The sequence below is a fragment of the Desulfobacter latus genome (assembly GCF_013389365.1).
Lineage (GTDB): Bacteria > Desulfobacterota > Desulfobacteria > Desulfobacterales > Desulfobacteraceae > Desulfobacter > Desulfobacter latus.
Genome location: NZ_JACADJ010000012.1, coordinates 1 through 57,671 on the forward strand (window position 1 = coordinate 1; position 57,671 = coordinate 57,671).

Consider the following 57,671-nt stretch of genomic DNA (forward strand, 5'->3'; position numbering starts at 1 on the left):
TTGTTCAATTCTAAAGTACACTAAAGGAACGTGCTGTTCACAGTATTTTTTTTAAAAAATAATTTTCAGCATCTCAAAAACACATTTTGATTTTACGAAGTGTCAAACGGAAAATGAAGGATGCCCAATCTCTTTATGTTTTTTTACCTTTTCAAGGGCTTCCACCCCGTCCCGGGCAACAATAACCGTCATGCTTTTTTCTTCGAGAATACTTGAAAGCGCAAAAACATTTCTGATATCGTCATCAACAATCAGAACCGTTTTTTCACCCAGTACGGTTTCTTTGTCATGCACCATTTTCAATATTTTTTGTTTATCCCTGGGAAGATTTGATTCAACACGATGCAGGAACAAGGCGGATTCTTCCAGGAGCCGCTCCGGCGATTTGGCGCCTTTGATAATGATGCTCTCCGTATACCGGCGAAGCTGTTTATCTTCTTTTTCCGATAATTCCCTGCCGGTGTAAACGATAACCGGAATCCTGGATAATAAATGATTTTTATTTATTTTTTCAAGCAGCTCAAATCCGGACATATCTTCCAGGCCAAGGTCCAGTACCATACAGTCAAACAGCTCTTCTGAAAGCTTCTGATATGCGTCATTCCCGGTTGACACAATCGTCGTAACAACATCCCCGTTGCCAATCAGCTCCTTCATACTTTCGCTTTGGATGGGATCATCCTCTACGATTAAAAGATTTTTAATCGGTTTGGAAATGATATTTTCAATATTTGCAAAGGTTTCATCAACCTTTTCGAGGGTGAGCGGTTTGGATAAAAACCCGATAGCGCCCATGCGCATGGCATCCATAGCCCCTTCACTTGCGGACATGAAATGAACCGGGATATGACTCAGGCTGGAATTATTTTTCAATCGTTCCATAACCGTCCAGCCATCGATACCGGGCAGCCCAATATCTAGGATAATGGCACTGGGCAGATAATATTCGGCAAAATGAAGCCCGGTTTCCCCGTTTTCAGCCACGATGCATTTGAAACCACGTTCTCTTGAAAAATCCCGCATCAGTTTGGCTGATTTATAGTCATCTTCAATAATCAGCAGCACCTTGTCCCCTGGATTTAATTTTTTTCTGTCATCCCTGACGAATTCAGTCTCAAAAGACACGCCTTCCGGCAGATCCGGTTGTTTTGAGGTTTTTTCCGGTACCGGTTTCCGTACCGGCACCGCCGGTTTCGGCACACTATTTTCCCCGACTTGAATTTTCGATGGCTGATTTTCACGATTTTCAGGAATGACAATAGTAAAGGTGCTGCCCTGACCCACACGGCTTTCAAGATGAATAAATCCACCAAGCAGTTTGGCAAGTTCTCTTGAAATAGACAACCCGAGACCGGTTCCGCCGTATTTGCGGCTGGTACTGCCGTCGGCCTGCTGAAACGCCTCAAAAATAACGGCCTGTTTATCTTCCGGAATTCCGATGCCGTCATCCCTGACAGCAAAAGCAATCGACGTATCGACCTTCAGATCCGTATCCATAACGATATCCACGGCCGGGCGGGATATATTAAGGTCAACGGCCCCCTCTGTTGTAAATTTAAACGCATTTGTCAGCAGATTTTTTAAAATCTGCTGGAGGCGGAGATGATCCGTTTGAATGGTTCCCGGTGCTGCCGGGTCAACATTGATATTGAAACCGACCTGTTTTTGTTCGGAAATATCCTTAAAGGTCCGGTTCAGATCTTTCACTATACTTTTAACCTCAACATCCTCTGTCATGATTTCGACCCTGCCGGATTCAATTTTTGACAGATCAAGAATTTCGTTAATCAGGTTCAACAGGTCTTTGCCTGATGAATGAATGGTTGAAGCGGATTGAATCTGCTTTTCGGTCAGGTTTTCATCTTTGTTATTTGACAGAATCTGGGAGAGGATAAGGATACTGTTCAGCGGGGTTCTTAATTCATGAGACATATTCGCAAGGAATTCAGACTTATATTTACTGGCAATTTCAACTTCCTTTGCCTTATTTTCAATAATGACCTGGGCATTCTCCAGGTCTTCATTCCTCCGGCGCATCTCTTCCTGCTGCTTTTCCAGTTTATTGGCATGGGTTTCCAACTCTTCATTGGTGACGCGAAGTTCTTCCTGCTGGGCCTGGAGTTCAGCTTCCGATTCTTTTAATTTATCGGCCTGCTCTTCGAGCTCTTCATTGGTGACGCGAAGCTCTTCCTGCTGGGCCTGGAGTTCAGCTTTCGATACCTTAAGTTCCTGGGTCTGTGCTTCCAGTTTTTTGTTTTTTAACTCCAGTTCAGCCTGCTGCTCTTGGGCTTGTTTATATAACGCTTTAATCGTCTGCTGGGATCTTACCGTATTCATGAGAATCGCCGTATTATCCGTATTTTGTTTGATGAAATCAAGCTGCAGCGCTGTAAATCGATTGACGGACCCCACCAGGAATACCCCTAAAAGATCTTCGTCATAAACCAGCGGGACAATCAAATAATTCAGTGCCGGGCGTTCTCCCGCGCCATAGTTGATCTTGGGACCATCATCTTCCACATCCGTAAAATTAATTATTTCTCTTTCCGCCGCTGCCTGGCCGACCATGCCCTCACCGATTTTAATATGATTGAAATTACCTTTTCGGTCTGTAAATGCATAGCTGCCGATCAGCTTCAGATCGCTTTCGCTGCACTGATACACCGCCCCGATCTGGGCGTTAAGGTGTTTGACGATAAAAGAGATAAATTGCTGTGCCAGCGACTGATCGTCATGTTCGCCGCGCATGGCATCATTCAAACCTTCTTTTCCGTTTCTCAGCCAGGCGCGTCTATAAAGATCTCCTGCCATCCGGTTCAACGCATCAGCCAGTTGTCCAAGCTCATCTTTTTGATCCAATTCAATTTTCTTTTCAAAATTTCCTTCTGAAATGGCCTGTGCAAATTTCATATCCTCAATAATCGGCCTGGTAAATTTCCGTGCCATAATAAATGCCGCAACACCGATCAAAATAATTAAAACCGAGGAAATGCCCAATCCCTTTTTAATAATCGTTCTAACCGGGGATTCAACCTCGAATTTATCAATTTTAGAGATCAGATACCATTCAACACCATTGACATCCAGACGATTGTAAGCGGCGAGAACTTTTTTTCCGGCACTGTCAATATACGTACCATGGCTTCCTTTGACGCCATATTTTACTGCATCGTCCCAGTAATTCAAAGTACCCAGAGCAACGCCGGTAACATATCTGCCGCCCCCCATGGTCCGAAGGTCCGTCCTCAACTCAAATCGCTTGTTTTTTTTACTCCAGCCGACAATGTAGGATTCACCGGTCTGCCCCATCCCTTTTCTTGATTCAATGATGTTTGTTAAAAAGGAGGCAGGCCACTGAACAACAATCACTGCAATTAATTTTTTTTGTGAATCAAAAACCGGTTCGCCGTAAAAAGCACTCTGGATTCCCCCTGACGGCTCATAAGATGCGAAATCCTCAACACCCCCTTTTTCTGATTCGACAACTTCCTGAAATACGTTTGCAAGGCCGGACGCTTTGAACGTATCACTTAATAAGTCAGCACGCCTGTGGATTTTTCCTTCAGTACTCAGCAATACGTTTCCGCTTTGTACGTCAACAACGAGAAGATCTTTGTAGTTGTGCATTTTACTATACGCTTTAAGATACTGGATGTAAGCGTTTATTTGTTGTTCCGAATCCACAAGCGGCCCGCCATTGATTTTTTTTTGATCGGCAATCAAATCATTAATCAATTTAATGGTCTGGGGGTCCCGGGCAATCATCTGAATGGAAGTGTAATGATCTCTGAAAGTATTCTGGAGCTCATTTCGCCTCAGTTCCTGCACAGTGATCAACTGATTGAACGATTTATCCATCAGTGCCTCTATTGCCATTCGACTGCTGAAAAATCCCGCGATACAGAGTGGAATAATCCCGGTAAAAATGAATAGAGAGACCAGTTTGGGGCCGATATTGATGTCACTGAATTTTAGCATATAGCGTCCTCAAGTTTCGGATAAAAGCAAAAAAATCCAAGCTGCAGTCGACATTTATACTTGGATTTATCAGTCACTTCAACGATCTTTGGCGTTTGATAGACTCCTATTCCTCATAACCATCCATATCTGAATAATATTTTTTAATACAATCCGGGCAGATGCCGTGAGTTAAATCAGCCTCAGAGTTTTCTTGGATATATACATCAACTTGATTCCAATATCCTTTGTCATCGCGTATTTTTTTACAGTGTGAACAAATCGGAAGCAGGCCGGATAATTTTTTGACATTTGCCAGTGCCTCGGTCAGTTCATTGATCAGTTTGACTTTTTCTTTCTCTGCGGTTTGTCGCCTCTCCTGGAGATGAGCGTTTCTAAATGCGATTGCGACCAGTTCCGAGAAGCCTTCGGCAATTCTGATATCAGTGTTTGTAAAATCAGATCGTTTATTGATAAAAGACATCACACCTACGGCGTTATTATTCACGACCAACGGCGCAAACAAAACGTTCCTGGGACATAATTGTCCCGGAGACAAGCTGTTTTGATTTCCGCTGATTGGAAGATGGTTGATATAATCTGCCTGAATGGATTGAGACGTTTCCTGCTCAAGGCTTGCAATCTGTTTTTGCAACTTTTTATATTCCCGATTTGAAATATTGTCAAACTCAGGGAATAAAACGTGTTCGTCCTTTCCCTCTTCAGCGCGCAGTGTGATGTATCCAAACGTTGCCCCAACAACCCGGGAACAGATTTCCATTATGCTGAGAGCCGTCCGAGAAAAATCTTCCTGTTCAATGATCAAACGCGCCGCTTCCAGAAGATATGAAATTTCAGATTCTTTTTTTTGCATCGCTTTGAGTGCTTTTTGGGATTGTCTTTTTGCATGCTGCAGGTCTGTAATATCTGTAATGGTAACAAGCAACTCCTCCGTGGGTCGCGTGTGATCTGTATTCAAGCCGGCCTCCTGCCGGCAGGCCTCGATCAATATATCAAGAAATTGGTGTTTTTTGACTTTGAGTCTCGCTTCAATCTGTTTGCCCTGGGGAGATTTGAAAAACGCTTTGTAACGGGCTCTGAACGCATCGGCATCAGTCTTGTCCAATAAATCGGCAAAGGCCTGCCCTGATTGTTTTAAAGCCATCCCATCAATCAGCGTCATGAATGTGGCGTTAAATTGTTTGATAATACCGACAGGATCAAGCACCACATAACTTATCGGGGCCTGTTCAAACAACTGGACATATTTGTGACGGTTGATTTCAAGATTTTTCTGAATTCTAATCAGCTCTTCGTTCTGGATCTCAATTTCTATCTGGTGGATCTGTAATTCTTCAAAAAGCTTCTGAATATCTTGCCTGTTCATTGCATCAGTAAGTTTCGGCATCTTGGTGAGGCGTGCGGCAGCCTTTTTTCGTAATTTATCCATATTATCATCCAAACTCATATCGTTTCTACCTCCCCTAATTTTTTACCGAAGGCTGGTTTTTTAAAAACAGAGCGATTCGGTCTTCTGCTAAAGAGAAGGCTATAAAGTCAGCTGAAGACACCCCTTCTTTTTTAACCGGAATATGAATTCGTTCAATCAAATTTTCATTCATTGAACGCACTATCCGGGATTGTATTTTCAACGATTTATATTCCGGCCATATCCGGTAAAATGATTTCCCCTTAAATGAAGACAAATAATTATCCGAGTCCGGACCCAGGCAGGGGAAAAAATTTTCCAGAATCAATTGATTATTGGACCGCCTTTTGAAAATGTAAATTTTCGAAGTATTTTGTTCGCAGATCAAAGACAACAACAGTTCCTGCAAGAGTTTTAATTCAACACGAGCTTTCTCTTGTAAGGATTCGTCGAAAAAAGTCAGAATGGTTCCCGAATAGGAATCAGGACCGATATAATACGGTAAAATGCGGATAATGAAATGAGAACCGTCCTTCAAACTTCTTTTTACACTGACCATTTTATTGTTTTTCTGTACGGATTCAATGGCTTTCATCAGATTGAAGTCAACAATACTATGTGCAAGGTCGGAAATCGGTCTGCCGATGTCTTTTTCAAGAATGTTGAAGACCCGGGTCAGACCCGGTGAGTTCTTCCGGATATCATTGTTCTCATCCAGAATCAGAATTTCGATCCCCATACCGGTCAGAAGATTTTCAACGTCATTATTCATTTCAGTCAGTTCGATGATCTTATTCTGATACTCGGAGTTGACGGTGAACAGTTCTTCATTGGTTGACTGAAGCTCTTCATTGGTACTCTGAAGTTCCTCGTTGCTTGACAAAAGCTCTTCGTTGGTTGCCTGAAGTTCCTCGTTCGACGTTTCAAGCTCTTCAATCGTTGCCTGCAGGTTCTCGTTCGAGAACTGAAGTTCCTGTTCCAGATCCCGGATCCTTTGCTGCACATCCGCTCCTATATCATAGATCCCTTCATGGGCTGTTTCATCTCTGCAGACAGGCGGTTTCATCTCTTCGAAGAAAACAGCGACCAAATTTTCATGGTCTTTTTTTTCCGGCAGCGGAATGATCCGGAGGTTTATTTTTTTCGATTTTAATCCGCCATCAATTTTTATGTTGGCGTATGTTAACTCTTCCCCGGACCGGAACACTCTCTGAATGCCGGTTGCCAGCGGGATGGAGAGATCTTTGATGGCCATTTTATTGATATTGTATTCAACCCGGCCCGAGGGCACTTTAAAATATGCGTCGGCATTACCGAAAACATGGAGGATATCCATCTGCTCATTGACGATGATCGATAACGGAAGAAATGAATTTTCCAGTACATTCATGTATCGGTTCATCATGTCATTGTTCTCGATATGTCGGAAGCGCCTGAATGTTTCCCTGAATAAAAAAGAGGACGGGGTCCGCTGACGCGGCCTGTTTTCCGTGACAGCACCGATTGGGTCCATTAAACTGTTTTGTTTGCCGGAGGACCGGTAGATGTTATATCTTTGATGTACTGTTTCAAAGCAATCATCCATGTCCCCGATGGTTTCTGACGTTCCCAGAAAAAGAATCCCGCCCGGATTCAGTGAAAAATTGAACATTTCCATTGCCTTCTGCTGCAAAATCGGCTGCAGGTAAATCAACAGGTTTCGGCATGAAATCATGTCGATTTTAGTGAACGGCGGATCTTTGACCAGATTATGCTGGGCGAACACCACCATTTCTCTGATATGACGGGCAATCTGATAATGCTCCTCTTTGCGGTAAAAGTATTTGCCAAGCATTCTAGGCGTTAAATCGGCTGCAATACTCTCAGGGTATGTCCCGTTCCCCGCATGAACAATGGCGTCACGATCAAGATCTGTTGCAAAAATTTTAATATCCCTTGCCACCCCGAGATTCTGCATGGCTTCTTTGGCAAGAATAGCGATCGTATAGGCTTCCTCACCGGTGGAGCAGGCCGTTACCCAGAACCGGAGTTCTCTGTTTTTGGCCTGGTCGATCAGATCGACCAGGCTCTCCATAAGCGCTTCCATGGCATCTGCATCCCTGAAAAAGCTGGTTACGCCAATGAGCAATTCTTTGTAGAGCGTCATAATTTCGACTGGGTATTTCTCAAGATATCTGACATAATCACTGAGCCTGTCTATCTGATTGACGCTCATACGCCGCTGTATCCGCCTGGTGATCGTTGACGGTTTATAATAGGTGAAATCGACTTTTGTTTTTTCTCTCAATTTCGTAAATATCCGGCTCAAGCCGCTTTCATCTTCAAGCAGGGTTTTATTGGTTTTTCTCCCAATAACATAAGGGTGTCCCACGTATGCCATTAATTGTTCCGGCATGTTTTTGGGCGGTAGAATAAAGTCCGGCACACCGGTAGAAACGGCCGCTCTGGGCATGCCGTTAAACTTGCAGGTGGTCTCATCCTGCACCATCACCATACCGCCCTGTTCCTTTATTGCCCGGACGCCGCGGGCACCGTCACTGCCTGTGCCCGATAATATAATGGCAATGGCCCGTTCCGCCTTATCTTCGGCAAGAGATCTTAAAAAAATATCGATGGGAAGATTTATCCCCCTTGTATTATCTTTTTCTTTCAAAACCAACCGGCCGTGGAAGATCGACAAGTTCTTTTTAGGCGGAATCATATATATATTGTTGGGTTTCACAGCCATTCCATCTGCAGAACGGTGTACCGGTATTTTGGTTTTTTTTGAAAGCAGTTCAACCATCAGGCTTTTGTAATCCGGTGAGAGATGCTGGACAACAATAAATGCCAGATTGCTTTTTTCCGGCATGTGACTGAAGAATTCTTCAATGGCTTCAAGCCCGCCGGCAGACGCTCCGATACCGACGTAATGCACCACAGGGCTATCGCTTGCGCCTTTTTTCATTTAAATCCCCCCTGCTTTTTTGCGGCATCCAATAATTTTCTGACGGAATGGGCCATATTCTTTTGGGAGATGGGTTTGTTAAAAATTTCATCAATATTAAGTTCCTTCAGCTCAGTATAAGACGCTTTTTTATTGTAACCCGTGGCCATGGCAACAGGAATGTCCGGTCTGACCGTTTTAATCTCCCGGGCCAATTTGTCCCCGGTCATTTCCGGCATGGTCATGTCTGTTATCACCAGATCAAATGCAAACGGGCTTTCTTGAAAACGCATCAGGGCTCTGCGGCTGTCTGTTTCTGTTGTGACGCGGTATCCAAGTCGTTTCAACATCAGGGCTCCAAGTTTTACGATTGCGGCTTCATCATCTACGAATAAAATATGTTCCGTTCCTGAGGGCATGTCATTTTTCTCGTTGAGAAGCGATTGCATGGCTTCGGACTTGCGAAGGTACAGCGTAAAAACGGTGCCTTTCCCCGGTTCACTCTCACAGGTAATATGGCCGTTGCAGTCTTTGATAATACCGTGAACTGTGGATAACCCTAAACCGGTGCCTTCCTTGGCCGTTTTGGTTGTAAAATAAGGTTCAAATATTTTGTTTTTGATCTCTTCGGGAATACCCTGCCCCGTGTCGGAAACCGCTATTTTGACATAACCGCGGTCCGTTGAACCGTAGCTGGAAAAAGTTAGAGACGCGTCGTCATTATCAGCCTCGCAGACATCCACAGTAAGACACCCTCCGGTATCTTCCATGGCCTGAACAGCATTTGTGCACAGGTTCATAAGAACCTGATGTAAACGGGTGGGGTCCATTTGAATCGACCCATCGGTGCTGATATTTTTAACAATTTTAATTGTAACGGGCGCTGTGGACTTCAAAAAACTGAGTACCTCATTTACAATGGTTGACACCTTGATGGTCCGCCTTTTTTCTTTTGTCTGGCGCGCAAAGGTAAGTATCTGTTTTACAATTTTTTTTGCTCTTTCACCCGCAGAATAAATTTCTCGGAGATTATCTTCAAGTTCAGAGTTGCTTTCCACTTCTTCTAGAGACAGTTCGGTATATCCGATGATTGATGCCAGAATATTATTAAAATCATGGGCAATCCCGCCGGCCAATGTTCCTATGGCTTCCATTTTTTGTGCATGCTGCAGATGTTCTTCAAGCCGTTTACGATCCTTTTCATTTTTTTTAACCTCACTGATATCCGTTGCGATATGGATAACCTTTTCAACCTGCCCATTCTCGTCAAGCACCGGCGTACAAGATATAAAATAGTCCCCGCTAAGCGTTTCGAGAAACGTTGTACCCGACGCCTCACGTCTTGTCAGAAGGGCCTTGTTCATGGGACATTCTGATGGCGGAGACGCTCTGTTATGAAGGACTTCAAAACATTTTCTTCCAATAATATCACTTCGCGGCCGGCCCAGTTTTTTTTCCGTGATATCATTTGCTTTCAGTATGGTATAGTCTGCATCGGTAATCAGGGTAATCTGACCAATCGCCTTGAACAAGGTTTCCCAGTCCTGTGTGGTCCGCCTCAATTTTTTTTCGATTGATTTGACTCGTAAAATGGAATTAATTCGAGATAAAAACTCTTCGGTATTAAAAGGGCGTTCGATAAAATCCTCTGCACCGGCATCAAAACCTCGGGCTTTGGTGGCAGGTTTATTGTCAAAATTTGATAGAAATACAATTGAAACATCCTGAAATTCGGGATTGGATTTGATTCTCCGGCACACTTTAAAACCGTCAGGATCAGGCATGACAACATCCAAAAGTAACAGGTGAGGCTTAAAACTTTCTGTTTTCTCTATTGCCTCATCTCCTGTGGATGCTTGATTTACCTGAAAACCGGCCCTGGTCAGAATTCGGGATGTAACAAACAATTCGTCCGGATCATCATCCGTAACCAGTATTCTGAAGAATTCTTTTTCTGTTGAATCGGTATCATCATTCATGAGCGGCTCCCTTTTCAGGCAAGATAAAATGGACATGTGTTCCTTTGTTTACTTTGCTGTTAATCCATATTCTTCCGTTATGCGCTTCTATAATTTTACGGGCGATCACCATCCCTAAACCGGTACTTTTCTCACCGCCGGTCTTCTTGATACTTGTTTTTTTGAATGGCTTGAATATTTTATCCAATTCGTCTTTGGGGATCCCGGAGCCCTGATCTTCCACTGAGAATTTTATCTGCCCGGCATCAAACGTCAGCGTCACGGCAACCTGGCTTTTTGGGGGGGAATGTTCGATGGCATTGGATACCAGGTTGGTGATCACCTGTTCGATTTTTGATTGATCGATTAAGAGTCGCGGCAGTTCCGGACTCTTTTTTACCATCAGCGCAATCCCTTTTTTTTCGGCCTGCAACTTGTTGAGACGCAACCCCTGCTCCAGGACATCACCGATATTTACCGGCCTGAGATCCAGCTCAAATTCCCCGGCTTCAATGGCGCTGACATCTAAAAAGTCATCAACGATACGCTTCATGAATACACAGGATTTTTGAATGGTATTTAAGAACCCAATGTGCTCGGCGTTCAGGTCGGGGGATGCTTCATCAATCAGAAACTCTGAATAAGAAAGGATCAATCCGATGGGTTTTCTCAGATCATGGGCCGCCATGCCCAAAAATTGATTTTTCTCCTGGTTCAAAGCATCGAGCTGGGCATTTTTCTTATGAAGCTCCCTTGTCAGGTTACTCAATTCTTCGTTCAGTTCGAGGATCTCTTTACGAACAGTCTCAAGTTCATCATTGTCCAGTTCGCCGACTGCATATATTGAATTACCATGGGTCTTGAATTTAAACAGATAGGTCTGGGGCAGGCCGTTCCGTCTCTTGATATTCAATGGCTGAACAACATTTTCTTTTTGTCTGAATGAATCAAAATCAAAGGTATTGTAAAAGTCGAGCACAATTGATTCAAATGGCTTTCCCGCCAAGGTATCGCCTAAAAACTTGTGGGCGGATCGATTGGCTGACTGAATTGTACCTTGCTGATCGAGAATAAAAAAAAGCAGGGATGACTCATTTAAAAAGGTTTCATAAATCGGCATCATATTATTCGCTATCCACTTTATTGTCATTGATTCCAAACTCTTTTTCCAGTAAATCCAGAGAAGCGATGTAGTGCAGATTTTTAAAATCATCCAGGAAAGGCATTTTCCCCCAGCGAAAGGCTTGTCCCCCAACAATGATATCCAACTGTGGAAATGATGCATTCACCGCTTCAATCTCCTGTTTCAAGGCTGGGAAATTGAAATAGATACTCAGTGACAACCCCAGCATATCCGGCTTGATATCCCCGATAAATGCGAGCATTTGATCCGTCGGGGTGTTGGCACCTAAAAAATAAGTATCCCATCCGTTTAATTCCAGAATGTCCGCTACCATCTTGCCCCCTATCTGATGGTATTCGTTAGCGGCACACGAGATCACAGCTTTTTTTGAAACCCTGTTTTTTTTGAAAAGATGTGGATAGACCATATTGAGAAGGCTTTCGGTAATGGCTGTCACCAGATGTTCCCGGGCAACTGAAATTTTGTTATTTTCCCACAGATGCCCGACCTCATAGAGTGTTTTTTCAAACAACTGCCGGTATAACACCTTAATTTCAATGCCTTGATCAAGAAGCGTTTGTACAATTTTTCCGCACGTCAGGCGGTCACCGTTGAGAAGCGCTCTAAAGTAGTTGTCATAAAAATCCTGATCAATCATGAATTTCTCCAAAAGGTTTTACTTGACTCCATGGCCCTTATTCATTGCGATCAGTCAATTTCGTAAAAAGCGGTATATTGACAATTAGCCAGTTATAAAATGGATAGATCTGGGCGTATGCTTCCCGGGAGATATCGTTTTCCAAATTTTTCAGCCAGATGTTTAAATTTGCGGCCCAGTATGTGGGGTTAAATCCATGAGAACGATAAGCATTGAAAACCCACAAAACAGTTTCAACAAAGACCTCCGGCGAATATTCCATAAAGAGAGCGTTCATGAAGCGGGCAAAATTGCGATTGTTATCTTCAGCCATGGGTAAGTTGTTTTTGCCGATCAGCTTTTCCAAATCATCTCTCTGGGAAAGTGTGACATTTCCTTTTGCAACCAGTTCATCACATATTCTACTGAATTCTTCAGCGATTTTTTTTTCGGGTGGTATCAACCGGCCCGCTGATCTCAATAGTTTCTCTTTCAATGCTTGTCTCCTTATGACAATCTCGTAATGGGGTCAAAGTCGGGGAATAACAGCCCACAAAACAGATTCACACTGATTCAACCCAAACCACTATAACATAACATATTTCACGTGACTCTAATTGACATATTAATGACATATTATTGTCAGGTCAACACTGGTAATCAACCTTGTTCTGAGAGTAGAAATGACCGTAAATTTGTTTTCAGGCCTTGAATGTTGAGTTTCTTGCGGATATTATTGCGATGAAAAAAGACTGAACGCTGGCTGATATTTAACACATTAGAAATTTCTTTGCTTGTTTTGCCTATTTTTATCAGATCAATCACCTGAATTTCCATTGGCGTAAACTGCCGATACATGTCAGGAACACTTTTTTTAAGCGGAGACAAACTTTCCAGTGTGTTCTTTTCAATTATTTTGAATATAATTTCTAATTCTTTTTTATCTTTGCAGGTTTTTATTCGCCCGTAGTACGGAAACACTAACCGGTCAAAATTTTCCAGAACTTGATCTGCCAGTTTCTTTTTACCCTCCTCCCTTGTTTCCAGTAAGACATTAAGAGCGATATTTTTCTCTGCCAGTTTTTTCGCATGGATTTTCAGTTCAGTTTTGCTTTTTTCTCTTTGAATGAACATGGACAGAATTGGCGCGACAAATTCGCAGATCATCTCTAACTGTTTCCGATCATCAAGGGTAAAGCCGCTGGAATGATCTGCCAGGCCGATAAGACCGATACACCCCCCTTCTAAGACCAAAGGCCCGGCTAAAGCATTTTTGAATATCACCGAAGGTGAAAACCCTGTTGTCTTTTTGTTGGTTGCTGAAATTTTTTTTGCCTTCATTGATGCGGCCCACACGCCTGACCACTTAAGATATTGATAAATTTTGTTTTTTGTACTGTCATTATAACCGGTCGGCCAGTTTCGTTCTGAAATGGCAGGACAGACCAGGTCACCGTATTTGTTTAAAAAACCAATGCAACCATATCTGCAGTTAAATGATTGAAGCAGTAACACGGTTACCTTTGAATAGACGTCCTCTGTATCCTCGGTTAGAAAAACTGATGCGATATCATTATTGAATGAAATCCACCGTTTCTGTTTCGTTAATAAGTGTTGGGCGGTTTCTTTCTTTTTAATTTCCCTGTTAAGTTTTTCAGTCCTCGCTGCCACCAGTTCTTCAAGCTGGTTGCGATTTTTTTCCAGTTCTCTTTGCATAAATTTGATGCGCAAAAATGCTCGGACACGCGCAAGAAGCTCCCGATTTTCTATGGGCCTTGCAATATAGCCATCGGCTCCGGTTTCCAGCCCGAACGACTGATCTTCTGAGCTTGTTTTCAGGGATGAAATAATGATCACCGGTATGTGTTTAATCTCTTTATCCGCCTTTAATGTAACCAGTACATCAGCGCCATCGATATCAGGCAGAATCGCATCAAGCAATACCAGATCCGGTTTCAGTGTTCGTGTAAGGGCAATGGCCTTCTCCCCTGTTGCGCCTTCAAAAACATGATATCCGGCTTTTTTTAGAATACGGGATGTGGCAAACAAAACATCCGGGTCATCATCAATAACCAATATGGATAATGAACTGAGATCATTACTATTATCGATATTTGACTGCATAAAATGGTTCTCTCGTTTTTGCATAGGCTAATATTTACTCAGTGTTTAAATAGACAATTGATAAACGATGTAAGTTCCATAATCCTAACCAAATTACACAAACCAACACAAAAGAACAATAATTTCGATAAAAGGTGGCGGTGATTTTTCCATAGGCAGTGAAGGAGTCGGTATATAGTATCTAAAATTTTATACTATTCTTTATTAAAATAAAAAATCTAATATTCAAAATAGCTGGATTGATCTTATTTTTGGTTGACAAAAATCAACTATTTCGTTATTTCGAAAAATAGTTCTTTGAAAAGGTAAGTGCTTGTGCCTAAAAACCATGGCATGTAAAACCTTACGGGTAACAATTTTTCAAACATAAATAATTTCAAAGTACAAGGGGATACGTTGTCTGAGCTGAACATTGAAACCGTAAGCCGGACAACGGCAATGCTTTTTTCAGGACGGCTGGATGCCCCGGGCGTAGCCCGGTTATGGGATACTGCAGTTAAAACGGTAAAAAAGACAGGCCGGGGAAAAATCCGGATAGATCTTGAATCCGTTGATTATATGGATATGGCCGGTGCCACCTTTATCTCCCATTTAAGCCGCCTGGCAGGCAGCACACCGGCAGAACAATCCAACGTCGTGACCGGGGTCAAAAAAGAGTTCGCCCCCCTGCTGGATCTGTCCCAAAAATCAAAAAACGAGGCACTATCCCCGCCGCCGAAGGTCTCCTACATTGAAAAAACCGGTAAAGACCTGACCACCTCACTTGAAGATGCCAAGATGTTCATCACCATGGTTGGAGAGATCACGGCTGCGCTGTTTTCGTGCTTAAAAAATCCGGGCCGTGTCCGGTGGGCCGACACCTGGATGGTGGCGGAACGCTCCGGGGTCAACGCACTGCCCATTGTGATACTGATTTCATTCATCGTGGGCCTGGTTATGGCGTTCCAGGCCGCCATTCCCATGCGTATGTTCGGCGCGGAAATATATGTGGCCAACCTCATCGGCATTGCCATGGTCAGGGAGCTTGGGCCCCTGATGACCGCTATTGTGCTGGCCGGCCGCTCCGCATCCGCCTTTGCCGCGGAAATCGGCACCATGAAGATCAACGAGGAAATTGACGCGCTCACGGTCATGGGCATGGAGCCGATCAGATTTCTCATCGTACCACGGGTCATTGCCGCCACCCTGATCACACCGTTGCTCACGGTTTTTTCCAATCTTGTGGGCATCCTTGGCGGCATGGTTGTCATTCTTTCCTTTGGCTATCCGCCAATCAGCTATTATAATCAAGTGGTGGGATTTGTCTCCTGGGAAGATCTTGCCGGCGGCCTTGTCAAATGTTTTGTATTCGGCCTTCTCATTGCCGCCACCGGCTGCATCCGGGGGTATCAGACATTGAGGGGACCTTCCGCCGTGGGCGATGCCACCACAAGGGCGGTGGTATCCTCCATCATTTTAATTGCGGTGTTTGACGGTATTTTTTCCGTAATTTACTTTTATCTGGGTATATGAGCAAAACCATTATCAATGTCCGGCACCTGTGTGCCGGGTACAACCACAACGCCATTATGGAAGATCTCAACTTTGATATCCAAAGTGGTGAAGTGTTTGTTATCCTCGGCGGTTCCGGCTGCGGCAAAAGCACGGTACTCAAACACATGATCGGCCTGGTGCCGCCGGTGTCCGGTCAGGTCTTCATCCATGGCGAAGATATAACAAACGCCCGGGGAAAGGCGCGCAAACGGTTGCTTGCCGGCATTGGCGTAGCGTTCCAGAACGGCGCACTGTTCGGCTCCATGACCGTACTGGAAAATATCATGCTGCCCCTGATGGAGTTCACGGATCTCCCCCGGGAAGCCATTGAAGCCATTGCCCGGGTCAAACTTGATCTGGTTGACATGGGGCATGCCCTTTATCTGCTGCCCGACGAGTTGAGCGGCGGCATGAAAAAAAGGGCCGCCATTGCCAGGGCCATGGCCCTTGATCCGGCCATTCTCTTTCTGGACGAGCCCTCTGCCGGACTGGACCCTTTAACCTCCGCCGAACTGGACCGCCTGATCCTGGAACTGGCCGGGGCCCTTAACATCACATTTGTCATTGTCACCCATGAGCTTGAAAGTATTCTGACCATTTCCGACCGGGTAATCATGCTGGGCAAAAAGGAAAAAGGCATCATTGCCCAGGGTGATCCCAGAAAGCTCAAGGCAGATCCGTCAAACCCATATGTATATAAATTTTTTAACCGGAACCCATAACTACCATTTGGAACCTGACCCATGACCCGGAAAACCAATTATTTTAAACTCGGTCTTTTTGTCATCCTGGCCTTTGCACTGACTGCGGCCATGCTGATTGCCTTTGGTGCAGGTCAGTTTTTAAAGACGGAAACCCTTGCCGAAACCTATTTTAACGAATCTGTCCAGGGCCTGAACATCGGATCGGAAGTTAAATACAAAGGGGTAAAAATCGGCGCTGTAAAATCCATTACCACCCCCACAAAGGTGTACGACATTGCCTCAAATTATGTACTGGTCACTTTTTCCCTGTCCGAAAACTGCTACGTGGGGCAAACCGGAAAAAAACCTGAAGAACGTATGAAAAAAGCGGTCGACGACGGGCTTTCCATATTTTTATCCTTTAACGGCCTGACCGGATCCGCATATCTGGAGACCGATTACAAAAAAACCGGACCGGATGACCTTGAAATCTCCTGGACCCCGGAAAATCTGTATGTGCCTTCCCGGTCCAGCAATATCAAAGAGGTATCCGATGCCATCAGCCATGTAATGGAAGCCTTGAGTACCCTGGACCTCCAAGAGATGAAAAAGGATCTTTCGGCCCTGCTCAAAAGCCTGAATATCACAAAAGTGTCGACCCAGGCGGAAAGTCTGCTCAAGGAACTTCGCCAGACCAACAAGGATCTGGGCAACACCCTGACATCCGGTCAGGTTAAACGGATTCTGGCGGATGCAGGCGCATCTGTGGCAGACGTAAAGCAAATTGTCCATGACGCCAAAGACCCCATTAAAGACGCCCTGGCGGATATCAATACGGCATCCGGCAGTTTCAAACGCATGGCCACCGGCCTGGAACAAAATTACGAAGGAAAATTAACCGACATGTCCGATAAAATGGATACGGTTCTGGCCAGTCTTGAAAAAACATCCCGGTTACTGGAAAACATGATCTGGACCAATGCGGACGTCATTGAGAAAATAATCGGCAATCTGGAGAATACCACTGAAAACCTTAACCAGTTTACCCGGGAGCTGCGTGAGTACCCGGGCAGTATTCTCATGAAAGCCCCACCCAGGGCATCAACATCAGGAAAGGAGAAATAATCCGTTGAACAGCCTTCGTCATTTAAGGGCCATGGTCCTAACGCGCTTATCCCTTTTCATGATAATCCCCTGCATCTTAACGGCAGCCGCCTTGTTTAACGGATGCGGGATTAAAAATGATTACACGAAAAAACAGATGTTCAGACTTTGCGCAGACTGTAACGCCCCTGCCGGCCAACGCAACCGGTCAACCGGGGTCCCGCTGGTTGTTAAGCGCCTGGAGATTTCACCGGAATTCAGCGGCGCGGGATTTGTCTACCGGGTGAATCAAAACCGGTTTACCAAGGATTATTATAACAACTACATGACATCTCCGGCCCGCATGATCAGTGATGTGATGTTTGAAGCCTTGGTCGACTCGCCTCACTTTGCCCCGGCCCCCAAAAACCGGATTCCGGACGACATCTTTCAGTTATGGGGTAAAATCACAGCGCTTTATCGTGACCAGCGCAATGCGTCCACGGTATCGGCTGTGGTAAGCATGGCGCTCAACCTTGACCGCTTGAACAAAGCCGGGGTCACAAAGGTTCTGTCAAAAACCTATTCCGCCCAAATCCCCCTGGGCACAGACACCAGTCCCAAGGCCTATACCCAGGCCCTTAATCGTGGATTGGCCCGGATCATCAAAAATCTTCTGTCGGATTTTCAAAACGTGACGCCCCCGGCGGATAACCAATAACCAATAAACTTTTTCAGGATGTGTCATATGAAATTTCGACCCTGTATTGATCTTCGAAACGGCAAAGTGGTCCAGATTGTGGGCGGCACCTTGTCCGACAACACCCAGGACAGGCTTGTCACCAATTTTGAAAGTGCCCGGACTCCGGAACAGTTTGCACGGATGTACCAGGCAGACCAGCTTTTCGGCGGCCATGTTATTGCCCTTGGCCCTGGCAATAGCCAGTCAGCCCTTGAAGCGCTGCAAGCCTTCCCCGGTGGGCTTCAGATGGGCGGTGGGATTGATCCTGAAAATGCACACACGTTTCTGGATGCCGGCGCATCCCATGTCATTGTCACATCCTATGTGTTCTCCAATGGCCGCATGGACATGGACAAGCTCAAGACCCTGGTGAATGCCGTGGGAAAAAACCGTCTGGTGCTGGATCTAAGCTGCCGGAAAAGGGACGGACAATTCCGGATTGTGACGGACCGCTGGCAAAAATTCACCGAAAAAGCCGTAACTCCGGCCATTCTCGAACACTTGTCCGCATTCTGTGACGAGTTTTTAATCCACGGCGTGGATGTGGAAGGCAAAATGCAGGGTATCCAGGAGGAACTGGTAACGTTGCTGGGAGAACACAGCCCTATCCCGGCCACCTATGCCGGCGGTGCAAGCCGATTTTCAGACCTGGACCGGGTAAAAGCCCTTGGCAAGGGCCGTGTGGACCTGACTATCGGGTCTGCCCTGGATATTTTTGGCGGCAGCATCCCTTACGGACAGGTGGTGGCGTGGCACAAAACTCAAATCTGACCCGTTTATATCTAAAATTTATTCTCGCACAAAGCCTCAAAGGCACAAAGGGTCACAAAGTCGAATAAAAATCTTTGTGTTTTAGTGTCTTTGTGCGAGCTTTACAACTGAAACGCGTCATGTTTAGAATTGCTGCTGATTATTATGTTAAGCTTGGCATTATCAATATCAGAAGTAGTCAACGCCACGTCAATAAAAAACTTAGGCTACATAAATAGACAAAGTCAACACTTATATTTATCTACAATTATTTCAATTTCAGAGGCCTTACCGTTTCGCTCATCTGTAGAATGTTCACAAAGATTCGGTTGCTTGAACACATTAAAACGAACCTTCAAACCACGCTTTAAAGGAATATCCCTATACGATTTTTCAATATTGGATATATGAAAATAATAATCCCCGGTTTCATGTTCAATAAATCCGTAATAATGGATGAATTTTTTAATACTTCCCTTTAATTTATTATTTTGTTCCTTTTTCAAAGTAAGTAGTCGAATAGAATGGTTGGGAGGCGTCATATCATCTGATTTGATTTCAAAGATGGAATATGATTGAATCAACGATATCAGATTCCTGTGTCCAAAACTCCTAGGGTCAAATCCGGGATCTTCATTTTTAATAACTTCGCCTAATTTGGCCAGTTTCACCCATTCAGAATTGGAAGCAGTTATGGATTCATAGGTGTCGATTAGAAAATTTTCAACTGAATCAATATGCGTCATTGTTTGGCCATTGCTGTCATTGTTCTGAGACACAGGTTTTGGGGAAACGGGAAGAGGCACTGGTGATAAATTATTTGTAAAGACAAAATCATTGCAGGCCTTTTGGAAAACGTCTTTGGTCTGCCTATTTCCAATACCCAAAACATAGAGGCCGTTTTCCCTGATTCTTAATGCCAAGTTATAAAAATCACTATCGCTTGAAACTATACAAAATGCATTGATCCTGGGATTCAAGTGAATAATTTCAATAGCATCCATCATCAATGCGCCATCAGTAGCATTGTTGTCATATCGAAACTGCTGAACAGGGCGAATGCCAAATCTATGCAGATCATCCTTCCACCCATTCATATTGTTAGTGGTCCAGTCCCCATAAATTCTTTTAAGGGCAAGCTTACCTATCGGCCTGTTCGCATCAGAATTACCGGAACGGATCTCTTTTAAAATAGATTCGAGCAAAGATGGTTGTGCATTGTCACCATCAATCAGAACTGCAAAAGTTAATTCTTTCTCCATAACCATTTACCTTACCATCGAAAAATTAGCAGCATTGAACTACCGACATTGTCAGCAAAGAACTTATAGAGGAATAGGCCTTTTGACAGGCCTGCCCCATATGAGAAACAAGATATGCTAAAAATCAAGAAACTCGTATTCAATCTCGTCGACGACATCTTGAACCCCCTCACAAAGGCCGACTATTTTTTTATCGTCGACAAGAACGGAGCTATTTTTTACACACTGAATCAATAGGTCAAATAATTTATAGCGAGTCTCAGAAAAGGGGGATTGAAATACTTTCACGGCTATTCCTAACCCTCCTTGGTTATCAGCAAAACCGTATAGCACGTCCCTCCCTATATCCGATAATTGTCCATTCACCAGTTCCAGTAGAGGCGAAACAAGTATCAGTGCCAATAATTCTTTAGGCAATAATGAAGAATATGGCTTTTCTACCCAGACCTCATCATTCAAAAATGAATGCCACCCCGTTGACAGATGTACGCTCTCCGAAACAACGCCCTTAAAATCTAAAAAAAATCGTTCTTCACTTGGACGCTCGGATTTTTCTTCTTGTTGCCAATATAATTCCGGCAAGTTCAATTTTCCATGCATTGAAATAATAGGATCAAACGAAGAAAATATAGTTTCCAATTGCATCCTGCAAAGAGTCGCCACACATTCCATTTGCCGATTTTGTTGATCAAATTGATTACATAGGGAATAAAGCTTTATGTACTCATCCCGGCCAAGGTAATTCCAAAAAAGTTTACTGATATTGGAAGAGCCTAAAATGGCAATATGTTTAGCTGCTCCAAATTTCCAAGACCGAAATTCTTCAATCATTCTTTCCAAAGCCACTTCAGCCGTTTCCATGGAAATCCAACTCAAAATTTCAACTAACTTTACATCAAAAACTATTTTGTTTTCTGATTCCACGCTGATTCCTAAAATAAGATTGGGAATCGGATAGTTCTCCGGATCGAATCCCTGAAAAGAACGCAGAATATTCATAAAATATTCGTTACTGTTCTTACAGAAATCCCTTTTTTTTAATGCAAGGACAAAATGAAAAAATAACCAGTCTCGATGAACATCAACACTGCTATATCCTGAATCAATGGCATACGGCTTATACCTTCTATGCTCATCGTCTTTTCCTTTTTTCCAGTGACTTCCACGAGGCCAATGTTCCAGGGCTGCGAAGCAGGACTGAATGAACAGGTTGTGCGTATCTTCAACAGTTGAGGACGTGTCTACAATCCTCTCGTTGATCCAATGCTCCTCAGAAGTTATGGGGTGCCCAATAGGACCTAATGTTTCAGATCGTGCAGCAGCATTTACCAGATCTTTTTTGCTCGCCTTTAGAAGTTCAAAATACAGTTTGGCTTTCAAGGCCCATGAGGCACCATCTGTTTGATCCATATTGGTTGCGTTATCAAGAACCTCGATGGTAGCATCTGCATCTCCAAGCTCCATAAATTTTTCACCAATACGGCGATAAATATCCGCGCTTTCCCCTTCTTCAGCTAATTTGCCCTTTAATTCAGTAAGTTCATTCCATGCAGAAATTTTAAATGATTCAGAGAAATCAACAAATGCTCCATCCTGCATGGTCACCGCCAAAAGGTCTCTGAGGCTATCCGATTCAATATCAATGGAGGAATAGTTTTTTAGCATTATATAAAAAGGGGGTAAGCGTCTGAGAGCTTCCTCAGATAATTTTTTTTCAATTTTTAAACGAGTTTGAAGCTTTTGTCCCCTTAACGATATTTTTTTTGAATCCACCCCACCTTTCAACATGCGGTAAGGAGGAAATGCATTCCCATCTTCTGTTGATTTAGGGAAAAGACGTTTGTAAGGATTAAGGATACAAAGGTTATCAACAAACGTCTCGGCTTCTGATTTTACCAAAAATTTCTCCTGACGTTTATTGAAATTGTCTTTTTCAGATTCAGCAATAAATTTCTTAAAGTCCTCTTTATCCTTAATGATACCCCGGACCCAGTTGCTTAGTCTCGGAGCATCATAATACCCCAATGATGCTACAAGCTCTGTCAGTGCTACGCTTTTTTCATTTGTCATGTTTAATATCCTTTCAAATAAGTATCATTACAATTCAACAACTCAAACTGCATCCACTTTTGAGTCCTCAGTTTAAGGATACCAAATTGGTAGCATAGAGATTTTTTTCTATTTTTTTCAAAAAAATAGGGATTGTAGTTCACGCACCTGTTTTTCAACTATCCCCATATTAACAACTTATATCTTCCTGGATAAACATTCACCAAGCTGAGATAAAAAAATGTTGGCACAATCTATCACAAGAAGACAACACTCGTAAGTTCTTATAACAGCCACGGACTGACCTGGTTTCTCACCGTGGTTCAGCCCACAACGAAAGTCGAAAGATCTGTGTGAGTTACACAGACTTTCTTATAAATATTGCCTGGTTATAACGGATTTGGGGGAGGGTACTTAAAACCGCTCATTGAAGCGGAAGTCAAAAGATTTTGCAGCCAATTTTCATGATATCTGGATTTGTTTAGCCATTCGGCAGGACACCTCCATCCATCATGTCTTTCTACCGTGGTCGGGTTGCACGGAGCAAAATTTTGAATCAACGCCCACCCCCTGATACTCAATTCTGCTGACTGCAGATTTCCATGAAAATAAAAAGTAGAGAACAAATGACGGTCCATTCTCTGCATCAATCGATCTACCATATTGCTAGTTCTGTGACATCCCGGCAAGTCATACGCATTGGCATAGGATGACAGGTTTTTTTTAAATTTCATTATGGGTTGGAAAATAACGTCAGGAAGATTCTTCGCTGCATCCGCCCATTCACAAAGCCTGCGTATCCGTTGCGAAAAGGAAGCTTTGGACTCTGCCTCGTAGCAATGCCAAATTTTGTCGGCTACAGAGTCGAATATATCTTTGAACTTTTTGCTGGATCTGTCTCGAATTTTAATGAATACATGAAGGAAGCAAGCAATGACCGAAATCCCAAAGAAAAGGGACTTCCATGCGTTGATAGTTGCATTCCAACCGTCGGTGTTTACGGATTTCGGTTGGTATTCCGGATTTAGATCCAAAGCTTCGTCCCTGAATATTCTATAGCTCTCTTTCAGTCCTTTTTCTCCGGCATCTTCACTCACGGAGGCACCTATAGTTCCGGTCAAATGACTTGATACCAAAACTTGGAACTTAAAACAAATAAATCAATATGTTATGCCTAAAAAACGGTATCAAGTCATATGACCGGAACTATAATATGCAATTTTTTCCTACAGTCGTAGCAATATAAACCTTGCTTCCTTTCAGTCTGGAATGTTTCTCATCAGCGGCAAGATGCTCGGGAAGGAGGTTGGGATCATTGATAGTCGTTCCAATGATACTGTTTCGGCCGAGACTTTGTTCTATTCTGTACCAATACATCGCATCTTTACCAAAAACATGGGCCAAAGCCCAGAAAGGCACGTCAAATTTTCTGAGAAACACAGCATTCTCAGCATCGGCTGAAAATGCCACATGGTAAGGCATAACAAAGGAAGGCCTGATGGTGTAAGAAACACCATTCACAAGAATTCTGCGTGTTGGTATCCCTGTTTTTTTTGAGATCCGTATTTCTTTCATCGTATAACCTTCTTTGATTCCGTTTGGAAAAAGCTCCGGGAATTTTTCAATGAATGGCGTCAATTCATTCCTGAACTCTATTGGATCTTTTATAATGTCATTATATTTTAGTTGATTAAAAGGGAGAACAATTGTACGTTTTTTGTAGGGAGTTGATTTTGATGTCTGAATTTTGGGCCACCTTTCGTTTTCAGATTAAGTTATCAACCCTATTATAAACGACAGATTGCTTATTGTTCAGTCAAAAAATCACTCCCTCCCCCAAATCCGTTATAACCAGATATTGCTATGATAAGCTATTTGTTATTTTGATCGGGAGGTAAACCAAAATTCGGACTAAGAATACCAAATCAGAAGCTTGTATGGCATAAATATATGTGGAAGTTAGAACCCCACAATAATGGTATAAAAGCGGACTGACAACGATTTCAGAAAGGTGAGAAATAACAAAATTAAGGCTCACGACTCTTGTTTCAGAGATATAGCATACCTTTTTATTAAGTTTCAAAAAATATGATTTTATTAACTCAGACCTCGGTGGAATTTGTGAGACATGATTTCCCGGCCTGAATTATTCCGAGCCGCTCCAACTACTCAAATCGGGTGTAAATGGGAATAAAAGTTATATTGTCGACACGTTGTTTTTCAAATACAATCGGTGACATCACATACCCGGTTTTAATATCCGGGTGTTCCTGCATAAAAAGATGAAGACTTTTCAGTTTTCCTTTAGGGCCGCTTTTGACCTCTATTGGAAATATATTGCCATCATGGACGTATAAATAGTCGACTTCCGCAGAACTGCTTTTTTTATCCCGTGCCCAATAATACATTTTTCTGGATTCGGAACCACCGGCTGCCAGCAGCTCCTGACCGACAAACTGTTCTGCCAGGGCACCACGATAAACATGGGATAAATCTTTGGACCTGATAACATCCGTTGCCGATATCCCACTGCTGTATTGTACCAGGCCGATATCTAAAAAAAGCGGTTTCATTTTTTTGGGTGATACGCCTACACCTAAAGGAAGATTGTTCGCATTTGAGGCTTTTATAATCTGAATAATGAGCGCTTTCTCTAATATTTGAAGGGATGTTTTTGTTTTTTCAATCCGTCTTTCGGGATCCAACCGGGTGTATTTGATTTGACTGCCGATAAATGACGGAATGATTCTCATTATGTGATCAAGGCTGTCAATATCGGCTCTTCTATAATATTTTATAAGTGATTGAAGATATGCTTGAAATATCTGTTCATGCACGTCAAAACTATCCGTGATGGATTTGGTATGACAATATCTTTTGATGGCTTCAGGCATACCGCCGGTTAAAAAATATATTTTTAACTGTTCGATAATTTTTTGATGTGCAAATTCACTGACGGGTTCAAAGTTTGAGATGCAGGGGAGCTGATTTGCCAAAAGATCGTATCCGGCAGCATTTAAAAACTCATAAAAGGTCATGGGCCCCATCCATTCAAAAGCAACCCGTCCGACAGGAAAAGAAACTTGCCCCAAAGCAAATTCGAGCATTGAACCTGCCGCAGCAACATGCAGATCAGGCATTTCTTCATAGAAGTATCTCAGACTTAACAGTGCTCTTTCACACTCTTGAATTTCATCAAAAAAGAGCAGGGTTTTTCCGGGAACAATTTTAATTCCTGAAAAAATCTCAATATCCTGTATTATTTTTTCTGCTGACAAATCCTGATCAAAAATTTTATGAATACTCCGGTCTCGCTCAAAATCCAGTTTGATCAAGGAATCAAAACAGGTTTTACCAAAATAAGTTATGGAAAAGGTTTTACCAACCTGCCTTGCCCCCCGGAGAATTAACGGCTTCCTGAATGTTTGATTTTTCCAGTTGATTAAATGTTGATCAATTGTTCTTTTCATAATTTCCTCCGGCGTTATTCGTTTTTTACGGTTTAATTATTACGAAATAATTGTAATTTTACAAGGTTCTTTTTTGATACATAGTGATTTTAAATATGAATCCTAATCTATGTTAACCTTGGTTATTTTAAGGCACCCACAAAAATATCGGTTGACAATACTATTGTAGCTTATATAATTTAAGCATGATCAAATCGTTTAAGGATAAGGAAACCCAGAAAGTTTTTGACCGAATCTATTCAAAAAAATGGTCAAATCAACTGCAGCGAGCAGCATTCAGAAAATTAAAAATGTTGAAGGTGTCTGAATCTTTGAATGATTTGAGAAGCCCGCCGTCTAATCATCTTGAAAAGCTATCAGGGGATAGACAGGGGCAATACAGTATCAGGATCAATAAACAATGGCGCATTTGCTTTACCTGGAGGCAGGCGAATGCGTATGACGTTGAAATCACAGATTATCATTAACCATGGGAGTTCCTATGAAAAAAATACCTGCCGTCCACCCAGGGGAGATACTGCTTGAAGAGTTCATTAAACCTTACGGGCTGACTCAATATAAATTGGCAAAAAATATCGGTGTTTCCCAGATGAGGATATCTGAAATTGTCAATGGGAAAAGAAGTATTACCACAGACACATCCCTACGGCTTTCAAAATACTTTGGTTTGTCCCCGTCATACTGGGTAATGCTTCAAATTGAATATGATATCGACATGGCCATGGACAATCATGAACTGGCAGCAACCATAGATAAAATTGTCCCGGTAAATGCCTAAAAATTTGAAATCAAATTGGATTCCGATCGTGAAAATAAAACAGGCCTGCCGGATAAATTCCGGCAGGCTTTGGATCAAATAAATGATTTTATCCGGGCCTCTAACGCCTCTTTAGGCAAGGCCCCTGCGACCTGGTCAACCAGACTGCCGTTTTTCACGAAAAGCATGGTGGGAATGCTTTGAATGCGGTATTTTGAGCTGGTCATAGGATTTTCATCCACATTGACCTTGGCAATTTTAAGCCGTCCCCGGTAAGTTTTTGCCAGGCTGTCCAGGATGGGACCCACAGCCCGGCAGGGACCGCACCAGGGGGCCCAGCAATCCACCAGTACCGGAAGGGGTGACTGCATGACCGCCTGCTCAAAATCGGCATCCGTAACGTTCACCGGGGCATCAAAAATTTCAAGGTTCAAAATTGTGCCGCACTTGCCGCACTTGGGGCTTTCCGAAATTCTGTTTTCAGGCACCCGGTTTTTTGCCCCGCATTTCGTACACCGAATAATCAATTGATTTGCAGCCATATTTACATCTCCCTCTTTGTTTATGGTTTCATCCTGAGGCTTGATGATCAAGTAAGCGCATCAGGCCAATTCTGACAGATAGCCTCAGTGCCCGCAATGACAATAACTTGAAAGTCCCAAAATTTTGGCCGGCGCACTGATGGTCACCCCGAAAAACACGGCAGGTTTGCCGCAGTTCAAAAAATGGGTAATGGTGCCGTTCACAATGGTGGACCCGGTGGCAAAAATCATGTCGCACCAGTCAAGCCCATCTTCAAAGTTTTCCCCGGATTCTATACGCACCCCGAACTTTTCGGTACCCACGTTGTCCGGGTCAAGGTCCAGGGCCCGCATCGTGTTCTGTCCGGCAAGATACTCCAGGAATCTTGGTTGAAGCCCGGCCAGAAGCATCTTTTTTCCTGAAAACTGCGGTTGTTCAATCAGGTTTTTGGCGCACGCGACCGGTTCCTTGTCCTTGCAATGTATTGTTTTTTCACAAAGCTGCAAGGATCTGTAAACCGCATTAAGCCCTGCAATGAAAATGGCCCGTTCATTGGTTTTTGTATGGTCCAATTCAAGCAGGCCATCCACGGACAAAGAGATATCTGCATACTCGTCTGTGAACGACTGGCCCACAGCCCCGTTAAATGTTGCGGCCATCATCACCTCTTTGCCTTTGACAATGGGATAATCATCATGATCCGGGCTGCCGATGGCTTCTTCGACGGACAACGGCTTGCATTTGATGTCAATTCTTTTGTCTGCCAGGTCGTGGCGGATGATTTCCGCTTCTAAGGCGTCTTTCAGTTGAATGTAAATATCGTTGATGTTCATTTCATTCCCTTTATTCGATACATTACCGCTTATGCCGATGCCAGGTTTTAACCAGACTTTCTGCTTCACCCCCGGGATCATCTGCTTCGGATATCGCAGATACAACAAAAAAACCGGCAACGCCTGTCTGGGCAAGGGGCGGTATATCGACAAGTTTAACGCCCCCGCCAACCACGACAGGAATTGAACTGAGCTGGGCAAGCGTTGTAATGTCCGTAATGCTTCTTGTAATTCTTTTGCCGTCCACATCAAGCCCGCTGTCCGGCTTCGTCTTTGTTTCATGCAAGGGGCCTGCGCCAAAATAGTCAATCAGGCTGACATCGGCATTTTTTATGTATTCAAACAATTCATGGGTCCTGGCGGATAAGCCGACAACCGCATCAGGGCCTAAATATTCCCGGCAGATGTCCACAGGGATATCTGATTGGCCCACATGGATGCCGTCAACCTTTATGCCTTGTTTTTTTGCCGCCAGAACCACGTCAAGGCGGTCATTCACCAACAGGGTCACCATGCCGGATTTACCGGTTTGCGCGATCACTTCGGATGCCTGGCCGGTTAATTCAATTAATTCCCTGGCAGAGGCTGTTTTGGACCGAACTTGCACGCATGTAACACCGGCGTCTACCGCATCCCGGATAATGGGCGCAACAGGACGACCTTTGGTATTCTCCGGTCCCACCACAAAATATGCTGAAATATCCAGTTTACTTCTCATGCGCATCCGCCTCTTCCAAAATACAATTAATCTTAGCCACCTTGGACGTCATCATGTCCGTAAATCCGGGCCGTATATCTGCTTTCAGCACAACGCCGGTACGAATGCCTTTTTCGGCAAGTACAAAGGCGGCGTCTTTTACCACTTTCATGACGTCATCCCAGGGGCCTTCAATCTCCGTGAACATGGAATTCGTTCGATTTTTAAGACCTGATTCTCTTATAATTTTTATGACTTGTGCCACCTCACGGCTAAGCTCATCTCCTGTTCCGCTGGGTGATATGCACACTGAAACCAATGTATTCATATATTTTTAAATCTCCTCAATATCAAACGGGTTTTCTGCAATTTCCTTGGATTTTGCTTTATACAATTCATCCAGAAAATGAACCTGAAAACTTGCCGGAGCATCTGTTTTTTCGGCAGCGCGACAACCGGCCAGGTTATAAACCGCCGCACCTGTCAATGCTGCGATAAAAGCGGATGCCGCAGTGGCATAAACAGCCATGACGCCGCCTAAAGAGCAGCCGGATCCGGTGATTTTTTCCATAAAATGCGACCCGCCATGACAAAAAGCGATAACAGAACCATCGGTAATCAAATCCTGCTTGCCCGAAACGGCCACAGCCCCGCCGGTCCATCCGGCCAGGGCCACGGCCGCATCCTTGGCCGCGCTCACCGGATCCTGGGAATCCACCCCCCGGACATTGGATGTTCCGGTGCCGCCGGCCAGCCCCCATAATCCGGCCAGGGCAATAATTTCAGAGGCATTCCCACGGATGATACTTGGCTTGCAGGGTTTAAATGCCAGCAACAGCCGGGTACGAAGATCGCCGATACCGATGGCCACAGGATCCAGAACCCATGGTTTCCCGCTGCTGTGCAAAATTTTTGCCATGGGGGGTAACGTCTTTTCATAGACCGGTGTAAGGGTCCCCAGGTTTATGTAGGCGGCACCTCCTGCCTGGGCCAGGGATCGGGCTTCATCCGGCAGATATACCATGGCGGCCGAACCGCCCACGGCAAGCTGGGCATTGGCGACAAAATTGATGGTTACCGTGTTGGTGACGGAACCTGCCATGGGATTGGTTTGTCTTACGGTTTCAACGGCATGAATTATTCCGGCTTGAATGTCTTTTTTAAAACTCATTTATTTTCTTGTTCCTAATATGTTAACCCTCTTTTTCCAAGGCAATCGCATTTAAACATATCCTGGAAATAAAAAAAAGGTGGGGACCGGCAAGTGCCCACCGCTCATCTTCCGGCCGCCTTCAACATTTCGAGAAGATCGCCACGGCGGAACGTTGCGGACAATTGCTGCAAAGAAATATCCCGGTCACCATAGCATTGCTTCAATGCCTTTGAGATATCATCTGACGTCTGTTTCCGGAACAGATCTGATTTATTTTCCAGAAGCGTTTTGACCTGTGCAAAATTGCGATGGTCCAAGTTATTAAGTTTTATACCTGATTCACGTAAGAGCCTACGACCCACCAACATTGCAATATAATGAGAGGCATAAGGCAAAAATTCCGGGGGATTCTCCTGGGATGGGCGCTTACGTTCATTTTCAACCTGTCTGAAAATCAGAGTGGCGAGAATTGCTTGGGTAGCGTTCAACTCTTCGAATATTTCCTCATATAGTTTTCCGAAGTGTTCCTTGCGTCGGAACTTTGCCTGGTGGGGTTTCTCACGCCAGATTGCCAGAACGGCCTCGGCGGTGATAGAGCTGGATATTGTACTTGACCCGATTGTTCCCTGTTCCCGTTGGCGCTTATAGGCATACCCCAAGTCGTTCATACCTATTTCAAGTTGCTTTTGACGGTCATCATTGGAACGCAAATCACGCAGATCCACAGGATTTTGACTGTTCGTCGCATAGGTAATATCAGTCACGAAACGCTGATCATCCTCTGCCAGCTCGTAAACACGCACCATCACGTAGGTGTTCTGGTAGTCAGAAAAAAGGTCTGGATTATTCAGGGTCTGCTGGATCGTTTTACAGGTCTGACCACCGTTGATAATCTGCATATTTTCCAATTTTAACTGAAAGTTTTCACCCTGAAGCGCATTATGCCTGAAATTTTTACAGATCATCGTAATACCATTATTAAAGAAATAGAAATTCTCCCGACTGTCTGGATTTACCAAGGTCGCGTGAATCGCCGTGTTCACCCGATTTTCGTGTAATCCCAGATAACGACGGATGTTTCGTTGCAGCAGCATGTCATGGTGGCGGTTAAACAACTCCGCGATTTCAGAAACCAAAACTTTGCCGGTAACAACACGACGGTAATTAAAATTTTCAAAAACGGCCTTGCCCACCAAATGCAATGTATCATCCACAGATTTAGTTTTCCGTAAAATATCAACAATGGAATCATGATTAAAATGTATCCATTTCATCTGTTTTTCGGGAAGGTTGGACTGGTGAATCCACCGTTGCGCCTGATCGTTCCACATTGCGCCATTGTTGCAGAGAATCACCCTGACATCAGGAATCCAGCCATCCAGCACCATGGAGCGGATCTCTTCTACTTTGGGCTTGATGTGCGGGTTTAAGTCAACCTCTCTGGACGGATCAAACAGAATCTGCACCGTATTTACGGCCTTCTGTACGCCATTTTCTGGAAAGTTCGCACTACCATCCAGATTATTGATCTTATATTTTCCCTGAAATATCGTCACCAAAAACTCGCCGTCATCGACCTCTCCGACATGCAAGCCATCGACCCCTGCATCGTTACCGCCTTCGGTTAAAAGGTCTACGCTTTCTTCAAGTGACATATCCAAGCAATTTGATATGCAAAGCAGTACAAAAGCCGCTGAGCGTTTCTTGTTTTCATCTTTTCCAAACCGTTCAAACCAGTCAGGATTCTTTTTTAAGATGCCGGTCAGCTGTTGATCAATAATGCTAGCGTTTATATCCATATCAAAAAGCTCCTTAATAATTAAGCAAGGTCTCCCTCGAATTCCGAACAAGCACCCGTTTATGTTTTTAACTCTTTTTTGCCTTTCTTGTCACCTTTTTTTCCAGAGCAATCGGCATGTAAACATATCCTGGAAATAAAATATGTATCCTTTGGCGTAACGCCGAGGGCGGCTTAAAAGACAAGCAGACGAGCAATTTTATTTTGACCATGGGCCTTAAGTATAAGGTGTTCTCCGAATTCAGAGTGGCTTTATTCAGCCCGTTTGGTTGTACCACGACAATCCCGGTCATAATGCGGAACGGATTGCCTCTGGTAAATAGGACTAAAAGTACAGAAGTGATATTTTTACAAAACAGAGATTGACAAACATCTCTCATATTTATATTTTACACAGAAATAACATTACAGCATATTGTAAGGATGACTGGATGAAGATAAAAATAAAAAAACTGGCAGCCGTGCAGATGGGATACTCGTTTAGGTCCCGTCTCGAAGCCTCTGAAAGTGGTGCAATTGCAGTTATTCAGATGAAAGATCTTCTGGATGACAACACGGTCGGCTGTGATGGTCTGGTCAAAATCAATATGGATGCCATGAAAAAGCACCACCTCGCGCAAAGAGGCGATCTGGTATTCAGGTCTCGCGGGCATGTGAGCACGGCAGCGATTCTTCTTGAAGATCCGGGAAAGGCCGTTGTCGCCGCGCCTTTATTAAGGATAAGGGTGACCCAGAAGGATTTGGTTTTGCCCGAGTATCTGAACTGGTATATCAGGCAGCGGGATGCGCAGATTTTTCTGACCAGCCGGGCCAAGGGAACGGTTCAGAAGATGATCAGCAAGCAGGCCATTGAAGATCTGGAGGTGGCGCTGCCAAGTCTGGAAAAACAGAAAAATATCGTTGCGCTGGCCATGTTGTCTGCTCGTGAACAAACCTTGCTTCAGACGCTGGCCGACAAGCGGGAACAATACATTTCAATAGTACTAATGCAGGTTGCGACCACGGATACAAAGAAAGGAACCACAGATGGACACGGATAAACACGGATTCTTATTAAAAGAAGAAACACACCAAATTATTGGGTGTGCCTTTGAAGTGTTAAATATGCTTGGCCATGGGTTGTTAGAAAAACCGTATGAGAATGCTCTTGTTGTTGAGTTTGGATTGAAGGGTATTCAATACAAACAACAGGCCCGTTTTCCCGTCATTTATAAAACCATTCAAGTCGGAGAATATATCCCCGACCTGATTGTATTCGATAAAATCATCGTGGATACCAAAGTCATCAAATCTATTGGCAACAACGAAAAGACTCAGATTATAAACTATCTGAAAATAACCGGTCTGCGAGTCGGTCTGATACTTAACTTTAAACACGCAAAATTAGAATGGAAGAGAATCATACTGTCAACTACCCCTCGGCTAAAGACCGAGGGGCTTGAAAAAGCCCCAAAGTTGACCAGTCTAAGTGCTTCGAGTACTACGTTAGATCGGAAATAGGTACCCTGGGGTACTCGCCAGCTCCAGGTTCTACGGCAAGTGGTTAAACAGGTTTAAGGGGTTAAGCCGGTGCTGCTTGCGCCAAACCCGGTCATAACATTGACGCGGCAAACATTACCTTGGAAACAAGAGGATTTTAAAATTGAGTGTATTTGTTCTGGATACAAACAAAAAGCCGCAGAATCCGGTGCATCCGGCAAAGGCAAGACTGCTTTTGACAGAAGGAAAAGCCGCGGTTTTCAGACAGTTCCCCTTCACGATCATTTTGAAAGAGAAAGCCTTGGACGTGGCATCAAACCCATTGCGGATCAAGATTGATCCGGGCAGTAGAGAGACCGGAATTGCCGTGATTAACGACGATTCCGGAGAGATTATTTTTGCCATGGAACTGAGACATCGAGGCCAACAGATCAAAAATAATCTGGAATCAAGACGAGCCATCAGAAGATCCCGGAGAAACCGGAAAACGCGATACCGGAAGCCGCGCTTTGATAACCGGACCAGGGCGGAAGGATGGTTGCCGCCTTCATTAAAAAGCCGGGTTCACAATATCGAAACCTGGGTCAACCGGTTGTGCCGGTTTTGCAATATTCAGGCAATTTCAATGGAGTTGGTTCGGTTTGACATGCAGAAAATACAGAATCCCGAAATATCCGGTGTCGCGTATCAGCAGGGGGAACTCATGGGTTATGAGGTACGGGAATACCTTCTGGAAAAATGGGACAGAACGTGTGCCTACTGCGGAAAAACAGATATCCCGTTGGAGATTGAACATATCGTGCCGAAATCGAAAGGCGGTTCCAACAGAGTCAGTAATCTGACACTGGCCTGTACGGCGTGCAACAGGAAGAAGGGGAACAAGCCCCTAGAACAGTTCCTTTCAAGGAAACCGGGACTGTTGAAGCGAATTCAAAAGCAGTCCAAAGTGCCGCTCAAGGATGCGGGCGCCGTCAACACGACCCGATGGGACTTGTTCCGTACCTTGAAAAAAACCGGACTGCCGGTTGAAACAGGCTCCGGCGGTTTGACAAAATTCAACCGGACGACCAGGGGACTTCACAAAACGCATTGGCTTGATGCCGCCTGTGTCGGGAAAAGCACACCTGAAAAGATTTTTCAGATCGACAAAACCGTGTTGATTGTAAAGGCAGACGGTCATGGCTCAAGGCAGATGTGCAGGGTAAACAAGTTCGGATTCCCCCGGACAACAGCAAAGTCAACTGAGAAAAAAGTCAAAGGGTTTCAGACGGGCGACATCGTCAAGGCGGTTGTCACTTCCGGTAAAAAGGTCGGAACGTACATCGGGCGTGTCGCTGTCAGAAAAAGCGGATCATTTAACATTAAAACAGTGGACAAAACAGTACAGGGCATTAGCTGGAAATATTGCAGACTGCTTCATGCATCTGACGGTTATTCCTACAATACGACGTGCTAAGGTCCGGTGCATGGACTACTAAATTATTATAAGGAGGGCGGCAATTCCTCCCCTGAGCTAAAGACTCAGGGGTTTCCTTGCCGCATTTTATGAAAATAATCTGTGTAAATCTGTGTCCATCTGTGGTTACAAAGGAGCAATATCATGAATAAGATTAATCAAAAAGACATCAACAACGCGGCATGGGCGGCGTGTGATACCTTCCGGGGCGTTGTTGACCCGGCGCAGTACAAAGACTACATCCTTGTGATGCTGTTTGTGAAATATATCTCCGATGTATGGCAGGACCACTACGAGGCGTATCAGAAACAGTATGGCGATGACGATGCCCGTATCCGCCGCAAGCTTGAGCGTGAACGGTTTGTCCTCCCGCAGGTGTTACTCACCGAAAAGAATGACGAAACCGGCGGGGAAACGGTTCTGGATGAATTTCCCGCCACCTATTACAGTCTGTATGAACGCAGGTCCGCCGCCAACATCGGTGAGCTGATCAATATCGTGCTCGATCATATTGAAGAAAGCAACAAGAGCAAACTCGAAGGGGTCTTCCGCAATATCGACTTCAACAGCGAGGTCAATCTCGGGCGGACCAAGGATCGGAATAAGCGCCTTAAAACTTTGCTGGAAGATTTTAACAAGCCACAGCTCAGCATGAAGCCCAGCCTCGTTTCCGAGGATGTGATCGGCAATACCTACATCTACCTGATTGAGCGCTTTGCCTCCGACTCTGGAAAGAAGGCCGGAGAGTTCTTTACCCCGCTCAAGGTAACCGAACTGGTGGCCAGGCTGGCTGGACCCAAACCGGGCGACCGTATCTGTGACCCGGCCTGCGGATCGGGCGGACTTCTGATTCAGGCAGCCCAAGAGGTGGCCCGCAACGCGGGCAGTGCGCAGGAAAAGCGCAACTTTGCCCTCTTCGGGCAGGAGTCCAACGGCAGCACATGGGCGCTCTGTCGGATGAACATGTTTCTGCACAGCTTTGACAGCGCCCGGGTGGAATGGTGCGACACCCTGAACAGTCCGCTGCTGGTGGAAAATGACCGGCTCATGAAATTCAACTGCGTGGTGGCCAATCCGCCGTTCTCACTGGACAAATGGGGTGCCGAAAGCGCCGAGAGCGATCAGTACAACCGTTTTTGGCGCGGAGTGCCGCCCAAAAGCAAAGGCGACTGGGCCTTTATCAGCCACATGGTGGAAACCGCCCTTGAAAAGCAGGGCCGGGTTGCCGTGGTGGTGCCCCATGGCGTGTTGTTCCGGGGCGCTGCTGAAGGGCGTATCCGCCGGAAAATGATCGAGGAAAACCTGCTGGATGCCGTGATCGGCTTGCCGGGCAATCTGTTCCCGACCACCAATATTCCGGTGGCGATTCTGGTCTTTGATCGTTCCCGTGAAAAAGGCGGTATCCGTGAAGATTGCAAAAACGTCTTCTTTGTTGATGCCAGCCGGGAGTTTGTGTCGGGAAAAAATATGAACACCCTCTCGGAAGCGCATATCGGCAAGATCATGGAGAGCTACGCCGCCCGGGCTGAAAAGGAAAAATATGCCCATCTGGCCGAGTTCGCCGAGATCAAGGAAAACGACTTCAACCTCAATATCCCCCGCTATGTGGACACCTTTGAGGAGGAAGAGGAAATCGACATTGATGCGGTGCAGGTGGAGATTGATAATCTGGAAAAAGAGCTGGCAGCGGTGCGGGTGAAGATGGCTGAGAAGCTCAAGGAGATTCAGCGATGAGTAGAACACAGCTCCTTTTAAAACAGGCGCGGTTGTCTTCAATTCCACAAGGATGGAACATTTCACAAATTGGCAAAAGCTGTAGCATCAGAAATGATCTAAGGAAACCCATTAGCGTAGACGAACGTTCAACGATTAAAGGTGATTACCCCTATTATGGTCCAACCGGGATTTTAGACTACATAGACGAATATTTGATAGATGGTGAATTCGCACTCATCGGCGAAGACGGTGATCACTTTCTTAAACCGCAAGAGAAGTCGCAGACAATTTATGTAAAAGGGAGATTTAACGCAAATAATCATGCCCACGTAATAGCTTCCACACAAGCTTGCTCTGCTCATTGGTTTGCGATTTTCTTTAAGCACAGAAATATTACCGATTTTCTAAGCAGACAGGGCGCGAACAGGTACAAACTGAATAAAGCTACCTTGGAAAAATTACCAATACTCCTCCCCCCACCCCCCGAACAAAAAGCCATTGCCGATCTGCTGTCCACCTGGGATGAGGCCATCGAGAAAACCGAGCGGCTGATTCAGGCGAAGGAAGCCAGCTTAAAGGGCCAGATTCAAAAGCTGATAAGCCAGCGGTGCGACTCTTGGCCGCATGTCAAACCGAAGAAAATATTCGACACGATAACTGAAAAGAACTTTCCCGAAGAAGAGCTTCTGTCTGTTACTCAAGATCGTGGCGTTATCCCTCGCAGCATGTTGGAAGGCCGAGTCATGTCACCGGACGGAACAACAGCCAGCTACAAGCTCATCAAGCGAGGAGATTTTGCGATAAGTCTTCGTTCATTCCAAGGAGGCATTGAATACTCGAATTATCAAGGGATCATCAGCCCTGCGTATACAGTGTTGAGACCGAAAATTGAATTGAACAGGGACTTCTATCGGCTGTTTTTTAAGTCCTATATCTTCATTAAGAAGTATTTAAACCTTGCTGTCATCGGCATTCGTGATGGGAAGCAGATAAGCATACCTGACTTTCTGAGCATTAAGATTCCCGTTCCTCCTATCGAAGAACAAAAAGAAATTGCTGAAACTCTGTCTGTTTGCCAGCACGAAATCAACCTGCTGAAACAACTCGCAGACAAATACAAAACCCAGAAACGCGGCCTGATGCAGAAAATGCTCACCGGCGAATGGCGGGTAAAACCGGAGGTGGTGAATCAATATGAATAATCCATTGCCCAACCGACAATCTATCCGGTTGAAAAATTATGATTATTCACAACCAGGATATTATTTTATCACCATTTGTACACAGGATCGAATTCATCGTTTTGGCAAAATTATCGATGAAAAAATGCGGTTGAATGACGCAGGGGAAATCGTTGCAGACGAATGGAAAAAAACGCCTGTAATGCGTAAAAATATTCAATTGGATGAATGGATAATAATGCCCAACCATTTTCACGCCATCATCGCCGTAGGGGCGCGTTGCACGCGCCCGATGAACAACACGCGCCCGATGAACAACACACGGCCATTGACCGAAAACGGGCGGACGGTCAATGGGCGGACGGTCAACGGGCGGACGGTAAATGGGCGGACGGTCAACGGGCGGATGCAATCCGCCCCTACGGATTCCCGGGTGGTTTTGGGGGATATTGTTCGTGGATTTAAATCGTCGGTGACTAAACGAGTACGGCAATTGCCAAATATGAACGATACCAAATTATGGCAACGGAATTATTGGGAACATATTATCCGCAACGAAAATGAATTGAACCATATCCGCAATTATATCCGGCATAATCCGCAAAAATGGGAAATGGATCAATTATATGGCGGTTTCGGCAATTAGTTAATAAAAACACCTGCAGAATATGGAAAAACATCATGACCAAATATAAAAAACTGGATCATCTTAAGAAAAAACTCGATTCCTTCCGCCCCTTGCCGCCGGAGATTGTTTCGAACCTTCATGAAGATCTGGTGCTTCGCTGGACCTATCATTCAAACGCTATTGAAGGCAATACGCTGACGCTGAAAGAAACCAAGGTTGCTCTGGAAGGGATCACCGTTGGCGGGAAAACCATGCGGGAGCACTTTGAAGCGATCAACCACAGGGAAGCCATTTTTTTCGTTGAAGATCTGGTCAAAAAAAATGAGTCTCTGTCTGAATGGCAGATTAAATGCATTCACCAATTGATCCTGAAAAATATTGATGACAAAAATGCAGGGGTTTATAGAAAAACAAATGTCATCATCTCGGGTGCCGATCATGTTCCGCCTGATGCCCTGCATATGGAAAGCGACATGCAGCGGTTTATCAACTGGTATCAGACAGAGGCGGCCTCTCTCCATCCGGTGGAACGGGCGGCCCGTGTTCATGCCGACTTTGTAAAAATCCATCCGTTTGTGGACGGCAATGGCAGAACCTCACGGCTGCTGATGAATCTGGAACTGATGAAAAACGGGTTCCCATCAGCTGTTCTGCCTGTGGAAAAGCGGTTGGCATATTACGAGACTCTGGACAGAGCCCACACAAAAAATGATTATGAGCCGTTTTTGATGCTTATTGCAAATATAGCGGAATCGGGTTTCAGACCTTACTGGCATGCATTGGGGGTAACCCGATGAAACCCTTTCAGATCAATGAAAAGTATCTTTCTCAAATCCCGGCGTTGCAGCTTTTGATTGGCCTGGGATTTGAATTCTTGACACCGGCTGAAGCCCTGCGCGAAAGGCAGAATCGAACCGCCAATGTTTTATTGGAGAATATTCTGCGCAGCCAGCTCAAAGAAATCAACCGCATTCATTATAAAGGCGGTGAGTATCTCTTCAGCGAGGAGAATGTGCAGTCGGCTATCCAGAAACTGAAAAATATAAAATACGATGGTTTGTTGAAGACAAATGAGGCCATTTACGATCTGATTACCCTCGGAACGGCCATGGAGCAAACCATCGAGGGTAACTCGAAAAGTTTTAATATGAACTATATCCACTGGCCCAAAGCGAAGAACAGCACCGGTCGCAACAAGTTTCATGTGACAGTCGAATACAGTGTTGCACGTTCACGGTCAACGGAAACCGCCCGGCCGGATATCGTTCTCTTTGTTAATGGTATTCCGTTTTGCGTGATTGAGTGTAAAGCACCGCAGGTTGACGTGGAACAGGCCGTCTCACAGTCGATCAGAAATCAGAATGATGACTATATCCCGAAACTGTTCATCTACAGCCAGATCGTATTGGCTCTGAATAAAAACAGCGCCATGTACGCAACAACAGGAACCGCTGCAAAATTCTGGGGGGTATGGAAAGAGCCGGATAATGGACAATGGAAAATGGATAATGGAAAATTATTGAAGCTAAAAAATATGCCATTATCCGAACATGTGCGACAAAAAATTGAAGCGTCCTTTAATTGTCAATTATCAACTATCCATTCTGAATTAATAACGGCTCAGGATGAGACGTTATTTGCCCTTTGCCGTCCGGAAAGGCTCCTGGAATTGGCGTGGAAGTTTACGGTGTTTGACGGAGGGATCAAAAAGATTGCCCGCTATCAGCAGTATTTCGTGATCAAGTCGACCCTGAACCGGGTAAAGCACTTTGATAGCACCAATTCACGTAAAGGCGGTGTGATCTGGCACACGCAAGGATCAGGAAAGTCGCTGACCATGGTGATGCTGGCCCGTAACCTGGCCTTGGATCCCGAAATATTGAATCCGAGAATTGTACTTGTGACAGACCGTGACGACCTCGACAAGCAACTTGGAAATACCTTTGCTGCCTGCGGCCTTGAAGCAAACCGGGCAACATCAGGCAGAAACCTGCTGGAATTGGTTGCTGAAAAAAAGTCAGGAATTATCACAACCCTCATTCACAAGTTCGACAAGGCTTACGCGGTAAAGAAATATCAGGATGAATCGCCCGACATTTTCATTCTGGTGGATGAGAGCCACCGGACCCAGTTCGGTTCCTTTTCCGCCCGGATGAGACAGATGTTTCCTTATGCCTGTTACTTGGGATTTACCGGCACGCCGTTGTTAAAGAAGGAAAAGAACAGCTTCACCAAATTCGGTGAACTGGTGGAGCCCCATTATTCCATCACACAGGCCGTTGAAGATGGCGCGGTGGTTCCGCTTCTGTATGAAGGGCGGCATGTGGAGATGACACAAAACAGAGAAGCCGTTGATCTGTGGTTTGAACGCCACACACAGGGGTTGAGCAAGGCGCAGCAGGCGGATTTGAAACGGAAATATGCACGAGCGGAAATGCTGAACAAAGCCGGTCAGGTCATCTACATGAGGGCGTTTGACATCAGCGAGCACTTCCGCGCCAACTGGCAGGGAACAGGATTCAAGGCTCAACTGGTGGCCCCGAATAAAACCTCTGCCCTCAAGTATAATGCGTATCTGAATGAGATTGGTATTGTCAGCTCCGAGGTTGTTATCTCACCGCCGGATATGCGTGAAGGCTATGAAGAGACCGATGATGAAACAACAGACGAGGTCGTAAAATTCTGGCAAAAGATGATGAAGCGCTATGGCAGTGAAGAAGAATACACCAAGCAGCTCATCAACCAGTTTAAACACGGCAGCGTTCCTGAAATCCTTATTGTCGTTGATAAGCTGCTCACAGGTTTTGATGCGCCACGAAACGCGGTTCTTTATTTGTGCCGGGTGCTAAGGGAGCATACGCTGCTTCAGGCAATTGCCCGGGTCAACCGTCTTCATGAGGGTAAGGCGTTCGGTTTTATCGTCGACTATGCAAGCGTCCTCGGTGAGCTGGACAAAGCGCTTACCATGTACAGCGCATTTGAAGGGTTCGATGAATCCGATCTGGTCGGCACCCTGACATCCATTAACAGCGAGATCGAAAAACTGCCTGGTCGGTATTCCGATCTTTGGGATCTATTCAAAAGTGTTAAGCATTCCTACGATGAAGAGGCTTATGAAGTGCTGCTTGCCGATGATGAACTCAGAGACGAGTTTTATGTCCGCCTTTCGGAGTTCGGGAAAACCCTTGGTATTGCACTCTCTTGTGAAAAATTTTTGACCGAAACCGACGAAAAAACGTTGTTCGGATACAAGGCAGACCTTCGGAAATTTCAGTCCCTCAAAGCATCTGTCAAGCTCCGGTATGCAGAGGCAATTGATTATCGGGATTATGAGCCCAAAATCAAAAAACTGCTGGATACACACATTCAGGCCAACGAAGTTGTTCAGCTGAATGAGCCGGTCAATATCTTTGATGATGAATCTTTTATGGTGGTTAAGGTGCATGATGATATACCGGATAAGCTTTCCGGGAATGAAGATGCCATGGCCTATTTCGGGGTGCTTAAGCCTTTCCTTGAGGCCTATTCCAGGCAAACCGGCGAATTAGATGAAGAAGACCTTGAGTCAGCTGCGGCTGATACGGCAATTGCTATTCATGGCATATTGGAAAAACACAAGAAGATTCACTTCTGGGATGATGAAGACGCTCAAAAACAGGCTGTTAATGATATTGACGATTATCTCTATGATGAGCTCAAGACGGAAAGAGGGATCGAACTGTCGCTTGATCAGATGGATGACATCATCGAGAAGGTCCTGCAGATGGCAAAGTTTAGGAATGAGTCGGAAATAACTTAACCTGGGAGCGCAGGCGTCCCGCCTGCATCTTGATAATACTGTGTATGGTATTCGATTCCTTATGGCAAATATCCAGAAAGTGTCTATAAAACTTGACTTTACATATGTTTCTCATATAATTTTAAAGATCAATCATGGGCGAACCTGGTCTATCGATATCCAGACTCAACCCAAAATGCACCATAAAAGTAATTCAATCGTTTCTTATAAAAAAGACCATCACCATAATTAAGGCCATTACTAACTTTTTCAGGAGAGAGATATGAAAGAAATTTTAATAAAATCGATTATGATCCCCTTACCCGACTATGTGACCATCAAGGAAACGGATACCGTTTATGATATGTTCCAGGTTCTGGAAAAAAGCAAATCAGATGGCTGCCACGCCCACAGGGATGTTATTGTCGTTGACGACAATGGTAAGTTCAAGGGAAACGTTACCATGATTGATATTTTCAAAACCCTTGAGCCCAATTATAAAAAACTGTTTGAAAATTATGAAGGTAAAACACTGACCAAAGATTATGTGATGGCTGCGATGCGAGATTTTAATCTCTGGGTGGAGCCCATTAAAAACATTTGCGAACGCGGCGCCAATATCAAGGTTTCCGAAATCATGCATGTACCTGATAAGGCTGAATATCTCCAGGAGAATGATTCCCTGGAAAAAGCACTGCATGAATATGTTATGGGCGCTCACCAGCCTTTGATCGTAAAAAACGGCGACACGGTCACCGGTGTGCTTAGATTCGGTGATTTATTTGAGGTAGTCAGAAAGGAGATGCTGTCCTGCCCGCTTCCCGAATAATTTGTACGCTGAAGAACATCCATAAAATCCGGGTGACCGTCTGATTTCCGGCTGCACTGAAAACTTGGAATCACGATCACCCACCTAAAAAGGAGTTTCAACGGTCGAGACACCGGCATTTTTCCGGACAAACAGCATCATCCTCAAGCCGCTTTGAAGGCATCTTCAACCGGCACCACCAGGGGGTAGCCCTTATGCCGGATAATTTCAACCGGCAGTCCGTATACCTTTGTAAGCAGGTCTGACCCGATCTCTTCAATTTTTCCCGCCCCGAACACGGTATTATTTTTTAAGCAGATATACTGATCTGCATAACGAAGTGCCGAATTCAAGTCATGCATGGTCATGATCACCGCAAGGTTATGGTCCCGTACAATATGCCGGACAAGACTTAAAATCCGGGTCTGATTTTTTAAATCCAGGCTGGAGGTGGGTTCGTCCAGCAGCAGGATATCGGTTTCCTGGACCAGGGCTCTGGCAATGGCCACCTGCTGCAGTTCGCCGCCGGAAAGTTCGTACAGATTTTTAAGGGCCATGTGTGACAGGTTCAGATGCGTCAGCACCGACCCGACTTTTTTTAAGTCATCTTTGCCGGCTGTAAACCGGATATGGGGGTACCGCCCCATGAGGACGGCGTCAAACACCGTGATTTTGCCTGCTTCGTTGTATTGGGCCACATAGCTGATCTCTTTGGCAATCTGGCGGATATCCATGGCTTTCAACGGTTTGTCTTTTACATGAATCCGGCCCGCTGCCGGGGTTAAAATTTTATTGAGGCATTTGAGTAATGTGGTTTTTCCCACGCCGTTGGGTCCTAATATTACGGTGATTTCACCCCGGGGAATGGAAAAATTGATATCCTCAAGAATCTTAACGGATTTATACTTAAAATCAATCTGGTTCACTGTCAGAATCATCTGGGATCGCCTTTAATAATGAGGTAAATAAAAACCGGTGCCCCTAAAAATGCCGTAAAAATAGAGACCGGCAGCACATGGGGCAGCATGATCAGCCGGGCGACCATATCGGCTGCCAGAAGAATCAAGGCCCCGGCCAGAATGGATGCCGGCAAAAGGAAGCGGTGGTCGTCGCCAATAATACGCCGCACAATATGGGGCGCAGCCAGACCCACAAAACTGATAATACCCACAAAGCTGATGATCAAAGCCGTCATCAACGAAGCGGCCAACATGCCGGAAAGCCTGATCCATTCCACCTGTATGCCAATGCCCTTGGCGCTCTCATCCCCCATGGCCATGCCGTTGTAGTCCCGGGATTTTACCAGGAAAAAACCAAGCAGCATCAGCACGACCGGGGCGATCAGTGCAATGTCGTTCCAGTCTGCTCTGGCCAGGTCCCCAAAGGTCCAGAACACCATGGCAGCCAGCTGCACATCATCGGCAAAAAACTGCAACAGCATGGTCCCGGCAGTAAAAAGCGAGCCTAATGCCACGCCGGTGAGCACCATAACCTGGGGGCTAGCCCCTTTTTTGCCGGAGATAAAAATAATGATTAACGCAGTGAAAATGGAAAATGAAAATGCCGTTGCCACGGTGATCAGCGGATTTGAAATGGCCACGGCATCACTGGAAGACGATGCCATCACCCCCGTCCCCATGAGGATCACGGACAGTGCCGCCCCAAATGCGGCCGCATGGGAAATACCCAGGGTAAAGGGTGAGGCCAAAGGGTTTTTCAATACCGATTGCATTACGGCACCGGAAGCGGCCAGGCCTGCCCCGCTTAAAATTGCGATGACGGTCTGGGGCAACCGGATATGCCATACGATAAGATCTGCCTTACGGGACGGTGCATCCAGCATTAATGTCTGCACCACATCCAACAACGGAAGTTTTACGGCCCCGTTGCACAAAGAGATGAGAAACAGGATTGCCATCAGGCTGAACAGGACGAAAAGCAACCAGGATTTTTTGCGAATATATCCGATATAGGCATCAGGTACCGCACCATGATCAAAATGCATGGCCTTTATTGCGCTCCTAAATCAACCGGTTTGAATGCCTTGTTCTGGAACAGGGCATCCATGGCGGCATATACTTTGGCCGATAGCAGAAATTCATAAATTTCATCTGCTTTTTTGAGCGGATCAACATCCTCAAACTGGTCCGGATAAAGCACTGTTCCCACATACCAGGCATCGGCCAAAATAGAGCCGAAATTCTGAGTGTACCAGTTATAGGGCAGTACCCCGTAGACCCGGCCATCTGCCACGGCATCCAGGGCCTGGTATACGGGATCTGTTTTCAGTTCATCAAGCCCGCTATGACCGTCCCCCATCTGCAGGGTGGAAAGATCCAGAAACAAAACTTCAGGATTTGCTTCCAGCAGTTTCTCTTTGGAAAAGCTTGAGTGAGACAAATTTTTCACCTTGATGTCAGACGTATTTGCGATATTGGCGGCATTCACAAACTCAAAAGGGGGATAATTGGGCTCTGTGGACTGGAATCCATGAGGGCCTTTATGGGCTATACCGCCAATAAAACACGTTTTTTTGTTTTTAACGGATGCGGTACGCTGGTTGAGTTCCGCAATCTGTTTATCAAAAAAGCCGATCAACGCCTCGGCCCGGTCTTCCCGGTTCAGCACCCGGCCGATGATGCGCAGACTGTTATAAATAATGTCCCGTTGAACGGCAAGGTTGCCATATCCCAGCACGACCACCGGGATACCTGTTTTCTGTGATAATTCAACCGGGTCATAGCCCATGCCGGCATATGTCTTAAAAATGACCTGGGGTTGTGCGGCAAGGCCCAAAATTTTTTCAGGATCATCGTTGCCCCGGAACTCCCCGAACACCGGCAATTTTTTGTACTGGGGATTGGCAATGGCATAGGGTCTTGCATCAAATCTTTTTCTGGCCGTTTCCATATCATCCACAGCCACCACCAGATCCTGGGCATTGAAATAGGTGATCAGGCGCAAAGCCCCTGGACCCGAACAGATAATGCGGCTGATTTGATCAGGTACAACCACTGTTTTACCTGTGCTGTCCAAAATGGTTTTTGCATGTGCCGGAAAAACAGCCGGGATCAGAAATAAACTGACACACAATAATACAAGTTTTGTCTTCATTTTAAGTCCTTTAAACAAAAAAAGCCGCAAAGGTCCGACGCCCTTTAAAAAAGGATATCTGTATGCCTTCGTGGCTTAAGGTTTATATGTTTAACAAAGCTTACTTGCCGGCTGCCTTCAAACAGCGTTTGACGTATCCTATTGAACAGGCAATATCGTGTCAAGACATTCAAAAAATTCACAGCAATTCTAATTTATTGTCGCACAAAGCCTCAAAGGCACAAAGGGTCACAACGTCGAATAAAAATCTTTGTGTCTTAGTGTCTTTGTGAGCGTCTTTCAACTAAAAAGTTTCATATTTAGAATTGTTGTTTTCATATGATATCTTGTTATGGTTGCATCAAAGCCTGTTAAACTCGATCATATAGTTAAGAATATCTTAGGAGGCCATATAATGGAAAACGAAATTGTCATACACAACGGTACGCTTTTGACCATGGAACAAGGGTTGCCTGTCATTGAAAACGCGTTTGTCCGTATCAAAGGGGATAAAATTGCTGAATGCGGACCTGCGGTTCCCGGCCGGCGCTGGGAGGGGGCGACCCTGATGGATGCCTGCGGCGGAATTATTATGCCCGGACTTGTGAACGGGCATACCCATACCCCCATGTCCATGTTTCGGGGGCTGGCCGATGACCTGCCCCTGGATGTCTGGCTCAATGAGCATATTTTCCCTGCCGAGGCACGGGACATAAACCCGGAATCCGTGGCGCAATGGACGGCCCACTCCTGCCGGGAGATGCTGGCCGGCGGCATCACCACATGCTGCGACGGCTATTTCCTGGAAAGCCATGCGGCAAAGGCCATGGCAGACAGCGGTATCCGGGCCGTGGCCGGCCAGGGCGTGATTGACTACCCTGCCCCGGGTGTCCCGGATCCGTCCAATAATATTGCTCATGCCAAAGACTTTATTGAAAAAAACGGCACCCTGTCCCCGAGAGTGACCCCGTCGATTTTCTGTCACTCACCCTACACGTGTTCAAAACAGACCCTTGTGGCCGGAAAAAACCTTGCCCGGGACAAGGGGGTCCTGTTCCAGATCCATACGGCAGAAACCCGGGCCGAGCCGGGCATGATCAAAGAGAATACAGGTCTGTCCGTGATCGCCTATCTGGACAGCCTGGGTATCCTTGATCCGGATACCCTTTTAATCCACTGTGTGTGGCTGAATGAAAACGACATTGGAATTATTGACAAGCGCGGGTGCGGGGTCATCCACTGCCCGGAATCCAATATGAAACTGGCCTCCGGGGTGGCACCGGTGCCGGACATGGTGGCAGCCGATCTGACCGTGGGCCTTGGCACGGACGGGTGCGCCTCCAATAACGACCAGGATATGTTTTCTGAAATGGATACGGCGGCCAAACTGCATAAGGCTGTGCGTCTGGATTCCTGTGTTATGGATGCCCGTACCTGTCTGAAAATGGCCACCATTGACGGGGCAAAGGCCCTGGGACTGGGTGATGTCACGGGCTCCATACACCCGGGAAAGGCTGCGGACATCATTGTGGTGGACACAACCGGTCTTCACATGACCCCCATGCATGACCCCTACTCAGGTCTGGTATATGCGGCAAGGGCTTCGGATGTCTTCTGGGTGATGGTAGATGGGAAAGTGTGCTTTAAAAAAAGTCCGCCTGTCAATCCCTTGGGGACAGACAGGCGGGCCGGATAATATAGAGAAGCAGAATCAGCTTCAGTATAAGTGCATCAGCATCAGTATCAACTATTATCCCAAAATTCACCGCTTCTATATTATCGGAAGATGTTCAAGTCAATGAAAAAATTATAAATGAGTTAAAAAAAATTAACTTCTCAGTCTTAATATTCGAGTGATAAGATTTCAGAGTACTTGACCAGGCCTATTTTGACCATGTGGTTAACCCAATTGGTCACCCACCGGGTGACCAATTCAAATATAAATTGACCTTTCAGAAATTTGTATTAGTATTAAGCTATTATTCAAGCATTTCACTTATAAAGAAGGATGCGGTATGGGAAAAAAACTCAAGGCGTGTAAGGCATGCAAAAATAAAAAACTGCATTTGCGCAAATCATCTAATGTATCGGAAGCGTTTGTGTGTAAAAATTGTGGGGCATCATCAACTGAAGCCAAGTTGCTTTGCAAACCGGTAATGAAAGAATTGATGTATTCATGCCAAAAATGCAAACGATTATCAAATAAACCCAAACGGTTGTGCAAGCCTGATAAAATCGATTAATTCTATTTTTATAAGTTTTTAAATGAATATATTGATCGTAGCTTCTGAAAACGGTGGGCTCAGTGGCGGTAAAGTCGGCGGAATCGGCGATGTCGTTCGAGATATTTCCCCTGAAATTGCAAAGCAGGGCGCAAACGTTACGGTTGTCACCCCTTCCTATGGTTTTTTCCATCAGCAGGCAGGCGCCCACTGGATAGATTCCGTGACGGTTTCGTTTTCCGGATTCAGCCATACGGCTGAAATCTATCAAGTCCCGGGCAACACGCCCCACCCCGATGTTAAACACGTTGTCGTAGATCACCCCATTTTCACTTCTTACGATCCTGCCCGCGGGTATCATCAAATCTATGTCGATGATCCACCGGACAGGCCCTTTGCAACAGATGCCACAAAATTCGCCCTTTTCGGCCTGACCGTTGCCGAAGGCTTGAAAAAAAAGATCTTCGGGGATCTTGACTGTATCCATCTTCATGACTGGCATGCCGCTTTTGTCTTGATTTTGCGCCGATTTCATCCGGATTACCCGGTGCTTCGAGACATTAGAACCGTTTACACCATCCATAACCTTGCACTTCAAGGGGTACGGCCGTTTCGATGGGATGCGTCCTCTTTGGAAGCCTGGTACCATCATCTTCCCTATCAATGGGCTGATATTGCCGATCCCCGATGGCCGGAGTGTATCAATCTGATGGCTGCCGGCATCCGGTTATCCGATGCCGTTCATACGGTTTCCCCTTCTTATGCCGAAGAAATCCGCTACCCCACTGACAGACCCCGCTACTATGGCGGTGAGGGGCTTGAGGCCGACATTCAGTCTGCCCGCAAAGCGGGGCGACTCTTTGGTATTTTGAATGGGTGTACGTATTCGCAAAACCGGGGGGTCGCCAAACGCCATTTTCCTGAGTTGGTGACACTTTTTAAAGAAAAGATTCTGAATTGGGCGGGAAAACGGGATACGGTCTCAACCGATCTTTTTGTGGCGCATGCGCGTTTGACGGATCTTGGGTCTAACGCCGGCAGACCAAAAACAATCATCACGAGCGTTTCCAGGGTTGTGGAACAAAAATTGTTGCTGATGCGGGCTTCCGGTTCGCGCGGCGTTTCCGGTCTTGAAGGCATCCTGACGGAACTCGGCGAAGAAGGGATTTACATCCTGCTGGGAACAGGAGACCGGCAATACGAAGCGTTTCTGACCGAAATGAGTTCCCGGTTTGGCAACTTTATCTTTTTGAATGGATATGCAGAGGATTGTGCTGATGCGTTGTATGCAAACGGCGATCTTTTCCTCATGCCAAGCTCGTTTGAACCATGCGGGATCAGTCAGATGCTGGCCATGCGGGATGGGCAGCCCTGTCTGGTACATGACGTGGGCGGATTGAAAGATACCGTCAAAAACGAACATAATGGCTTTACGTTCAAAGGTGATACGGTTGAAGAACAGGTTGATAATTTTGTGAGCGTTTTTAAAAAAGCGATCAACCTCAAAAAGAACGCGCCGGGTCAGTGGCAACAGATTTGTGAAAATGCCGCCGCTTGCCGCTTTTCCTGGGCGGATACGATTAACCGCTACTTCAGGGAACTTTATTGAATTGATAGTACTTTGGGAGAAGTTCCTATGCTCTCTGATAAATCTCCGTCATTTCAAGCAATTTTATAAATGAAGCCGTAGTTAGCAGCTCAGGCGTAAGTCGCCATTGCCAATTGCCCGTATTCGAGGCCGGCCGGTTCATCCGGGCGTCTTCGCCAAGGCCGAGGATGTCCTGAATCGGAATAATGACCTTGTCGGCCACAGACATCATCAGCAGCCGGATCATTTCCCAGGCAAGCTCGTCCACCGCAACCCGGCGTCCAAGATACGTGAACAGCCTTTGTTTAACCTGCGGAGTCACTTCGTTTTCAAACCATCCCCTGATCGTATTGTTGTCATGGGTGCCGGTATAGACCACACAGTTTTTCACAAAGTTGTGCGGCAGAAACGCGCCTGTTGGAAAATCATCACCAAAACCAAACACCAGCAATTTCATGCCGGGAAGGTCAAATTGGCGCATCACCTCCCGGACGTCGGCCGTAATGGTGCCAAGATCCTCGGCAATGATGGACAGACAGGGGAATCTTCTGCTGAGCGCATTAAAAAAGTCAACCGCCGGCGCCTGAACCCACGTTCCGTTGACCGCCGTTTTTTCACCCGCCGGCACCTCCCAATAGGCGACAAGCCCTCGAAAATGGTCAATTCTTACAACATCAAACAATGCCAGATTGTGTTCAATCCGCTTAACCCACCACGCATATCCGGTTTTTTTCAGCATATTCCACCGGTACACCGGATGCCCCCAGAGTTGACCGGTCGCACTGAAATAATCGGGGGGGACGCCGGCCACGGCAACAGGTCTCTTTTCAGTATCCAGTTTGAACAATTCAGGATGGACCCATAGATCGGCACTTTCATACGGCATGTAAATTGGAATATCCCCAATGATATGAATCCCCTTCCGGTTACAATATGCTTTGAGCATACGCCACTGTTCGGCAAAAACATACTGAAGGAATTTCTCCTTTTCAATCCTGTCATGCAGTTTTTCTGCCGCCCATGTTAACGCCTTCGGCTCCCTGTCGCGTATTTTAGCTGTCCATGTGCGCCACGACCCGCCCTTGAAATAAAATCTCAGGGCCTTAAAAAGAACAAAATCATTGAGCCAGTCCGCATTTTGTCGGCAAAATCGTTCATAGCCGTCTTGATTTGTTCTTGTTTTAAAGCGTTTATAGGCGTGGTTAAAAAGTTTCTCCTTGTGGGCAATCACGGCTCGAAAAAGTACATGCTTTTTGGGAAAATCGGGCAAAGATTTTAAAACCGCTGTGGGGAGCAGGCCCTCTTTGACCAAAAGTTCGGGACTGATGAGTAAGGGATTACCGGCAAAGGCGGATATACTGTAATAGGGTGAATTATCATGGGCCGGTTCCGTCGGATTCAAGGGAAGGATTTGCCAGTAACGCTGCTTTGCTTTTGACAGAAAATCAACAAAACGGTAAGCATAGGGTCCCATATCGCCGATGCCGAACGCAGATGGAAGAGCGGTCAGATGCATCAGGATGCCGCTTGCTCTTTGTTTCATGGACGATCCTCGCTCATCAGCATCGCAACAGGGAAATCCTTCAGGATTTCAGAGACCCGAAGTGACCGGCCGCTGAGGAGCTCTGCCGTGAATATATTTTTCCACTGGTATGGAAAGCCGTCCGGCAGCACAACTTCAGTATCAAACCAGACGTGGCTGCCGAGCGGATATTCCCCCGCCTTTATGACCGACGTCAGAAAGCGGGGAACGATCGTCAGGCACCACTGATTGATGTGGAATCTTGCAAATGCGATGATGTTATCTTTGAACCGGCCGTTGATTGCCAAAGGCGTATAATTACCGTTCAGGAAAATCTCCCGGTTCCTGTTTCGTGCCTCAAGCGCCATATGGATCAAAAAGAGCTTGATCCTGCCGTCTTCTTTTGCATTGCGTAATTCTTCAATCGTATCGTGAATGTTCCGGCGGACTTTTTCCCGGATTTCCTTTAAATATGCCTTCCGCTGGTCAAAATCAACGGAGCGCCGGTTATCCGGGTCCACCAGATTCAAATCCCACAATTCCGTTCCCTGATAAAAATCAGGAAGCCCCGGTGCCGTGATCTTGATCAGGGTTTGAGAAAGAGAATTAAACACCCCGTAATGCGCAATGCGCCGACAGAAGGGCAAAAACCGTTCCAGAAAGGGATTCTCTTTCACAACATCTAAAATCTCACCGATAAATGCAACAAAACCCTCTTCGTAGTCAATATCCGGCGCCAACCAGTTGGAATGAACGTTGGCCTCTCTGAGGGCTTTGATTCCATAGGTCTTGATTCTTTCAACATATTCAGGATGGTCACTTTTATCAAAGGGGAAACTGCCGATCAGCGTCTGATACAGAAAGTACTCCCCGTTTCCATCGGGGATGATGTTGCCCCCCACCCGTTTCTTTTTTCCGCTGTTCAACTTTTTCCATGTTTCGAGGTTTCTGTGCCACTCGTCAGGCAATTCCGACAACACATTGATCCTGGCCCGAACATCTTCGCCTCTTTTGGCATCATGGGTCGCTGTGGCACTTAATGAATGGGGCCATAATGCGGCCCGCTTGCGATTAAAGGCATGAAACGCGTCTAACGAACAGCCGAAATGATATGGCTCGCCACCAACCTCGTTCAAAGAAATCAGCCGATTGTAGTGATAAAGAAGCGTATCTTCAAAACCCTTGGCCATCAGGGGTGCTGTGAACTGCTGGAATGTCAGAACAAAGTCGATTCGATCCTCTTCTGCCGGCGAAGGCTGCGCTTGCGGCTCTGCAAGCAGACACGACGTGATGTAGTCAATTTCACGGCGTAATCCCGGATGCCTACGCAACGCCGCCTTTGCAGCCGTTTGAATATACCGTTGATCACTTGGGCTGCTGCCATGATGGTTGATATAGGTACGATAAACAGGAAAGTGCGCCAATATCTCCTTCAGGGCTCTATTCAGACCATGACGTGTAAAATCTTTTCCATAACGGTCACGACCGGCAATTCTTTTCATATGACCGGCAAGATTATCAAGATCCCCTTTCATATGGTACGCCATGATGTGTTTCTTTTGTTCATAAACAAGATCAGTTGCTGAATTCTTAAATCCACTGAAGGACGCGTATATTGTGCTGAAGCGATCTGCATTGTTGCTTTGGCAAAACAATCCATTGACCGTATTCATAAATTCATAGCCGGTTGTCCCCTGCACCGGCCAGAGGGGAACCAAGTCCTCTGTGCGGTCAAGGATTTTTTCAACCACGAGATAAATGTCGCCGGCTTTTTTTCTCAGCCTTCTGAGATAAATAGCGGGATCGTAGAGCCCGTCGATGTGATCGACCCTTAAGCCGCTTACTGGGCCGTCTTCGATCAGTTTAAATATCAGAGTATGGGTTCGATCAAATACCGCTTCATCTTCCATTCGCAGGCAGATGAAATCGTTGAGATGGAAAAACCGGCGGTAGTTAATCTCCTCATTGGCAACTTTCCAGTAAGATAATCGGAACACTTGTTCATCGAGAAGTTTATCGATGTGTCTGAAACTTTCAGGATTGCCTTTTTCACCATTAAACATCTCGATATTCGTATCGACAAATCTCCGGATTACCGGATTCCGACAATAGAGTTCCCAGAGCATGTACTTTGCGACCTTGATCTGCTCACAACGGTCCTTGACGGCGTTTCCCGAAGGTAAGGTGTTCAAAATGTGTAAGACTGCCAGAAATTTTATGAAATGGGGATGATCCTCGCCAAGCCGGGTTCGAAGCGCACTTGACCTGAACGTCAATACATCGGTATACGAATCGATTTTGAGCGGCAGGGCCTGGTCATAATAGTTCACGCTGAAACCGGTTTCAGCATATTCTAGCCGGATTTCCTTATTTTCCAGGGATTGGCCATAATACCCGCCGAGGAACGGTGCCGGCAGCTTTCCCTGCAAACTGCCCAAAGGATGTTCCCAGTCGACGTCAAAAAAATGACGATACATGGAATGACGACCGTTTTCAAAAACGTCCATCAGCATCTTATTCTCAAAATCAAAGGCCATATGGTTGGGGACAATATCCTGCAGCCATCCCATATGTTGCTTTTGCAATTCTGCCTTCAGTTTTTCAAAATCCGTTATCGATCCCAGTTCAGGATTTAACCGGCTGGGATCAACAATATCGTATCCGTGAAGACTCCCTTTTCTCGCCTTAAAGATCGGGGACGCATAAATGCAGGAAATACCAAGATCGGCCAGGTAGGTGATGATATCGCTCGCCGCCTGAAAATCAAAGGCCTTGCTGAACTGAATTCGATAGGTTGCCGTGGGAATAGGCATTTTTTATATAACCAGCGATAAATTATCGCACAGGCTAGTAAAATGGTCGATCCATTTTCGGGCATCTTCTTCACCCGCCTCAGCTTTTTCCAGAAATACAGGATATTCGGTTTGGCGTATTTTATATATATGCCACTGTATTTTAAAAATATTGACATGGAAAGGCAACGTATTCAAGGTCATGACAGCTTCATTCAGATTTTCAAGCAATTCGAATTCAACAGGATTGTCAAAAAAACGTTTGACCATCTGCTCCAAACGCTGTTTGAGCGTATGGCCTAAAATATCAGTGTTCAAGGCGGTGCCGGTTAATTCGGCTTCTTTGAGAAGGGGGGCGATCACTGCGGGATTGAATTTTTCCTGCGCCAGGGTACGCCTCAGATCGGCATTCACAACCAGATTTACCGCAATAGAGAGGGATTGGGGTACAGGAATGTCCGCATCTTTTAAAAACCGTATCATCGGCGCGTTGAAATTGTAAAGCCGGCGGTATGCCGTCTCAGCGTCATTCAATGTAGGTTTCATGATCAAATTCAAAACCTTGCGTTGTTCATCCCGAAAAAGGAACTTGAGAGAATAAATGCAGTAACCGAAATAGTGGTCCAGAATCCGCATGACTTTTTGAAAATCCACTGTTTTAAAGGCCTGAAAAAGTTCTTGCTCCAAACGTTGATAGTTCTTCATGTCGCCCGCAAGGACGGCGCAATACAGATTGTGGTCTCCCAGATGCAGAACGCTGAAAGTCAGCCTGGAAGCATTCCAAGTGATTTGAGAAGAAATCGTGGCACGCCCCACCACCAGCTTTGCCCTGCCGACCTCGGATCGCTTGTAATCGTCCCGTTCCGCCGTATAACAAAAAATTGACGTGCGTTCAGGATAGTCTTCAAAAAGAGAGCTCACGGCGTAATGCGCGCCTACTTTTTTCAGATCCGGCATAGCGGGCTTGACCCATTTTTCGAATATGTGACGCCCATCCTTATGTTCAACAAAATTGCTCCCGGCCCATTCCAAAAGCTTCAGGAAACGCGGCGCCATGGCGTCGCCGAATATTTCCTCGTTTAACTGCAGGACCCGCCCCGCATATTGAATGATTTGAACCGTTTCGATACCTGAAATATCATCAAAAAACCAACCACAGCTGGTAAACATGAGCATAGCATGCCGTTGAGATTCCAAAAGCCTGAGAATCATGATTATCTCATCTTTTTTCAACGCTCGAACCGCATGCTGTTTCAAAAAATGTTCGATCTTTTCCTCGGATCGATCCAGAATAATTTGGATGTAATCGTTTCTGGCTTCCCACGGGTCTTTTAAAAAGGAGGCAAGTTTTCTTTGATAAGCAGGCGACACAATATCCCTCAGCCACTCCAGGGCCTCCCGCAATGGTTTGCGCCATTGCTGATTCCATTCCGGCTGACTGCCGGAACTACATCCGCAGTCACTGCGCCATCGCTCAACGCCATGAGGGCAACTCCAGGATGAATTTTCGAAAATCTCCACCTCGTACACCGGCGGAAATTTTTCCAGATACTCGCCGTAATTGGTCAGGCGTGCAAGCCCGTTTGATTCAATATAGTCCAGGGCATAGGAGAGCGCCATTTCGCCGAAACGATGATGATGACCATAGCTTTCACCATCAGTGGCAATATGAACGATCTGGGATTGTTCCTGCGCGTCAGAGAATCCGTCCATAAGTCTGCCGGCAAAGGACTCGCCGTTATCTAAAAGGTGCTCAAATGCAACATCCCGCGCAATGTGTCCATCGTAAAAAAAAAGGCTGATGGCCTGCCCCGAAGGCAGTTTTTGACGATAAGCCATTGTCGGACCAATCTTGCCATCCGCCACATGCTGCCACGCGTTTTCCCCGATGGGCCGCATCCTTTTGGCCTGATGAGGGGCAAGGATCGTGAACAAAATGCCATGATCGGCCAGAATCTCAAGCGTTTCCAGATCCACGGCGGTCTCGGGGAGCCACATGCCTTCCGGTTTGCGTCCAAAACGATGCTCAAAGTCCTTGATGCCCCAGATCACCTGGGTCTCTTTGTCACGGCGGTTAGCCAGAGGCAGTATCATGTGGTTATAAGCCTGGGCCAAGGCTGACCCATGGCCGGAAAAAAGCGTCTGACTCTGACGGTCTCCGTCAAGAATAGATTCATACACCTCCGGCGCATTTGTTTCCAGCCAGGAAAGAAGAGTCGGGCCGAAGTTGTAGCTGATCCTGGCGTAGTTATTAACAATCTTAACAATCCTGCCCTGCTCGTCAAATATGCGGGAAACCGCATTGGCAGCATAGCACTCTTCGGTCGTTTTTTCGTTCCAGTCATGGTAAGGATAGGCAGAATCCTGGATTTCAATCGATTCCAGCCAGGCGTTCTCACGCGGCGGCTGGTAAAAGTGACCGTGAATGCAGATATATCGTTCCATATTTGCTATCACTCTTTTTCGTTGATTAAAAGTATAACGGCATGGGGCTGCAGGGTCAACGCCACCTGCCCGTTTGAAACAATGTCATGAGCCATCCGACTGCCCGGGCCCTGCCACCGCTTTTCCGCCGAATCCAGTCGTTTTTTCCAGCGCCCGGAGGAAAGGAAAACATTCACCGTAGCCTGTGCTTTTTTGAAATTAAAAATCACAACAACGTCGCCGGATGCGCCCCACCGGCTGAGAATGATCACGTTTTCATTTTCCTCTTCCCGAACCCTCATTTGATCATTGTCCAAAACGGAAAGGGCGGGAATCTCTTGCCGGATGCGGATCAGTTCCTTATAAAAATCGAAAAGGATGCGGTGATGGCCCTGGTAACGCAGGTTGTGGTTAAGTTTAGCCTGCAGAAACGTTTTTTCATCCTGGGGGTCGGGGGGCACCCCCTGCCACTTGAAGGGTGCAAATTCTTCACGACGTCCCTGCCGGACATTTTCAATCAGCGCTTTATCCGAATGGCTGATAAAGTAAGGAAAGGGGGCGGTCTCGCCGTATTCTTCGCCCATAAAAACCAGAGGGATACATGGCGACAAAAATACGCTCCCGGCCGCCAGTTTCAATCCCTCCAGGGAAATCAGAGTGCTCAGGCGTTCACCCCCCATGCGGTTGCCGATCTGATCATGGTTCTGGGCAAAAACAACAAAGCGCCGGGCTGGTATGTCGCGCGAAGAATTTCCATGCCGGCATTGGCGAAAGGCGGAATAATCACCGGAGTAGACAAACCCGTCCCGATAGGCTTTGGTAAGATGCCGCAACTTGCCGAAATCCTGATAATATCCGAAGCGCTCACCCGTCAGAAGCGTATGCAGCGCATGGTGGAAGTCATCGTTCCATTGCGCGTCCAAATTGTAACCGCCAAGCGCCCGGGGCCGGACTAGTCGCGGGTCGTTGAGTGCGCTTTCGGCGATGATATGGATGCGGCGGTTCAGGTGTTTGGCCTGCTGGTGTACGGCCAGGGCCAGCTCTTCCAGAAACGCCTTGGCTGAAAAGTCAAAGATGGCATGCACGGCATCGATCCGCAGGGCATCAATATGAAACTCCGTTACCCAGTAGAGGGCGTTTTCAATAAAGAACCGGCGGACGTTATCGCTGTGCGGCCCGTCAAAATTGACGGCGGTCCCCCAGGGGGTCTTATATTGATCGGTGAAATAGGGGCCGAAATCTGACAGATAATTCCCCTCGGGTCCGAGGTGATTGTAGACCACATCCATAACAACAGCCATGCCGTTGTGGTGACAGGCGTTCACCAGCCGCTTGAGGCCTTGCGGCCCGCCATAGGAATTCTGAACGGCGAAAGGATAGGTACCGTCATACCCCCAGTTGCGATTTCCGGGGAACTGGGCTACAGGCATCAGTTCCACAGCCGTAATGCCCAATTCCTTCAATGAACCCAGATGAGGAATAACCGCATCAAAGGTTC

45 protein-coding genes (1 of these 45 running past the window's edge) are annotated in these 57,671 nt (G+C 45.8%); 19 read left to right on the forward strand and 26 right to left on the reverse strand.

All coding sequences use genetic code 11. The annotated features are described in order from the left end of the window. Positions 1-102 precede the first annotated feature (102 nt). The 8 genes from HXW94_RS05510 to HXW94_RS05545 all read right to left on the reverse strand — a co-directional run bounded on the left by HXW94_RS05510 (position 103) and on the right by HXW94_RS05545 (position 14,154). Complete coding sequence (locus HXW94_RS05510; RefSeq protein WP_178365900.1) at positions 103-3,978, reverse strand: response regulator; 3,876 nt, start codon at positions 3,976-3,978, stop codon at positions 103-105. A 106-nt stretch (positions 3,979-4,084) separates the two neighbouring features. Then, positions 4,085-5,407, reverse strand: coding sequence for a GAF domain-containing protein (locus HXW94_RS05515; protein ID WP_178365901.1), 1,323 nt, complete (start codon positions 5,405-5,407; stop codon positions 4,085-4,087). Between the two features lie 34 nt (positions 5,408-5,441). Then, positions 5,442-8,333: a chemotaxis protein CheB gene (locus HXW94_RS05520; protein WP_178365902.1), complete on the reverse strand. Its 2,892-nt coding sequence runs from the start codon at positions 8,331-8,333 to the stop codon at positions 5,442-5,444. Further along, on the reverse strand, positions 8,330-10,291 hold the full coding sequence (locus tag HXW94_RS05525) for an ATP-binding response regulator (RefSeq protein ID WP_178365903.1): 1,962 nt from the start codon (positions 10,289-10,291) through the stop codon (positions 8,330-8,332). Before HXW94_RS05525 ends, HXW94_RS05520 begins: the two co-directional genes overlap by 4 nt. Continuing rightward, a complete protein-coding gene (locus HXW94_RS05530) occupies positions 10,284-11,393 on the reverse strand; it encodes a sensor histidine kinase (RefSeq protein ID WP_178365904.1) in 1,110 nt (369 codons plus the stop codon). Before HXW94_RS05530 ends, HXW94_RS05525 begins: the two co-directional genes overlap by 8 nt. Before the next feature lies 1 nt (position 11,394). Further along, positions 11,395-12,051: a cobalamin B12-binding domain-containing protein gene (locus HXW94_RS05535; RefSeq protein WP_178365905.1), complete on the reverse strand. Its 657-nt coding sequence runs from the start codon at positions 12,049-12,051 to the stop codon at positions 11,395-11,397. Positions 12,052-12,088: 37 nt separating this feature from the next. Further along, entirely contained in the window at positions 12,089-12,526 is a 438-nt protein-coding gene (locus tag HXW94_RS05540; protein WP_178365906.1) for a hypothetical protein, read from the reverse strand. Positions 12,527-12,690: 164 nt separating this feature from the next. Continuing rightward, positions 12,691-14,154: a response regulator gene (locus tag HXW94_RS05545; protein WP_178365907.1), complete on the reverse strand. Its 1,464-nt coding sequence runs from the start codon at positions 14,152-14,154 to the stop codon at positions 12,691-12,693. A gap of 396 nt (positions 14,155-14,550) precedes the next feature. On the opposite strand from HXW94_RS05545, the gene HXW94_RS05550 reads away from it, so the two are divergent. Genes HXW94_RS05550 through hisA form a run of 5 tightly spaced genes read left to right on the forward strand, consistent with a single transcriptional unit; the run spans position 14,551 to position 18,966 of the window. After that, positions 14,551-15,666 carry an ABC transporter permease gene (locus HXW94_RS05550; RefSeq protein WP_178365908.1) on the forward strand — a complete coding sequence of 372 codons (1,116 nt, stop codon included), beginning with the start codon at positions 14,551-14,553 and terminating at the stop codon, positions 15,664-15,666. After that, positions 15,663-16,409: an ABC transporter ATP-binding protein gene (locus HXW94_RS05555; RefSeq protein WP_178365909.1), complete on the forward strand. Its 747-nt coding sequence runs from the start codon at positions 15,663-15,665 to the stop codon at positions 16,407-16,409. Before HXW94_RS05550 ends, HXW94_RS05555 begins: the two co-directional genes overlap by 4 nt. 21 nt (positions 16,410-16,430) lie before the next feature. Next, a complete protein-coding gene (locus HXW94_RS05560) occupies positions 16,431-17,495 on the forward strand; it encodes an MlaD family protein (RefSeq protein WP_178365910.1) in 1,065 nt (354 codons plus the stop codon). Positions 17,496-17,499: 4 nt separating this feature from the next. Next, positions 17,500-18,174 (forward strand): ABC transporter, encoded by a 675-nt coding sequence (locus HXW94_RS05565; protein WP_246293758.1) that lies wholly within the window; start codon positions 17,500-17,502, stop codon positions 18,172-18,174. A 27-nt stretch (positions 18,175-18,201) separates the two neighbouring features. Beyond that, positions 18,202-18,966: a phosphoribosylformimino-5-aminoimidazole carboxamide ribotide isomerase gene (gene hisA, locus HXW94_RS05570; RefSeq protein ID WP_178365911.1), complete on the forward strand. Its 765-nt coding sequence runs from the start codon at positions 18,202-18,204 to the stop codon at positions 18,964-18,966. Between the two features lie 224 nt (positions 18,967-19,190). Here hisA and HXW94_RS05575 read toward each other — a convergent pair whose 3' ends face one another. The 5 genes from HXW94_RS05575 to HXW94_RS05595 form a co-directional block, all read right to left on the reverse strand. After that, entirely contained in the window at positions 19,191-20,207 is a 1,017-nt protein-coding gene (locus tag HXW94_RS05575) for an NYN domain-containing protein (RefSeq protein ID WP_178365912.1), read from the reverse strand. Between the two features lie 117 nt (positions 20,208-20,324). Then, on the reverse strand, positions 20,325-22,277 hold the full coding sequence (locus HXW94_RS05580; RefSeq protein WP_178365913.1) for a tetratricopeptide repeat protein: 1,953 nt from the start codon (positions 22,275-22,277) through the stop codon (positions 20,325-20,327). Between the two features lie 368 nt (positions 22,278-22,645). Then, the gene (locus HXW94_RS19450) at positions 22,646-23,353 is read right to left on the reverse strand and encodes a hypothetical protein (RefSeq protein ID WP_246293759.1); all 708 of its coding nucleotides are present in this window, start codon (positions 23,351-23,353) and stop codon (positions 22,646-22,648) included. 109 nt (positions 23,354-23,462) lie between these two features. Next, entirely contained in the window at positions 23,463-23,831 is a 369-nt protein-coding gene (locus HXW94_RS05590; protein WP_218576589.1) for a hypothetical protein, read from the reverse strand. 590 nt (positions 23,832-24,421) lie between these two features. After that, positions 24,422-25,726 (reverse strand): ATP-binding protein, encoded by a 1,305-nt coding sequence (locus HXW94_RS05595; RefSeq protein ID WP_178365915.1) that lies wholly within the window; start codon positions 25,724-25,726, stop codon positions 24,422-24,424. 185 nt (positions 25,727-25,911) lie between these two features. Here HXW94_RS05595 and HXW94_RS05600 point away from each other — a divergent pair, with 185 nt between their 5' ends. Next, positions 25,912-26,193, forward strand: coding sequence for a type II toxin-antitoxin system RelE/ParE family toxin (locus HXW94_RS05600; RefSeq protein ID WP_178365916.1), 282 nt, complete (start codon positions 25,912-25,914; stop codon positions 26,191-26,193). Positions 26,194-26,207: 14 nt separating this feature from the next. Then, entirely contained in the window at positions 26,208-26,504 is a 297-nt protein-coding gene (locus HXW94_RS05605; RefSeq protein ID WP_178365917.1) for a HigA family addiction module antitoxin, read from the forward strand. A gap of 74 nt (positions 26,505-26,578) precedes the next feature. Here the strand turns inward: HXW94_RS05605 and trxC are convergent, their stop codons facing one another. The 6 genes from trxC to HXW94_RS05635 all read right to left on the reverse strand — a co-directional run bounded on the left by trxC (position 26,579) and on the right by HXW94_RS05635 (position 31,538). After that, positions 26,579-27,025, reverse strand: a complete 447-nt coding sequence (gene trxC / locus HXW94_RS05610) for a thioredoxin TrxC (protein ID WP_178365918.1) — start codon at positions 27,023-27,025, stop codon at positions 26,579-26,581. Between the two features lie 84 nt (positions 27,026-27,109). Next, positions 27,110-27,838: a Rossmann-like domain-containing protein gene (locus tag HXW94_RS05615; RefSeq protein WP_178365919.1), complete on the reverse strand. Its 729-nt coding sequence runs from the start codon at positions 27,836-27,838 to the stop codon at positions 27,110-27,112. Positions 27,839-27,860: 22 nt separating this feature from the next. Beyond that, the gene (locus tag HXW94_RS05620; RefSeq protein WP_246293760.1) at positions 27,861-28,556 is read right to left on the reverse strand and encodes a thiamine phosphate synthase; all 696 of its coding nucleotides are present in this window, start codon (positions 28,554-28,556) and stop codon (positions 27,861-27,863) included. Further along, positions 28,546-28,863: an MTH1187 family thiamine-binding protein gene (locus tag HXW94_RS05625; RefSeq protein ID WP_178365921.1), complete on the reverse strand. Its 318-nt coding sequence runs from the start codon at positions 28,861-28,863 to the stop codon at positions 28,546-28,548. Before HXW94_RS05625 ends, HXW94_RS05620 begins: the two co-directional genes overlap by 11 nt. Before the next feature lie 6 nt (positions 28,864-28,869). Continuing rightward, positions 28,870-29,706 (reverse strand): hydroxyethylthiazole kinase, encoded by an 837-nt coding sequence (gene thiM / locus HXW94_RS05630; RefSeq protein ID WP_178365922.1) that lies wholly within the window; start codon positions 29,704-29,706, stop codon positions 28,870-28,872. Positions 29,707-29,810: 104 nt separating this feature from the next. Next, on the reverse strand, positions 29,811-31,538 hold the full coding sequence (locus tag HXW94_RS05635) for an AIPR family protein (RefSeq protein WP_246293761.1): 1,728 nt from the start codon (positions 31,536-31,538) through the stop codon (positions 29,811-29,813). Positions 31,539-31,917: 379 nt separating this feature from the next. On the opposite strand from HXW94_RS05635, the gene HXW94_RS05640 reads away from it, so the two are divergent. The 9 genes from HXW94_RS05640 to HXW94_RS05680 all read left to right on the forward strand — a co-directional run bounded on the left by HXW94_RS05640 (position 31,918) and on the right by HXW94_RS05680 (position 42,553). Continuing rightward, positions 31,918-32,526 carry a restriction endonuclease subunit S gene (locus HXW94_RS05640; protein ID WP_178365923.1) on the forward strand — a complete coding sequence of 203 codons (609 nt, stop codon included), beginning with the start codon at positions 31,918-31,920 and terminating at the stop codon, positions 32,524-32,526. Continuing rightward, complete coding sequence (locus tag HXW94_RS05645; RefSeq protein WP_178365924.1) at positions 32,513-32,986, forward strand: GxxExxY protein; 474 nt, start codon at positions 32,513-32,515, stop codon at positions 32,984-32,986. Before HXW94_RS05640 ends, HXW94_RS05645 begins: the two co-directional genes overlap by 14 nt. A gap of 142 nt (positions 32,987-33,128) precedes the next feature. Beyond that, entirely contained in the window at positions 33,129-34,421 is a 1,293-nt protein-coding gene (gene iscB, locus HXW94_RS05650) for an RNA-guided endonuclease IscB (protein WP_178365925.1), read from the forward strand. A 144-nt stretch (positions 34,422-34,565) separates the two neighbouring features. Next, the gene (locus tag HXW94_RS05655) at positions 34,566-36,155 is read left to right on the forward strand and encodes a type I restriction-modification system subunit M (RefSeq protein ID WP_218576590.1); all 1,590 of its coding nucleotides are present in this window, start codon (positions 34,566-34,568) and stop codon (positions 36,153-36,155) included. Then, positions 36,152-37,339: a restriction endonuclease subunit S gene (locus HXW94_RS05660; RefSeq protein ID WP_178365926.1), complete on the forward strand. Its 1,188-nt coding sequence runs from the start codon at positions 36,152-36,154 to the stop codon at positions 37,337-37,339. Before HXW94_RS05655 ends, HXW94_RS05660 begins: the two co-directional genes overlap by 4 nt. 28 nt (positions 37,340-37,367) lie before the next feature. Then, on the forward strand, positions 37,368-37,964 hold the full coding sequence (locus tag HXW94_RS05665; RefSeq protein WP_218576591.1) for a transposase: 597 nt from the start codon (positions 37,368-37,370) through the stop codon (positions 37,962-37,964). 35 nt (positions 37,965-37,999) lie between these two features. Continuing rightward, positions 38,000-38,743 carry a Fic family protein gene (locus tag HXW94_RS05670; protein ID WP_178365928.1) on the forward strand — a complete coding sequence of 248 codons (744 nt, stop codon included), beginning with the start codon at positions 38,000-38,002 and terminating at the stop codon, positions 38,741-38,743. Continuing rightward, positions 38,740-41,745, forward strand: a complete 3,006-nt coding sequence (locus tag HXW94_RS05675; RefSeq protein WP_178365929.1) for a type I restriction endonuclease subunit R — start codon at positions 38,740-38,742, stop codon at positions 41,743-41,745. Before HXW94_RS05670 ends, HXW94_RS05675 begins: the two co-directional genes overlap by 4 nt. Positions 41,746-42,007: 262 nt before the next feature. Continuing rightward, a complete protein-coding gene (locus HXW94_RS05680; protein ID WP_178365930.1) occupies positions 42,008-42,553 on the forward strand; it encodes a CBS domain-containing protein in 546 nt (181 codons plus the stop codon). 143 nt (positions 42,554-42,696) lie between these two features. Here HXW94_RS05680 and HXW94_RS05685 read toward each other — a convergent pair whose 3' ends face one another. The 3 genes from HXW94_RS05685 to HXW94_RS05695 are packed head-to-tail and all read right to left on the reverse strand — an operon-like array spanning position 42,697 to position 45,646. After that, a complete protein-coding gene (locus HXW94_RS05685; protein WP_178365931.1) occupies positions 42,697-43,470 on the reverse strand; it encodes an ABC transporter ATP-binding protein in 774 nt (257 codons plus the stop codon). Next, a complete protein-coding gene (locus tag HXW94_RS05690; protein WP_178365932.1) occupies positions 43,467-44,537 on the reverse strand; it encodes a FecCD family ABC transporter permease in 1,071 nt (356 codons plus the stop codon). Before HXW94_RS05690 ends, HXW94_RS05685 begins: the two co-directional genes overlap by 4 nt. Positions 44,538-44,542: 5 nt before the next feature. After that, on the reverse strand, positions 44,543-45,646 hold the full coding sequence (locus HXW94_RS05695; protein ID WP_178365933.1) for an iron ABC transporter substrate-binding protein: 1,104 nt from the start codon (positions 45,644-45,646) through the stop codon (positions 44,543-44,545). 394 nt (positions 45,647-46,040) lie between these two features. Between HXW94_RS05695 and HXW94_RS05700 the strand changes: the two genes are divergently transcribed. From HXW94_RS05700 to HXW94_RS05710, 3 genes are all read left to right on the forward strand, one after another. Then, a complete protein-coding gene (locus HXW94_RS05700) occupies positions 46,041-47,321 on the forward strand; it encodes an amidohydrolase family protein (protein WP_178365934.1) in 1,281 nt (426 codons plus the stop codon). A 319-nt stretch (positions 47,322-47,640) separates the two neighbouring features. Continuing rightward, entirely contained in the window at positions 47,641-47,868 is a 228-nt protein-coding gene (locus HXW94_RS05705) for a hypothetical protein (RefSeq protein WP_178365935.1), read from the forward strand. Between the two features lie 22 nt (positions 47,869-47,890). Continuing rightward, positions 47,891-49,456 carry a glycogen synthase gene (locus tag HXW94_RS05710; RefSeq protein ID WP_178365936.1) on the forward strand — a complete coding sequence of 522 codons (1,566 nt, stop codon included), beginning with the start codon at positions 47,891-47,893 and terminating at the stop codon, positions 49,454-49,456. Positions 49,457-49,481: 25 nt separating this feature from the next. Here HXW94_RS05710 and malQ read toward each other — a convergent pair whose 3' ends face one another. The 4 genes in view from malQ to treZ are tightly spaced (at most 8 nt apart) and all read right to left on the reverse strand, a layout consistent with a single transcriptional unit that may run on beyond the window. After that, positions 49,482-50,978 carry a 4-alpha-glucanotransferase gene (gene malQ, locus HXW94_RS05715; protein ID WP_178365937.1) on the reverse strand — a complete coding sequence of 499 codons (1,497 nt, stop codon included), beginning with the start codon at positions 50,976-50,978 and terminating at the stop codon, positions 49,482-49,484. Further along, positions 50,975-53,770, reverse strand: a complete 2,796-nt coding sequence (gene treY, locus HXW94_RS05720) for a malto-oligosyltrehalose synthase (RefSeq protein ID WP_178365938.1) — start codon at positions 53,768-53,770, stop codon at positions 50,975-50,977. Before treY ends, malQ begins: the two co-directional genes overlap by 4 nt. Before the next feature lie 3 nt (positions 53,771-53,773). Continuing rightward, a complete protein-coding gene (locus HXW94_RS05725) occupies positions 53,774-56,194 on the reverse strand; it encodes a DUF3536 domain-containing protein (protein ID WP_178365939.1) in 2,421 nt (806 codons plus the stop codon). 8 nt (positions 56,195-56,202) lie between these two features. Next, a protein-coding gene (treZ, locus tag HXW94_RS05730) for a malto-oligosyltrehalose trehalohydrolase (RefSeq protein WP_178365940.1) crosses the window boundary here: on the reverse strand, positions 56,203-57,671 show its 3' portion. The gene runs 376 nt beyond the window's last position; only the last 1,469 of its 1,845 coding nucleotides appear in the window; the start codon falls outside the window, past its right edge — the gene reads right to left on this strand; the stop codon is at positions 56,203-56,205.

What these genes read in the sequence shown, in the direction of transcription:
- HXW94_RS05680 (WP_178365930.1), top strand. Translation starts at nt 42,008, where the DNA reads ATGAAAGAAATTTTAATAAAATCGATTATGATCCCCTTACCCGACTAT.
- HXW94_RS05595 (WP_178365915.1), bottom strand. Translation starts at nt 25,726, where the DNA reads ATGAAAAGAACAATTGATCAACATTTAATCAACTGGAAAAATCAAACA.
- HXW94_RS05615 (WP_178365919.1), bottom strand. Translation starts at nt 27,838, where the DNA reads ATGAACATCAACGATATTTACATTCAACTGAAAGACGCCTTAGAAGCG.
- HXW94_RS05695 (WP_178365933.1), bottom strand. Translation starts at nt 45,646, where the DNA reads ATGAAGACAAAACTTGTATTATTGTGTGTCAGTTTATTTCTGATCCCG.
- thiM (WP_178365922.1), bottom strand. Translation starts at nt 29,706, where the DNA reads ATGAGTTTTAAAAAAGACATTCAAGCCGGAATAATTCATGCCGTTGAA.
- HXW94_RS05645 (WP_178365924.1), top strand. Translation starts at nt 32,513, where the DNA reads ATGGACACGGATAAACACGGATTCTTATTAAAAGAAGAAACACACCAA.
- HXW94_RS05590 (WP_218576589.1), bottom strand. Translation starts at nt 23,831, where the DNA reads ATGAAAGAAATACGGATCTCAAAAAAAACAGGGATACCAACACGCAGA.
- HXW94_RS05580 (WP_178365913.1), bottom strand. Translation starts at nt 22,277, where the DNA reads ATGACAAATGAAAAAAGCGTAGCACTGACAGAGCTTGTAGCATCATTG.
- HXW94_RS05655 (WP_218576590.1), top strand. Translation starts at nt 34,566, where the DNA reads ATGAATAAGATTAATCAAAAAGACATCAACAACGCGGCATGGGCGGCG.
- HXW94_RS05545 (WP_178365907.1), bottom strand. Translation starts at nt 14,154, where the DNA reads ATGCAGTCAAATATCGATAATAGTAATGATCTCAGTTCATTATCCATA.
- HXW94_RS05670 (WP_178365928.1), top strand. Translation starts at nt 38,000, where the DNA reads ATGACCAAATATAAAAAACTGGATCATCTTAAGAAAAAACTCGATTCC.
- HXW94_RS05530 (WP_178365904.1), bottom strand. Translation starts at nt 11,393, where the DNA reads ATGATGCCGATTTATGAAACCTTTTTAAATGAGTCATCCCTGCTTTTT.
- HXW94_RS05640 (WP_178365923.1), top strand. Translation starts at nt 31,918, where the DNA reads ATGAAGATAAAAATAAAAAAACTGGCAGCCGTGCAGATGGGATACTCG.
- HXW94_RS05675 (WP_178365929.1), top strand. Translation starts at nt 38,740, where the DNA reads ATGAAACCCTTTCAGATCAATGAAAAGTATCTTTCTCAAATCCCGGCG.
- HXW94_RS05510 (WP_178365900.1), bottom strand. Translation starts at nt 3,978, where the DNA reads ATGCTAAAATTCAGTGACATCAATATCGGCCCCAAACTGGTCTCTCTA.
- HXW94_RS05520 (WP_178365902.1), bottom strand. Translation starts at nt 8,333, where the DNA reads ATGAAAAAAGGCGCAAGCGATAGCCCTGTGGTGCATTACGTCGGTATC.
- HXW94_RS05710 (WP_178365936.1), top strand. Translation starts at nt 47,891, where the DNA reads ATGAATATATTGATCGTAGCTTCTGAAAACGGTGGGCTCAGTGGCGGT.
- treY (WP_178365938.1), bottom strand. Translation starts at nt 53,770, where the DNA reads ATGCCTATTCCCACGGCAACCTATCGAATTCAGTTCAGCAAGGCCTTT.
- HXW94_RS05620 (WP_246293760.1), bottom strand. Translation starts at nt 28,556, where the DNA reads ATGAGAAGTAAACTGGATATTTCAGCATATTTTGTGGTGGGACCGGAG.
- HXW94_RS05555 (WP_178365909.1), top strand. Translation starts at nt 15,663, where the DNA reads ATGAGCAAAACCATTATCAATGTCCGGCACCTGTGTGCCGGGTACAAC.
- trxC (WP_178365918.1), bottom strand. Translation starts at nt 27,025, where the DNA reads ATGGCTGCAAATCAATTGATTATTCGGTGTACGAAATGCGGGGCAAAA.
- HXW94_RS05535 (WP_178365905.1), bottom strand. Translation starts at nt 12,051, where the DNA reads ATGATTGATCAGGATTTTTATGACAACTACTTTAGAGCGCTTCTCAAC.
- HXW94_RS05605 (WP_178365917.1), top strand. Translation starts at nt 26,208, where the DNA reads ATGAAAAAAATACCTGCCGTCCACCCAGGGGAGATACTGCTTGAAGAG.
- hisA (WP_178365911.1), top strand. Translation starts at nt 18,202, where the DNA reads ATGAAATTTCGACCCTGTATTGATCTTCGAAACGGCAAAGTGGTCCAG.
- HXW94_RS05625 (WP_178365921.1), bottom strand. Translation starts at nt 28,863, where the DNA reads ATGAATACATTGGTTTCAGTGTGCATATCACCCAGCGGAACAGGAGAT.
- malQ (WP_178365937.1), bottom strand. Translation starts at nt 50,978, where the DNA reads ATGAAACAAAGAGCAAGCGGCATCCTGATGCATCTGACCGCTCTTCCA.
- HXW94_RS05705 (WP_178365935.1), top strand. Translation starts at nt 47,641, where the DNA reads ATGGGAAAAAAACTCAAGGCGTGTAAGGCATGCAAAAATAAAAAACTG.
- HXW94_RS05600 (WP_178365916.1), top strand. Translation starts at nt 25,912, where the DNA reads ATGATCAAATCGTTTAAGGATAAGGAAACCCAGAAAGTTTTTGACCGA.
- HXW94_RS05515 (WP_178365901.1), bottom strand. Translation starts at nt 5,407, where the DNA reads ATGGATAAATTACGAAAAAAGGCTGCCGCACGCCTCACCAAGATGCCG.
- HXW94_RS05725 (WP_178365939.1), bottom strand. Translation starts at nt 56,194, where the DNA reads ATGGAACGATATATCTGCATTCACGGTCACTTTTACCAGCCGCCGCGT.
- HXW94_RS05660 (WP_178365926.1), top strand. Translation starts at nt 36,152, where the DNA reads ATGAGTAGAACACAGCTCCTTTTAAAACAGGCGCGGTTGTCTTCAATT.
- HXW94_RS05525 (WP_178365903.1), bottom strand. Translation starts at nt 10,291, where the DNA reads ATGAATGATGATACCGATTCAACAGAAAAAGAATTCTTCAGAATACTG.
- HXW94_RS05685 (WP_178365931.1), bottom strand. Translation starts at nt 43,470, where the DNA reads ATGATTCTGACAGTGAACCAGATTGATTTTAAGTATAAATCCGTTAAG.
- HXW94_RS05700 (WP_178365934.1), top strand. Translation starts at nt 46,041, where the DNA reads ATGGAAAACGAAATTGTCATACACAACGGTACGCTTTTGACCATGGAA.
- HXW94_RS05690 (WP_178365932.1), bottom strand. Translation starts at nt 44,537, where the DNA reads ATGCATTTTGATCATGGTGCGGTACCTGATGCCTATATCGGATATATT.
- HXW94_RS05560 (WP_178365910.1), top strand. Translation starts at nt 16,431, where the DNA reads ATGACCCGGAAAACCAATTATTTTAAACTCGGTCTTTTTGTCATCCTG.
- HXW94_RS05575 (WP_178365912.1), bottom strand. Translation starts at nt 20,207, where the DNA reads ATGGAGAAAGAATTAACTTTTGCAGTTCTGATTGATGGTGACAATGCA.